General features: G+C 58.3%; 51 protein-coding genes, 1 tRNA gene and 1 pseudogene (1 of these 53 cut by a window edge). 21 read left to right on the top strand and 32 right to left on the bottom strand.

All coding sequences use genetic code 11. The features are described from left to right. The 10 genes from gspL to gpmA all read right to left on the bottom strand — a co-directional run. Positions 1–142, bottom strand: partial view of a type II secretion system protein GspL gene (gene gspL / locus ACL58G_RS03280; protein ID WP_413380502.1) — the 5' portion only. Its footprint begins 1,070 nt before the window's first position; only the first 142 of its 1,212 coding nucleotides appear in the window; its start codon is at positions 140–142; its stop codon lies beyond the left edge, outside the window. 76 nt (positions 143–218) lie between these two features. Then, a complete protein-coding gene (gene gspK / locus ACL58G_RS03285) occupies positions 219–1,205 on the bottom strand; it encodes a type II secretion system minor pseudopilin GspK (protein WP_440965149.1) in 987 nt (328 codons plus the stop codon). Continuing rightward, a complete protein-coding gene (locus ACL58G_RS03290; protein ID WP_440965150.1) occupies positions 1,202–1,876 on the bottom strand; it encodes a PulJ/GspJ family protein in 675 nt (224 codons plus the stop codon). The genes gspK and ACL58G_RS03290 overlap by 4 nt, the downstream gene beginning before the upstream one ends. After that, the gene (gspI, locus tag ACL58G_RS03295) at positions 1,873–2,262 is read right to left on the bottom strand and encodes a type II secretion system minor pseudopilin GspI (protein WP_413336922.1); all 390 of its coding nucleotides are present in this window, start codon (positions 2,260–2,262) and stop codon (positions 1,873–1,875) included. The genes ACL58G_RS03290 and gspI overlap by 4 nt, the downstream gene beginning before the upstream one ends. A gap of 11 nt (positions 2,263–2,273) precedes the next feature. Then, positions 2,274–2,750 carry a type II secretion system minor pseudopilin GspH gene (gene gspH / locus ACL58G_RS03300; RefSeq protein ID WP_371764244.1) on the bottom strand — a complete coding sequence of 159 codons (477 nt, stop codon included), beginning with the start codon at positions 2,748–2,750 and terminating at the stop codon, positions 2,274–2,276. 13 nt (positions 2,751–2,763) lie between these two features. Further along, positions 2,764–3,219: a type II secretion system major pseudopilin GspG gene (gene gspG, locus ACL58G_RS03305; RefSeq protein WP_371764243.1), complete on the bottom strand. Its 456-nt coding sequence runs from the start codon at positions 3,217–3,219 to the stop codon at positions 2,764–2,766. A 151-nt stretch (positions 3,220–3,370) separates the two neighbouring features. Then, a complete protein-coding gene (locus ACL58G_RS03310) occupies positions 3,371–4,132 on the bottom strand; it encodes a HesA/MoeB/ThiF family protein (RefSeq protein WP_440965153.1) in 762 nt (253 codons plus the stop codon). Then, the gene (locus tag ACL58G_RS03315) at positions 4,129–5,622 is read right to left on the bottom strand and encodes a S41 family peptidase (RefSeq protein ID WP_413336921.1); all 1,494 of its coding nucleotides are present in this window, start codon (positions 5,620–5,622) and stop codon (positions 4,129–4,131) included. Before ACL58G_RS03315 ends, ACL58G_RS03310 begins: the two co-directional genes overlap by 4 nt. 28 nt (positions 5,623–5,650) lie before the next feature. After that, positions 5,651–7,063 (bottom strand): murein hydrolase activator EnvC family protein, encoded by a 1,413-nt coding sequence (locus tag ACL58G_RS03320; protein ID WP_413385927.1) that lies wholly within the window; start codon positions 7,061–7,063, stop codon positions 5,651–5,653. Between the two features lie 69 nt (positions 7,064–7,132). Next, positions 7,133–7,879 (bottom strand): 2,3-diphosphoglycerate-dependent phosphoglycerate mutase, encoded by a 747-nt coding sequence (gene gpmA / locus ACL58G_RS03325; protein ID WP_413380514.1) that lies wholly within the window; start codon positions 7,877–7,879, stop codon positions 7,133–7,135. 88 nt (positions 7,880–7,967) lie between these two features. Here gpmA and ACL58G_RS03330 point away from each other — a divergent pair, with 88 nt between their 5' ends. The 5 genes from ACL58G_RS03330 (at position 7,968) to ACL58G_RS03350 (ending at position 10,871) form a co-directional block, all read left to right on the top strand. Next, positions 7,968–8,372, top strand: a complete 405-nt coding sequence (locus ACL58G_RS03330) for a rhodanese-like domain-containing protein (protein ID WP_413380517.1) — start codon at positions 7,968–7,970, stop codon at positions 8,370–8,372. Between the two features lie 17 nt (positions 8,373–8,389). Next, entirely contained in the window at positions 8,390–8,659 is a 270-nt protein-coding gene (gene grxC / locus ACL58G_RS03335; protein WP_413380519.1) for a glutaredoxin 3, read from the top strand. Between the two features lie 136 nt (positions 8,660–8,795). Beyond that, positions 8,796–9,269: a protein-export chaperone SecB gene (gene secB, locus ACL58G_RS03340; protein ID WP_056134424.1), complete on the top strand. Its 474-nt coding sequence runs from the start codon at positions 8,796–8,798 to the stop codon at positions 9,267–9,269. 100 nt (positions 9,270–9,369) lie between these two features. Further along, entirely contained in the window at positions 9,370–9,825 is a 456-nt protein-coding gene (locus tag ACL58G_RS03345; protein WP_413336917.1) for an SH3 domain-containing protein, read from the top strand. A 17-nt stretch (positions 9,826–9,842) separates the two neighbouring features. Beyond that, the gene (locus ACL58G_RS03350) at positions 9,843–10,871 is read left to right on the top strand and encodes an NAD(P)H-dependent glycerol-3-phosphate dehydrogenase (RefSeq protein WP_413380521.1); all 1,029 of its coding nucleotides are present in this window, start codon (positions 9,843–9,845) and stop codon (positions 10,869–10,871) included. An 80-nt stretch (positions 10,872–10,951) separates the two neighbouring features. Here ACL58G_RS03350 and ACL58G_RS03355 read toward each other — a convergent pair whose 3' ends face one another. From ACL58G_RS03355 to mscL, 4 genes are read right to left on the bottom strand one after another with little or no spacing between them, the layout of a single operon-like run. Then, on the bottom strand, positions 10,952–11,323 hold the full coding sequence (locus ACL58G_RS03355) for a cupin domain-containing protein (protein WP_413336915.1): 372 nt from the start codon (positions 11,321–11,323) through the stop codon (positions 10,952–10,954). A gap of 12 nt (positions 11,324–11,335) precedes the next feature. Further along, entirely contained in the window at positions 11,336–12,022 is a 687-nt protein-coding gene (locus tag ACL58G_RS03360) for a DUF2461 domain-containing protein (RefSeq protein ID WP_413336914.1), read from the bottom strand. Between the two features lie 38 nt (positions 12,023–12,060). After that, the gene (locus ACL58G_RS03365; protein ID WP_413380524.1) at positions 12,061–13,197 is read right to left on the bottom strand and encodes a Do family serine endopeptidase; all 1,137 of its coding nucleotides are present in this window, start codon (positions 13,195–13,197) and stop codon (positions 12,061–12,063) included. Between the two features lie 16 nt (positions 13,198–13,213). After that, positions 13,214–13,648, bottom strand: a complete 435-nt coding sequence (gene mscL, locus ACL58G_RS03370; protein WP_413380527.1) for a large conductance mechanosensitive channel protein MscL — start codon at positions 13,646–13,648, stop codon at positions 13,214–13,216. 265 nt (positions 13,649–13,913) lie between these two features. Here mscL and petA point away from each other — a divergent pair, with 265 nt between their 5' ends. From petA to ACL58G_RS03400, 6 genes are all read left to right on the top strand, one after another. Then, on the top strand, positions 13,914–14,528 hold the full coding sequence (gene petA / locus ACL58G_RS03375) for a ubiquinol-cytochrome c reductase iron-sulfur subunit (protein WP_413336911.1): 615 nt from the start codon (positions 13,914–13,916) through the stop codon (positions 14,526–14,528). Position 14,529: 1 nt separating this feature from the next. After that, positions 14,530–15,945, top strand: coding sequence for a cytochrome b (locus tag ACL58G_RS03380; RefSeq protein ID WP_160406902.1), 1,416 nt, complete (start codon positions 14,530–14,532; stop codon positions 15,943–15,945). Positions 15,946–15,974: 29 nt separating this feature from the next. Beyond that, positions 15,975–16,736 carry a cytochrome c1 gene (locus ACL58G_RS03385; RefSeq protein WP_413336909.1) on the top strand — a complete coding sequence of 254 codons (762 nt, stop codon included), beginning with the start codon at positions 15,975–15,977 and terminating at the stop codon, positions 16,734–16,736. Positions 16,737–16,826: 90 nt separating this feature from the next. Further along, complete coding sequence (locus ACL58G_RS03390) at positions 16,827–17,438, top strand: glutathione S-transferase N-terminal domain-containing protein (protein WP_036231132.1); 612 nt, start codon at positions 16,827–16,829, stop codon at positions 17,436–17,438. Between the two features lie 90 nt (positions 17,439–17,528). Then, the gene (locus ACL58G_RS03395; RefSeq protein ID WP_413380529.1) at positions 17,529–18,002 is read left to right on the top strand and encodes a ClpXP protease specificity-enhancing factor; all 474 of its coding nucleotides are present in this window, start codon (positions 17,529–17,531) and stop codon (positions 18,000–18,002) included. Positions 18,003–18,023: 21 nt separating this feature from the next. Continuing rightward, positions 18,024–18,099 (top strand) — tRNA-Thr (locus ACL58G_RS03400). Between the two features lie 73 nt (positions 18,100–18,172). Here the strand turns inward: ACL58G_RS03400 and ACL58G_RS03405 are convergent. The 3 genes and pseudogenes from ACL58G_RS03405 to ACL58G_RS03415 form a co-directional block, all read right to left on the bottom strand. Beyond that, positions 18,173–18,793: a DVUA0089 family protein gene (locus tag ACL58G_RS03405; protein WP_413380530.1), complete on the bottom strand. Its 621-nt coding sequence runs from the start codon at positions 18,791–18,793 to the stop codon at positions 18,173–18,175. Positions 18,794–18,900: 107 nt separating this feature from the next. Continuing rightward, positions 18,901–19,929 (bottom strand): RNA 3'-terminal phosphate cyclase, encoded by a 1,029-nt coding sequence (gene rtcA / locus ACL58G_RS03410; protein WP_440965160.1) that lies wholly within the window; start codon positions 19,927–19,929, stop codon positions 18,901–18,903. Positions 19,930–19,953: 24 nt separating this feature from the next. Further along, positions 19,954–20,673, bottom strand: a pseudogene (locus ACL58G_RS03415) (RtcB family protein); the annotation flags it as partial. Positions 20,674–20,753: 80 nt separating this feature from the next. Between ACL58G_RS03415 and ACL58G_RS03420 the strand changes: the two are divergent. From ACL58G_RS03420 to ACL58G_RS03450, 7 genes are all read left to right on the top strand, one after another. Next, complete coding sequence (locus tag ACL58G_RS03420; RefSeq protein WP_440965162.1) at positions 20,754–23,162, top strand: hypothetical protein; 2,409 nt, start codon at positions 20,754–20,756, stop codon at positions 23,160–23,162. Then, positions 23,155–25,212, top strand: coding sequence for a site-specific integrase (locus ACL58G_RS03425; RefSeq protein ID WP_440965164.1), 2,058 nt, complete (start codon positions 23,155–23,157; stop codon positions 25,210–25,212). Before ACL58G_RS03420 ends, ACL58G_RS03425 begins: the two co-directional genes overlap by 8 nt. Position 25,213: 1 nt before the next feature. Next, positions 25,214–25,753 (top strand): hypothetical protein, encoded by a 540-nt coding sequence (locus ACL58G_RS03430; protein ID WP_440965166.1) that lies wholly within the window; start codon positions 25,214–25,216, stop codon positions 25,751–25,753. 2 nt (positions 25,754–25,755) lie between these two features. Further along, the gene (locus ACL58G_RS03435) at positions 25,756–26,421 is read left to right on the top strand and encodes a hypothetical protein (protein WP_440965168.1); all 666 of its coding nucleotides are present in this window, start codon (positions 25,756–25,758) and stop codon (positions 26,419–26,421) included. A 39-nt stretch (positions 26,422–26,460) separates the two neighbouring features. Next, complete coding sequence (istA, locus tag ACL58G_RS03440; protein ID WP_440962794.1) at positions 26,461–27,540, top strand: IS21 family transposase; 1,080 nt, start codon at positions 26,461–26,463, stop codon at positions 27,538–27,540. Next, positions 27,537–28,322 carry an IS21-like element helper ATPase IstB gene (gene istB, locus ACL58G_RS03445; RefSeq protein ID WP_413382469.1) on the top strand — a complete coding sequence of 262 codons (786 nt, stop codon included), beginning with the start codon at positions 27,537–27,539 and terminating at the stop codon, positions 28,320–28,322. Before istA (ACL58G_RS03440) ends, istB (ACL58G_RS03445) begins: the two co-directional genes overlap by 4 nt. Before the next feature lie 123 nt (positions 28,323–28,445). After that, a complete protein-coding gene (locus ACL58G_RS03450) occupies positions 28,446–29,183 on the top strand; it encodes a tyrosine-type recombinase/integrase (protein ID WP_440965170.1) in 738 nt (245 codons plus the stop codon). Positions 29,184–29,236: 53 nt separating this feature from the next. Here the strand turns inward: ACL58G_RS03450 and ACL58G_RS03455 are convergent, their stop codons facing one another. The 12 genes from ACL58G_RS03455 to ACL58G_RS03510 all read right to left on the bottom strand — a co-directional run bounded on the left by ACL58G_RS03455 (position 29,237) and on the right by ACL58G_RS03510 (position 51,124). Then, positions 29,237–30,226 (bottom strand): hypothetical protein, encoded by a 990-nt coding sequence (locus ACL58G_RS03455; RefSeq protein WP_440965172.1) that lies wholly within the window; start codon positions 30,224–30,226, stop codon positions 29,237–29,239. 187 nt (positions 30,227–30,413) lie between these two features. After that, a complete protein-coding gene (locus ACL58G_RS03460) occupies positions 30,414–31,139 on the bottom strand; it encodes a TIGR02391 family protein (RefSeq protein ID WP_440965174.1) in 726 nt (241 codons plus the stop codon). Positions 31,140–31,234: 95 nt separating this feature from the next. After that, a complete protein-coding gene (locus ACL58G_RS03465; RefSeq protein ID WP_440965176.1) occupies positions 31,235–31,954 on the bottom strand; it encodes an HNH endonuclease in 720 nt (239 codons plus the stop codon). Positions 31,955–31,994: 40 nt separating this feature from the next. Continuing rightward, positions 31,995–32,681 (bottom strand): RNA ligase family protein, encoded by a 687-nt coding sequence (locus ACL58G_RS03470; protein ID WP_440965178.1) that lies wholly within the window; start codon positions 32,679–32,681, stop codon positions 31,995–31,997. Continuing rightward, the gene (locus ACL58G_RS03475; protein ID WP_440965180.1) at positions 32,678–33,217 is read right to left on the bottom strand and encodes a hypothetical protein; all 540 of its coding nucleotides are present in this window, start codon (positions 33,215–33,217) and stop codon (positions 32,678–32,680) included. Before ACL58G_RS03475 ends, ACL58G_RS03470 begins: the two co-directional genes overlap by 4 nt. Next, on the bottom strand, positions 33,210–34,541 hold the full coding sequence (locus ACL58G_RS03480) for an AAA family ATPase (protein ID WP_440965182.1): 1,332 nt from the start codon (positions 34,539–34,541) through the stop codon (positions 33,210–33,212). Before ACL58G_RS03480 ends, ACL58G_RS03475 begins: the two co-directional genes overlap by 8 nt. Next, complete coding sequence (locus tag ACL58G_RS03485) at positions 34,535–39,061, bottom strand: Eco57I restriction-modification methylase domain-containing protein (RefSeq protein WP_440965184.1); 4,527 nt, start codon at positions 39,059–39,061, stop codon at positions 34,535–34,537. The genes ACL58G_RS03480 and ACL58G_RS03485 overlap by 7 nt, the downstream gene beginning before the upstream one ends. Positions 39,062–39,065: 4 nt before the next feature. After that, on the bottom strand, positions 39,066–41,918 hold the full coding sequence (locus tag ACL58G_RS03490) for a helicase-related protein (RefSeq protein WP_440965186.1): 2,853 nt from the start codon (positions 41,916–41,918) through the stop codon (positions 39,066–39,068). A 6-nt stretch (positions 41,919–41,924) separates the two neighbouring features. Then, a complete protein-coding gene (locus ACL58G_RS03495; RefSeq protein ID WP_440965188.1) occupies positions 41,925–47,258 on the bottom strand; it encodes a DEAD/DEAH box helicase in 5,334 nt (1,777 codons plus the stop codon). Positions 47,259–47,284: 26 nt separating this feature from the next. Further along, positions 47,285–47,452 (bottom strand): type II toxin -antitoxin system TacA 1-like antitoxin, encoded by a 168-nt coding sequence (locus ACL58G_RS03500; RefSeq protein WP_136219040.1) that lies wholly within the window; start codon positions 47,450–47,452, stop codon positions 47,285–47,287. 80 nt (positions 47,453–47,532) lie between these two features. Then, positions 47,533–49,785 carry a hypothetical protein gene (locus ACL58G_RS03505; protein WP_440965190.1) on the bottom strand — a complete coding sequence of 751 codons (2,253 nt, stop codon included), beginning with the start codon at positions 49,783–49,785 and terminating at the stop codon, positions 47,533–47,535. Between the two features lie 850 nt (positions 49,786–50,635). Next, positions 50,636–51,124 (bottom strand): glycoside hydrolase family protein, encoded by a 489-nt coding sequence (locus ACL58G_RS03510; RefSeq protein ID WP_440965192.1) that lies wholly within the window; start codon positions 51,122–51,124, stop codon positions 50,636–50,638. A gap of 176 nt (positions 51,125–51,300) precedes the next feature. Between ACL58G_RS03510 and ACL58G_RS03515 the strand changes: the two genes are divergently transcribed. Further along, the gene (locus ACL58G_RS03515; protein ID WP_440965194.1) at positions 51,301–51,795 is read left to right on the top strand and encodes an Hcp family type VI secretion system effector; all 495 of its coding nucleotides are present in this window, start codon (positions 51,301–51,303) and stop codon (positions 51,793–51,795) included. A gap of 255 nt (positions 51,796–52,050) precedes the next feature. On the opposite strand, the gene ACL58G_RS03520 is transcribed toward ACL58G_RS03515, so the two are convergent. Then, positions 52,051–52,323, bottom strand: coding sequence for a helix-turn-helix domain-containing protein (locus ACL58G_RS03520; RefSeq protein ID WP_440965196.1), 273 nt, complete (start codon positions 52,321–52,323; stop codon positions 52,051–52,053). 298 nt (positions 52,324–52,621) lie between these two features. Between ACL58G_RS03520 and ACL58G_RS03525 the strand changes: the two genes are divergently transcribed. Then, positions 52,622–52,984, top strand: coding sequence for a hypothetical protein (locus ACL58G_RS03525; protein ID WP_440965198.1), 363 nt, complete (start codon positions 52,622–52,624; stop codon positions 52,982–52,984). A 1,155-nt stretch (positions 52,985–54,139) separates the two neighbouring features. Here ACL58G_RS03525 and istB (ACL58G_RS03530) read toward each other — a convergent pair. Together istB (ACL58G_RS03530) and istA (ACL58G_RS03535) are read right to left on the bottom strand one after the other, a co-directional pair. Continuing rightward, positions 54,140–54,925, bottom strand: coding sequence for an IS21-like element helper ATPase IstB (gene istB, locus ACL58G_RS03530; protein WP_413382469.1), 786 nt, complete (start codon positions 54,923–54,925; stop codon positions 54,140–54,142). Beyond that, entirely contained in the window at positions 54,922–56,001 is a 1,080-nt protein-coding gene (gene istA / locus ACL58G_RS03535) for an IS21 family transposase (RefSeq protein WP_440962794.1), read from the bottom strand. The genes istB (ACL58G_RS03530) and istA (ACL58G_RS03535) overlap by 4 nt, the downstream gene beginning before the upstream one ends. Before the next feature lie 166 nt (positions 56,002–56,167). Here istA (ACL58G_RS03535) and ACL58G_RS03540 point away from each other — a divergent pair, with 166 nt between their 5' ends. After that, positions 56,168–56,731: an HAD domain-containing protein gene (locus tag ACL58G_RS03540; protein ID WP_440965200.1), complete on the top strand. Its 564-nt coding sequence runs from the start codon at positions 56,168–56,170 to the stop codon at positions 56,729–56,731. The last annotated feature ends 795 nt before the right edge of the window (positions 56,732–57,526 follow it).

The following is a 57,526-nucleotide window of genomic DNA, read 5'->3' on the forward strand; positions in this document are numbered from 1 at the left end:
TCGTGCCGACCAGGTCGCCCAGGTTGCGCAGCGGGCCTTCGCCATGCTGGTCGATCGCGCCGCCATCGGTGACGAGGGCGAAGCGGCACAACGCATGTTCACCTTCGGCACGCGCAGGATGCCGGATATAAAGTGTGCTCAAACTGTCTCGCTTTCTCGATCTTCTGTTGGTCGTTTTAACATGCCCTGCGCTATCCCTCGAGACTTCTCTTCAATGTTCAATACTGGCGGATCCACACCACTTTCGGCCCGCTGCCCGCCACCAGGTTCGACGACCGGTGGATCAGCGCCTGTGCATCCAGCGCGGCACGGTCCAGGCGGATGCGGCTGTCGACGAAAAACCAGTCGCTCTTGACGCCCGCCGTACCCTCCGTCGGCTTCCGGTTCTCGCCGATCTCGGTCTCGAAATAATTGAGACCGCGCCACGCCGCCTGCTTGCGCCGCACGATCAGCGTATTCGCTTCCGACACCGACATGTCCGGCACCACGGCCGCCAGCACTTCCGCCGGCGCCGTGTTGACGTTCACCGGCGTCTTTTCCGGCAGCACCGTCACGAACGGCCGCAGCCGCTCGACGATGGCCGGCGTCACGCCCCGCACCGACAACAAATCTCCCACCTGCAGAATCTTCATCGGCGCGCCCGTCACGGGCGCGGCCTGCGTCTGCTTCGTCGGGTCGTTGCCCTCGTCCGCCGTGGCCGGCAAGCCGGCCGCGACGAAGTTCGCGATGCGCAGCGCCAGGCCCTGGTCCAGCTGCAGGTTGTTCAGCAGGCGTTTGAAGATCGCCAGCTGCTGCGGATCCGCCAAGCCGCGGCTCATCCCCAGGTTGAGCAAATTGTAACGCGAGCATGCGTCGGTAATGTTACCGGACAGGCTTGCATCGAACGTTTCTCCTTCGACCCGCTGGCGTTCGACGTATTGGTCCAGGCGCGTTTCCGCCAGCGGCGTCGCCCATACCTGGTCGAGCGACGTGTAGTCGCGATGGTCGATGCCGTCCTGGAACAGGACCAGCGTCGACCAGTCGAGCGCGCCACGCAGGATCCACTTGGTCTGCAAGTGCAGGCGCTGGTTTTCCATCGAACGCACCTGCACCTGCTGCTGCCAGAACAGGCTGGCGACGATGGAAATCGCCAGCGTGGTGAGCAGTAGCGCGGTGATCACGGCCACGCCGCGTTCGCGCGCAGGCCGGCGCTGTCGCGTTCTCATGGTTCCCCCAGCAGGAAGGATTTGACCATCGGCTGTTGCAGGTTCTGGGCCAGCAACGCGACCTGCAGGCCGGTCGGTTCGTTGCTCGCCTGGGCGACGCCCTGGTCAGGCTGCTGCTGCTGCGGCGGCGGCGCCCCGACCGTGCCCGCCGCATTCGCGCCGGGATCGACGCCGCCCTGGCGCCACGAGTTGTTGAGCCAGGTCGCGACCTGCATCCCTGTCACGCCGGTCTGGATGGCCACGGCCGGGTTGGTGTCGGCATCGCTGGTGACGGCCTGCCACAGCGCGTCGAGCTGGACGAGGTCGCGCGTCGGCTGCGACTCGCGCCGCATCAAGGTGCCGTTGACGATGCGGTACGCGACCACCTGCAGCCGCGACGGCTGGTTTTCCGTAAACACCTCGCGCACGAGCGTCAGGCGGTCGGCGCCGACGAGGAGATAGGGCCGCTGGTCGACGACGTCGCGCTGGGCGATGTGTTCGCAGTCGCTCTGCATCTGGGCGAAGGCCAGCTGCATGCCGCGCGTCGTTTCCATCTGCTGCGTGAGGGCCACGCGGGCGCGCACGATGCCGTCCAGCCCGCGCCAGCCGAGGACGGCCACGATGGCGAGGATGCTGATCGCCACGAGCAGCTCCACGAGGGTGAAGCCGCGGGCCTGGGAAGAGTTCGTCATCGCCACGGCTTCAACACGAGTTGGACCAGCTTGACGATGCGCCGGTTGGGGTTTTCGATGTCGTACACGGAGACCTCGACCCGGCGCAGGCGCGGGTTCGGGCTGGCGATCACTTCTTCCTGGCACACGAGGTGCAGGTCGCCCTGCGGGCAATCGAAGCTGTGCTTGCCGATGTCGGGGAATTCCTTGCCCAGTCGGATCTGCACGAGCCGGTTCTCGGCCGACCACGTCGCCATCATCGAGGCGCGCAGGCCGCTGCCGTTGGCGCTCAGGCTGCCGACGGCGCGCAGGCCCGCGCCCAGCGCCGTGCCCACGATGACGAGGGCCACGAGCACTTCGAGCAGCGTGAAGCCGCGTTGCCGGTTCGGGAATCGCATGGCGCGCATGATTGACCTCTTCACTCCACCGTGAAGTGCCCGACCCCGTCGGCGCGGATGGCGACGCGGTCGTTGCCGCTGGCCAGCGTGAGCACGAACGGCTTGTCGACCGGTTCGCTGCCGAACGTGATGCGCAGCGGATTCAGGGTACCCGCGCTGGTCGGATCCAGCAGCAGGGTCAGCGGGGCATTCTTGAAGTCGCGCTCGCGCAGCATGTCGTCGTTCGCGATCGGTTGCCAGCGCGTTTCGGTGCGCACGAGGAAGTGGTAACGCTCGGGCGTGGCTTCGAAGGCGACGAGGCGGTTGCGCACGATCGCTTCGTCGCGCGCCAGTTGCAGCAGCAGCGCGATACGCTGCGCCTCCTTCTGCAGGTCCTGGTGCGGGCTGGGAATGGCGTTGAGGCTGGCCAGCCCCAGCGTGATGCCGATGATGACCATCACGACCATGATCTCCACCAGGGTGAAGCCGCCGGCGCGGCCCGGCGCGCGCGTGGTCATCGACACACCTACGTTATTTGTTGTCCCACGAACCGACGTCGGCATCCTCGCCGGTACCGCCCGGCTGGCCGTCCGCGCCCAGCGAGAACACGTCGATCTCGCCGTGCAGGCCAGGCGACAGGTACTGGTACGGATTGCCCCACGGGTCCTTCGGCAGCTTGTCGATGTAGCCGCCTTCCTTCCAGCCGTTGGCGGCCGGGCCGCTGGTCGGCTTCTGGACGAGGGACTGCAAGCCCTGCTCCGTGGTCGGATAGCGCTGGTTATCGAGCTTGTACATCTTGAGTGCCGACATCAGCGTGGCGATGTCGACGCGGGCCGCGGTCACGCGCGACTCGCCGGTACGGCCCAGCAGCTTGGGAACGACGAGCGCACCCAGGATGCCGATGATGACCACGACGACCATGATTTCGACGAGGGTGAAACCGCGCTGGCGGCGCTGCCGTGCGAAACGATGCTTGAAGTTCTGCATAGATGTGATGGATGTGGTCGAAAAAACAGTATAAGGCCGAACGAGCGGGGATGAGGTTAAAAGTCGTTTGGAAAATGTTCCAACTCGTCAGGAAAATTGTCTAATTGTAAGATAGGCGGCGCAGAAAGACACCTTCTACGTGCGCCGCGACTCATTCTACGCCGGGACGCCCCGCGCAAACGGGGCAGCACGGATTGCGTGCCACGCCGATCTCCGTCCACTCCATGGCGCGCGCATCCAGCATCTGCAGCCGGCCGGCCAGCGAACGGCCGCTTCCGGCCAGCAGCTTCAGCGCCTCGGCCGCCTGCATGGCGCCGATGATGCCGACCAGCGGCGCGAACACGCCCATCGTGCTGCATGCCATTTCCTCGAACTTGCCGTCCTCCGGGAACAGGCAGGCATAGCAGGGCGAAGCGGGGTCGCGCACGTCGAAGACCGAGATCTGCCCGTCGAAACGGATCGCGGCGCCCGCGACGAGCGGGACGCCGGCGGCAACGCAGGCGCGGTTGACGGCATGGCGGGTGGCGAAGTTGTCGCTGCAGTCGAGTACGACATCGGAATCGCGCACGAGTTCCCCTAAACGTGCGGCATCGGCGCGTTCGCGCAAGGCGACGACCTCGACCTCGGGATTGATCTGGTGCAGGGCTTCACGGCCGGACTCGACCTTGGGCTGGCCCACGCGGGCCGTCGTGTGCATGACCTGGCGCTGCAAATTCGTCAGGTCGACGGTGTCGTCGTCGACGAGCGTCAACCGGCCCACGCCGCCCGCGGCGAGATACAGCGCGGCCGGCGAGCCGAGACCGCCGGCGCCGATCACGAGCACGCGCGCGGCCAGGAAGCGCGCCTGGCCTTCGATACCGATCTCGTCGAGCAGGATATGGCGCGAATAGCGAAGCAGTTGCTGGTCGTTCATCGCTTCGGTGCAGACGGCTTGGCGTCGTCCTTGATCTCGGCCGGCTTCGGCTCCTGGCCCGGCAGCTTGGCCGGCGCGGGCTTGTCCTCGTCCGGATCGGCCTTGGCTAGCTGCACCTTCAGACCCTTGAAGTGATTCAGGGCTTGCGCCAGCTGGAAGTCATCCTTGCCGCCGAATTCGACCGGTTTCGCATTCTTCAGCGCGGCCATGGTGAACTGCTCTTCCTCGAGCTCGTCGCGGCGCTTCGCGTTCGCGCTCTTGCTATCAGCCGCTTCGTTCGTCAGGTGGTGATCGAGGTCCGCTTCGCGCACGCGCACGGCGTTCAGGCCGTCGCCTTCCGGCGTCTCGTCGACCTTCAGGTCCGGCACGATGCCCAGCGCCTGGATCGAGCGGCCCTTCGGCGTGAAGTAGCGCGCGGTCGTCAGCTTCACGGCCGTGTCGGGCGTCAACTGGCGCAGGGTCTGCACGGAACCCTTGCCGAACGTCTGGCTGCCCATCACGATGGCGCGCTTGTAATCCTGCAGCGCGCCCGCGACGATTTCCGACGCCGAGGCCGAGCCCGTGTTGACCAGCACCACCATCGGCACGGTCTTCAGCGCGGCCGGCAATTTCGCCAGCGGATCGGCGCCCGGCTTGACGGCATAGAATTCGCGCCGGCCGTAGAACGTGGCGTTCGACTCGGCCAGCTGACCCTTCGTCGAGACGATCACGTCGTTCGCCGGCAGGAAGGCGGCGGAGACGCCGATCGCGCTCGGCAGCAGGCCGCCCGGGTCGTTGCGCAGGTCCAGCACGAGACCCTTGATGTTCGGATTGCGGGCGTACAGGTCCTTCAACTTGTCCGCGACGTCGTCGACGGTCTCTTCCTGGAACTGGTTGATGCGCAGCCAGGCATAGCCGGGCTCGATCATCTTCGCCTTGACGCTGGCCACCTTGATTTCCTCGCGCTCGACCGGCACGACCCACGGCGCGTCCGCGCCGCGGCGGGCGATGGTCAGCATCACCTTGCTGTGCGGCTCGCCGCGCATGCGCTTGATGGCATCGTCCAGCGACAGGCCCTTCACCGGCACATTGTCGATGCGGGTGATCAGGTCGCCCGCCTTGATGCCGGCGCGGTAGGCGGGCGAATCCTCGATGGGCGAGACGATCTTGACGTAGCCGTCTTCCATCGCGACCTCGATGCCGAGGCCGACGAAGCGGCCCTGCACCTCTTCGCGCATCTCGGCGAAATCCTTCTGGTCCAGGTACACGGAATGCGGATCCAGCGAATTCACCATGCCGGCGATGGCGTCCGACAGCAGCTTCTTGTCGTCGACCTTCTCGACGTAATCGCTTTTAATCAGGGCATACACGTCGGCCAGCTGACGCAGCTCGTCCAGCGGCAGGGGCGCATCGCCGCCCTTTTGTGCCAGCGCCGAATACTGGACCGAGGCGGCCACCCCGGCCACCATGCCGAGGCCAATCAGACCGAGGTTCTTGAGTTTCTTGCCCATGCTGTTCCCTGGATTGTGCTTCCGGAAATTAGAACCTGATCCAGCTCGAAGGATCGAACGCTTTTCCGAGATGCCTGAGCTCGAAGTATAGCCCCGATTCCTCGTTACCGCCGGTATTGCCGGCACTGGCGATGACGTCGCCCGGCTTGACCGCGTCGCCGGCCTGTTTCACCAGGGTCTGGTTGTTGCCGTAGATCGACAGGTACTCGCCGCCGTGGTTGATGATGATCAGGTTGCCGTAGCCGCGCATCCAGTTGGCGAACACGACACGCCCCGCCGCGATGGCGCGCACGTCGGTCCCTTCCGGGGCCTTGATGAACATGCCGCGCCACGTCGGACCATCGCCGCGCTTGGCGCCGAAACGGGCCGCGATCTTGCCGGAGATCGGCGCCGGCAGGCGGCCGCGCAGGCTTTCGAATGCGCCGCTCGGCAGGTCGGCGGCCAGTGCCGTGTCGGCCGAACGCTGCGGTGCTTCCGGTTTCGGTGCCGGCTCCTCGGCCACCCGCGTTTCTTCCGGCTCGGGTTTCGGCGGCGGCAACGGTTTGACGGGCTTGCCCGTCTTGGCCGCTTCCTTGGCCGCTTCGCGCGCCAGGCGTTCGCGCTCTTCGCGCTGCGCCCTGGCCCGCGCCAGCGCACGTTGTTTCGCCTCGGCGGCCGCTTTCGCGCGTGCGGCGGCCAGTTCCTGTTGGCGCTTGCGCTCGGCCGCGGCGGCGATTTCCTGTTCGCGGATCAGGCGCGTCAGGCGGTCGACGAGGCCGCTCATGCGCTGCTCGTCCCGTTCCAGGCGGCTCGCCTGCTTGCGCTGGTCCGTCAGCTTGCTCGACAGGTTCGCCAGCAGGGCGGCCCGTTTGGCCTTTTCCTTTTCGAGCAGCGCCTTTTGCGACTTCTGCTCTTGTGCAATTTCTTCCAGCTCGTCCCTGGCGTTCTGCGTCTCGGCGTGGTTCGCCTCGACGGCCGCCAGGTTCGTGCGCAGGGAATTCAGTAATTTCGCTTGCGCCTGCGAGACGTAGGCCATCATCTGCAGGTCGCGGTTGATCCGGTTCGGGTTATCGCCGGACAGCAGCAGCTTGATGCGGTCCTCGTTGCCGGCGATATAGTGCTGGCGCAACAGCTTCGCCAGCTGGCGCTTCTGGGCCGCGATGGTGTCGCCAAGTCGCGCCTCTTCGGTCGCGAGATCCTTCAGCCTGGTATTGGTCTCGGCCTGCTCGTCCGCAAGTTCGCGCAGCGAGCGGTTGGCGTCGGAAATCTTTTCTTCCGATTCCGCCAGCTCGTCGGCCGCGTCTTCCTTTTCGCTCTCGGTGCGGCTGATGTCCTTCTTGAGCGCATTGAGCTTTTGCTGGATGCCGGCGCGCGCCGCCTCGGCGGCGGCCTTCTCCTTGCTGCGCGTGGTCTGGCGCGGCGCCGCCTGCACGCTGCCGAAGGCGAACGCACAGGCCAGCAGGCCGCAGACCAGTTTGCCGCGGGCGGACAGGCCCGCGGACGTCGACTTCACGAAGGGAAAACGCAAGACTTACTTCGCCTTCCCTTGGTTGGCCACGGCGGCCATGGCGGCCGCGATCGCTGCCTGGTCGCCCAGGTAGTAGTGGCGGATCGGCTTCAGGTCCGCGTCCAGTTCATACACGAGCGGGGTGCCGTTCGGGATGTTCAGGCCGACGATGTCCGTGTCGCTGATGTTGTCCAGCATCTTGATCACGGCGCGCAGGCTGTTGCCGTGGGCCGAGATCAGGATCTGCTTGCCGGCGCGGATGGCCGGGGCGATTTCCTCGTCCCAGGCCGGCATCACGCGGGCGACGGTGTCCTTCAGGCATTCCGTCAGCGGGATCTGGGCCTTGTCGAGGCCGGCGTAGCGCGGGTCGTTGAAGGACGTGCGCGGATCGTTCGCTTCCAGCGCCGGCGGCGGGGTGTCGTAGCTGCGGCGCCATACGAGCACCTGCTCGTCGCCGAACTTGGCGGCGGTCTCGCCCTTGTCCAGGCCCTGCAGCGCGCCGTAGTGGCGCTCGTTCAGGCGCCAGTCGTTCTTGACCGGCAGCCACATCATGTCCATCTCGTCCATGGCCAGCCACAGGGTGCGGATCGCACGTTTCAGGACCGAGGTATAGGCCAGGTCGAAGGTGAAGCCGGCTTCCTTCAGCAGGCGGCCGGCGAGCTTGGCTTCATTGACCCCTTTTTCGGTCAGGTCGACATCGGTCCAGCCGGTGAAACGGTTCTCGAGGTTCCAGGTGGACTCGCCGTGGCGCATGAATACGATTTTGTACATAGGTGCTTTATAGAAAAAAGTGAGCAAGAAATACCGATCCGACTTCTATTTTATAATGCGATGATTCAGTTCAACCAACGGAACCTTCGTGAAATTCATCATCGACCATTTCATCACTGTCGCGATCGCTCTTTTGTCGGGGGGCGCCCTGCTGTGGTTGTCGCTCGCGCCGCGTGGCCGCGTGGCCTCCCCGCTGCAGGCCACCCAGATGCTCAACCGCGGTAAATCCACCGTCGTGATCGATGTGCGCAGCGCCGAAGCCTTTGCCAACGGGCACCTGCGCGACGCGAAACACATTCCGCTGGCAGACTTGGGCAATCGCACCGGCGAGCTGGACAAGTCGAAAATCAAGACCATCGTTGTCGTCGACCAGGACGGCAAACACGCCACTAAAGCGGCGCGCCTGTTGAAAGCGGCAGGGTTCGAAGATATCTATGGCCTGGAAGGCGGCATCGCGGCCTGGACGGCTGCCGGCCTGCCCCTGATCAAATAATTTGAAAGGATACTGCCATGACAGCCCATGTTGTCCTCTATCACACCGCCAGCTGCCCCTACTGCGTGCGCGCCGAGCGTCTGTTGGAAGCCAAGGGCGTGACCGACATCGAACGCATCCGTGTCGACCTTGATCCAGAACAGCGCGCCGTCATGATGCAACGCACGGGCCGCCGTACGGTGCCGCAGATCTACGTGGGCGATACCCACGTGGGCGGCTTCGACGACCTGTACGCGCTCGACCAGGCGGGCCGCCTGGACCCGCTGCTGAAGGGCGAAGCAGCCTGATCGGTGCTGGCTTGGCCAGGCCCCGGCAAACTATTGAAACCGAATTGGTTTTGATACAATTGCCGGCGCCTTGACAAGTCAAGCACCTCGAATGGCAGGCTATGCCATTCTTCTTACAATTACACGAAAGCGTTCCATGGCTGACGAAAACCTGCAACCCGTATTCCAAATCCAGCGTATTTACCTGAAGGATCTGTCGCTGGAACAACCGAATTCCCCGGCGATCTTCCTGGAGCAGGAAGCCCCGACCATCGAGGTCGCGCTGGACGTCGGCGCCGAAGGCATTGCCGATGGCATCTACGAATCGACCGTCACCATCACCGTGACCGCCAAGGTCAAGGACAAAGTGGCCTTCCTGGCCGAAGGCAAGCAGGCAGGTATCTTCGAAGCCCGTAACATCCCGGCCGAGCAGATGGATCCGCTGCTGGGCATCGGTTGCCCGAACATCATCTACCCGTACCTGCGTGCGAACATCGCCGACGTGATCACCCGTGCCGGTTTCCCGCCGGTCCACCTGGCCGAGATCAACTTCGAAGTGTTCTACCAGCAGCGCCGCCAGGCGCTGGCCGAGCAGGCTGCCGCTGCAGGCACGCCGGCTGGTAACCAGTAATATCCCGGGCGTCCCGCTTCGCCCGTCCCGGGCGGGGCCGGACGCCTTGTTTCTTTGACGTATCTGCCGACTTTCGGCAGACACGTCTTCAAAGGCCCACATGCGCCCCATCCGCTTCCGCCACCGACTCATTGCAGGCTGCTTGCTGCTGCTGGCATCGTGCGCGGCCGCCGCGTTCGATTTCAAGACGGTCGGCGCGCATGCCGTGATCCTGTACGACGCCCCGTCCACCCGCAGCGGCAAGCTGTACGTCGCGCCCAGCGGCATGCCGGTCGAGGTCGTCCTCAGCTACGGCGACTGGGTCAAGATCAGAGACGCCACCGGCGACATGGCCTGGACCGAAGCGAAAAACCTGTCGGCGAAGCGCAACGTCATCGTGCGCGTCGCGTCCGCCAGGGTGCGTTCGGCGCCCGACGAGAATGCGCCCGTCGTGATGACGGCCGAAAAGAACGTCCTGCTCGAGCTCGTCGATCCGGAAGCCGGCAACTGGGTGCGCGTGCGCCACCGCGACGGCACCAGCGGCTACGTCAAGGCTTCCGACATCTGGGGCATCTAGCCCGTATTTCGATACCCATGCACGAACCGAAACCACCCCAAAAAATCACCGTCCTCGGTGCCGGCGCCTGGGGCACGGCGGTGGCGATCGCGCTCGCCGCGCGCCACGACGTCCTGCTGTGGGGACGCAATCCCGCGCAGATGGTGCAAGCCGCCAGCGCGCGCGAAAACACCGAATACCTGCCCGGCTTTCCGTTCCCGGACGGCCTGGACGTCACGGCCGACTTCGATGCCGCCGTCGCGCATGTCGTGAACAGCGCCGGCGCGGCGCCGCTGCTGATCGCGGCCTGCCCGGTCGCCGGCCTGCGCCCGCTGCTGCTGCAACTGAAGGGCCGCGCCATTCCGAACATCGTCTGGCTGTGCAAGGGCTTCGAATACGAGACCGGCCTGCTGCCACACCAGGTCGTGCGCGAAGTGCTGGGCGATGCCGTGCCGGCCGCCGCGCTGTCCGGCCCGTCGTTCGCGCAGGAAGTGGCGCGCGGCCTGCCGTGCGCGCTGACGGTCGCCTCGACCGACAAGGCGCTGCGCGACCGCGTCGTCGCGCTCGTCCATGGCGGGAATATGCGCGTGTATTCCTGCGATGACATGGTTGGCGTGGAAGTAGGTGGCGCCGTCAAGAACATCCTCGCCATCGCCACCGGCACGGCCGACGGCCTCGGCCTCGGCCTGAATGCGCGCGCCGCGCTGATCACGCGCGGCCTCGCGGAAATCACCCGCCTCGGTACGGCGCTGGGCGGCCATGCGGGCACCTTCATGGGCCTGACGGGGATGGGCGACCTGATCCTGACGTGCACGGGCGACCTGTCGCGCAACCGCCGCGTAGGCCTGGCACTGGCCCAGGGCAAACCGCTCGACACGATCGTCCGGGAACTCGGCCACGTGGCCGAAGGGGTACCCTGCGCCAAGGCCGTGCGCGAGCTGGCGGCCAGGCTGGGCGTCGACATGCCGATCACCAATGCGGTGGCCGGCGTGCTGTTCGATGGCGATTCCGCCAGCGACATGGTGACCAGGCTGCTGGCGCGGGATCCGCGCGACGAACTGGCCTGACACGCTCCGATAACGCGACCGTTGCGGTGGCACGTTTCATTTGAGGCCCCCGGCCTCAAATGCCCCCCTACGGCTGCGGATTACGGCGCGGGCGTGCTCCGCGTCGGTCCACCCGTGTTATCGCCCGGATGCAGCAGGATGGTCAGCAACGCGACCGCATCCTGGTTGGCCTGGACCGCATGCGGCTCGCCGCCGGCGAGATAAACCATCTCGTTCGGCCGCAGGATCGTCGTGCGGCCGTGGGCCTGGAACGCGATCTCGCCTTCCAGGCACAGCAAGGTCATCTCGCCTTCGACCCAATGTTCCGGCAGCGGTTTTTCCTTCGGTATCACGAGCCGGATCAACTCCATGTGATCCGTCTTGATCAGTGCGATCGAGGTGAAATTCGCGATGTCGTCTTCGCCCCGCTGGAGTGCGATCCGCTCACCCGAGACTGCGTGATGCAACGCCATGTGTGACTCCCTTTACTCTTCGAATGTCTGCGGCACCCCGCGCAGCCAGTTGACAAGCGCGGTGGCGTCCTTGAATCCCTGCGCGAGCTGCGGCACGAGCTTGTCCGGGGCGTTGATGTCCAGCTTCTCTTCTTTCCAGACGAAATAGCTCTTCAGCTTCAGGTATTCGACCAGCGGATGGTTCGGATCGAATCCCTTCGGCGGGCGTTGCAGCTTGTCTTCCGGCTGCAGGTCGCCATACGCTTCGCGCAGATGTTTATTCTTCAACATTTTGGCGAAACCTGTCGCATCGTTGACGACGTGCTCGCGGATCGCCTTCAGGCGCGCCGCGGGCGGCAGGTATTCGCCCGCACCATACAGCAGCGTACCGTCCGCTTCGATGTGGAAATAATAGGTCGGACCGCCGCCTTCGCTGGGCCGGCGCTTGTTGCCCGGCGCGATGCCGGCCGAGAAATGCGTTTTATACGGCGTCTTGTCGTGCGAAAAGCGCGTATCGCGCTGGAAGCGGAACATCGCCTTCTTCGGGTCGCAGGCGACGATCTGCTTGTCGAACCGGCCGATCTCCTTGATCAGTTCCGTCAGCACTTCCAGGAATTCGACCCGCAGGATGTCGTAGCGGGGCTTGTTCATGATGAACCACGGCCGGGTGTTGCTCTCTTTAAGTTCGGAAAGGAATTGCGTCAGGTCGCGCAGATGCATAAGGGGTCCAAATGAGGTCCAAATGAGGTCCAAACAATTCAGGGGGTCTGGCGCGGACGGCGGCCGACGGTCACGGCGATGGTCGTCTCGCGGTTCTTGCGCATGACCGTCATCTGCGCCTTGCCGCCGGGCGGCAGGTCGGCGATGAGGTTCATCATGTCGTTGGTGCTGCCAACTTTCTTGCCTTCGACGGCCAGCAGGATATCGCCCGGACGCATGCCGGCGCGGTCGGCCGGTCCACCGCGCACGACGCCGGCGATGATGGCGCCGCGGTCGCGCGGGAGGCCGAAGCTGTCGGCCAGTTCGGGCGTGATGTCCTGCGATTCGACGCCGATCCAGCCGCGCACGACCTGGCCATGCTCGATGATGGAATCGAGCACGGTCTTCGCCGTCGACACGGGAATCGCGAAGCCGATGCCGACCGAACCGCCCGTCTGCGAATAAATGGCCGAGTTGATGCCCAGCAGGTTGCCGCGCGTATCGACGAGCGCGCCGCCCGAGTTGCCGAAGTTGATGGCGGCATCCGTCTGGATGAAGTTCTCGAAGTGGTTGATGTGCAGGTTGTTGCGGCCCAGCGCCGAGATGATGCCGAGGGTGACGGTCTGGCCCACGCCGAACGGATTGCCGATCGCGAGCACGACGTCGCCCACGCGCGCCTGCCCGGGGTCGCCCAGCACGATCACGGGCAATTTATCCGCCTTGATGCGGATGACGGCGAGGTCTGTTTCCGGATCGGTGCCGACGATGCTGGCGGCCGATTTGCGCCCGTCCGCGAGGCCGACCTCGATCTCGTCGGCACCTTCCACGACGTGATAATTGGTCAGGATATAGCCGTCGCCGCTGACGATCACGCCGGAGCCCAGGCTGGCCATCTGTTCCTGCGGCGGCATCTTGTCGCCGAAAAACCGTTTGAAAAATGGATCCTTGAGCAGCGGATGCGTTTCGCGCAACGCCTTGCTGGTGAGGATGTTGACGACGGCCGGCATCGCGCGGCCGGCCGCGTCGCGGTAGCTGGCCGGCGCCGGGCCGCCGGCGGGCGCCTGTAGCACGGGCACTACCCCGCCGACCTGGGTCGGCGCGCGCCCCGTCCACGCCGGCCGCAGCGCCGCGATCACGACATAGATGCCGAGGGCGATCGTGACGGTTTGCGCGAACAGCAGCCAGTAGCGGCGCATCGGGGAACTCCTGTGTTCAGCGCTTCAGCGAATCGCGGATTTCACGGAGCAGCACGACCTCTTCCGATACTGCCACCGCCGCGGCCGCCTCTTTCTCTTCTTCCGCTTTGGTGAGCGGCGCACGCATGCGGTTCATCAGGCGCACCATCTGGAAGATGACGAAGGCAAGGATCACGAAGTTCAGCAGGATCGTGAAGAAATTACCGTACGCAAGCACGGCGCCGGCCTTCTTGGCCTCGGCCAGCGGCAAGCCGTATGCCTGGCCGTTGAGCGGGATGTAGTAGCTGGCGAAATCGAGGCCGCCGAACAGCTTGCCGATCGGGGGCATGATGACGTCCTGCACGAGCGAATCGACGATGCGTCCGAACGCACCGCCGATGATCACGCCGACCGCCAGGTCGACGACGTTGCCCTTCATCGCAAATTTCTTGAACTCTTCCAGCATAGCCATCACGGACCTCCCTTGTGTTTTTTAAAACCTTGTCAGGTTCACAGCGATGATACAGGAAACGTGGGTCGATCCGATCCGGCGAGATAACCATGTGGCCAAGTGGTCCAAGTCAAAAACGGGCGTTTTTGGAAGCCGCCTGCCACGGCAAACGTTTTTTCTTTAATTTGCAAAACTGTTCACCTATAATCGACTGTTGCAAAAAAGCCTTTTACTGGTTTGCAACGTATTGCATTGCAACATTTCGCATTTGACGAATGGAGTTGGTATGAGTAATGAGAAGCAGGTCGATTCAGGCCGGCGAGGCTTGCTCGTGGCTACATGCGCGGCGGGTGGCGTTGTCGGTGTTTCAACGGCCGGGGTGCTGGTCAGTACGTTGCAGCCCTCGGAACGAGCGAAGGCGGCCGGTGCTCCGGTCGAAGCGGATATTTCCGATGTCAAACCGGGTGAACTGAAAGTCGTGGAGTGGCGCGGCAAGCCCGTGTGGATCCTCCGCCGCACTCCCGAAATGTTGGCCAGTCTGCCGAAGAACGACAACCTCGTTGCCGATCCGAACTCCGATAAACCCTATCAAATGCCGGTGCCGGCATACGCGAAGAACGAATTCCGCGCCTACGACAAGCACAAGGAAGTGCTCGTCGTCGTCGGCATCTGCTCCCACCTGGGCTGCTCGCCCTCCGCCCGCTTTGCCGAAGGTCCCCAGCCGAACCTGCCGGACGACTGGCACGGCGGCTTCCTCTGCCCCTGCCACGGTTCCACATTCGACCTGTCGGGCCGCGTCTTCAAGAACAAGCCGGCCCCCGCCAACCTCGATGTTCCTCCGTACATGTACCTGTCCGACAACAAGATCTTGATCGGCAAAGACGAGAAAGGCGAGGCATAAGATGGGCGCAGCGTTCAAGGACACCAAACTCCCGGCCGACGCGCCGAAAAGCCACAAGGCCCTCGCCTGGGTCGACGACCGCTTCCCGCTGTCGAAGTTGTGGAACGACCAGTGGGGCCGCTACTACGCCCCGAAGAACTTCAACATCTGGTACCTGTTCGGCTCGCTGGCCATGCTGGTGCTCGTGCTGCAGATCGTCACCGGCATCTTCCTGACCATGCACTACAAGCCGGACGCCAACCTCGCGTTCGGTTCCGTCGAATACATCATGCGCGAAGTCCCGTGGGGCTGGCTCGTGCGCTACATGCACTCGACCGGCGCCTCGGCCTTCTTCATCGTCGTGTACCTGCACATGACCCGCGGCCTGCTGTACGGCTCGTACCGCAAGCCGCGCGAGCTGATCTGGCTGTTCGGCTTCGCGATCTTCCTGTGCCTGATGGCCGAGGCGTTCTTCGGCTACCTGCTGCCATGGGGCCAGATGTCGTACTGGGGCGCCCAGGTGATCGTGAACCTGTTCAGCGCCATCCCGTTCATCGGCCCGGACCTGTCGCTGTGGATCCGCGGCGACTACGTCGTGTCGGACGCCACGCTGAACCGCTTCTTCGCCTTCCACGTGATCGCGATCCCGCTGGTGCTGCTGGGCCTCGTCGCCGCGCACCTGATCGCGCTGCACGAAGTGGGTTCGAACAATCCGGACGGCATCGAGGTCAAGGAAAACCTGGGCCCGGACGGCCACGGCGTCGACACGATCCCCTCGCACCCGTACTACACGACGAAGGACCTGTTCGGCGTGTCGGCCTTCCTGCTGATCTACAGCGCCGTCGTGTTCTTCGCGCCTGAGATGGGCGGCTATTTCCTGGAATATAACAACTTCCTGCCAGCCGACTCGCTGAAGACCCCGCCGCACATCGCGCCGACCTGGTACTTCACGCCGTTCTACTCGGTGCTGCGCGCGACGACGTCCGACTTCATGTGGGTCGTGATGGCCGGCATTGCCGCGTACGTCGTGTTCATCTGGCTCCGTTCGCGCCTGTCGTACAAGACCAAGGTCGCGATCACCGTCGTCGCCATCCTGGCCGAGATCGGGATGCTGCCGCAGGTGCTGGATGCGAAATTCTGGGGCGTCGTGCTGTTCGGCTCGGCCGTCGTGATCCTGGCCCTGCTGCCGTGGCTGGACCATTCGCCGGTGAAATCGATCCGCTACCGTCCGAGCTGGCACAAATACGTGTACGCCGTGTTCTTCGTCGCGTTCCTGACGCTCGGCTACCTCGGCACCCAGCTGCCGACCCCGGCCTACACGCTGCTCGCCCAGGCCTGCACGCTGCTGTACTTTAGCTTCTTCCTGCTGATGCCGTGGTGGAGCGCGATGGGCCGGTTCAAGCCGGTACCGAAGCGTGTCACGTTCACCCCGCATTGATTCCGGAAACTAGCCAAAGGACAACCATGATGTTTTTCTCGAAAAAACTGCTCGCGGTCCTGGCCCTGCTGCCGGGATTCGTGTTCGCGAACGAAGGGACGGTCGCGCTCGACCGGGCGCCGGAACGCACCGACATCGCGTCGCTGCAAAACGGCGCCAAGCTGTTCGTCAACTACTGCCTGAACTGCCATTCCGCATCGTCGATGCGCTACAATCGTCTGCGCGATCTGGGTTTGAGCGAAGACCAGATCAAGAACAACCTGCTGTTCTCGGGCGAGAAGGTGGGCGACATGATGACGATCGCAATGCGTCCCGCGGATGCGAAATCCTGGTTCGGCGCCGTGCCGCCGGACCTGTCGGTGATCACGCGCGCGCGCGCCTCGAGCGCGGGCTCCGGCCCCGACTACATCTACACTTACCTGCGCACTTTCTACAAGGACGACGCCCGTCCGACCGGTTGGAACAACCTGGTCGTGCCGAACGTCGCCATGCCGCACGTGCTGTGGCAATTGCAGGGTGTGCGTACGGTCAAGATGGTCGAGGAACCGGATCCGCACGAGCCGGGCAAGACCGTGCACCGCTTCGCCGGCTTCGAGCAGGTGACTCCGGGCACCCTGAGTCAGCAGGAATTCGATACGCAGGTGGCCGACCTGGTCGGATTCATGGACTGGATGGCCGAACCGGCGCGCGATTTTCGCAAGCGCCTGGGCGCGATCGTCGTGATTTTCCTCGCATTATTCGCTTTCCTTGCCTGGTCGTTGAATGCTTCTTATTGGAAAGACGTAAAGTGAGTTGATTGCCCGGTTATAATGCGGGCAATGTCTATTCGGGGTGAGCCGCCTGGCGCTTCACCCCTTTGTTTCTTGAAGGAACTATAAACCATGATGGTTCTCTACTCCGGCACCACGTGCCCGTTCTCCCAGCGCTGCCGCCTGGTCCTGTTCGAAAAGGGCATGGACTTCGAAGTGCGCGACGTGGATTTGTTCAACAAGCCCGAGGACATCTCGACGATGAATCCGTACGGCCAGGTGCCGATCCTGGTCGAGCGCGAACTGATTCTGTACGAATCGAACATCATCAACGAATACATCGACGAGCGCTTCCCGCATCCGCAGTTGATGCCGGCCGACCCGCTCATGCGCGCCCGTGCCCGCCTGATGCTGTTCAACTTTGAAAAGGAACTGTTCGTCCACGTCAACACGCTCGAAAACGAGCGCAACAAGGTGGGCGACAAGAGCCACGACAAGGCGCGCGCCGAAATCCGCGACCGCCTGACGACGCTGGCTCCGCTGTTCCTGAAGAACAAGTACATGCTGGGCGACGAGTTCTCGATGCTGGACGTGGCCATTGCTCCGCTGCTGTGGCGCCTGGATCACTACGGCATCGAACTGTCGAAGACCGCGGCACCGCTGATGAAGTATGCCGAGCGCATCTTCTCGCGTCCGGCCTACATCGAAGCCCTGACCCCGTCCGAAAAGGTGATGCGCCGTTAACGCGCCACCTCCGTTGCACGCCAGTTTACGCCGCCGCAGGCGAATCGAAGTACACTGGCGTGTAACATCTCGCATCATTCCGATCACACCATGCCCGACATCTCCACCAAGCCGTACCTGCTGCGAGCCATTTACGAATGGTGCACGGACAGCGGCTACACGCCTTACCTGGCCGTCAAGGTCGACGCCGCCACCACGGTTCCCATGGAATACGTGAAAAAGGGCGAGATCATCCTGAACATCAGCTACGGCGCGACCTCCGGGCTGAAAATGGACAACGACGCGATCACCTTCCGGGCGCGCTTCAACGGCGTCTCGCGCGAGCTGTACATCCCGGTCCACAACGTGCTGGCCATCTACGCCAACGAAAACGGCCAGGGCATGGCCTTCGACGTGTCGACGACGGCCGCCGACCTGTCCCCGCCCGCACCGGAACCGGCAGCCGCCCCGGCTCCCGGCCTGGCTGCCGTCCCGGCCAAGACGTCCGAGGTGTCGCATGTACCCGACGACGACGACGAACCACCCAAAAAAGGTGGACGCCCCACGTTGACCCGGATCAAATAAGGGTATAATTCTGGCCACATTGCCGGCTTAGCTCATCAGGTAGAGCAGTTGATTTGTAATCATCAGGTGGCGGGTTCGAGTCCTGCAGCCGGCACCAAGATTCAGCGGTAAAAACAAAGGGTTACGCGCTCACGCACGTAACCCTTTTGTGTTTGGGCGTTCAGGGAAGCTTACGAACGCTTGCGGCGCAGCAGCCCGAGAACACCGATACCCAGCAGCGCCAGCGATGCCGGCTCCGGCACGCCCGCCGGCGGCGTCACGGCAGCCGTGTCGACGTTCAGGATATCGAATGCCCAGTGCCCATCGCGCTTGTCGCCGGCCGAGTCGACGAAGCCGTTGCGGAAGTTCTCATTGGCCACGCCATCGCGCGCGAAGCCATCGGCCAGGTTCAATCCGGCGGCGAAGTTGTTGAACTGCTGGACCGTCACCGTGTAGGTCCCGGCCGCCAGCGCACTCTTGTAGTTCACGTCATAGCAGCGGCCCGTCATGAGATCGGCGGCGACGTCGCCGCAGTCCGCATCATCCTGCTCGTAAAGCCTGGCACCCGTACCGTCGAATAGCGACAGGATCGGGTCAAAGCCGCCACGGGCGATCGTATCGCCGAGCGCATTCACACCGCCGGCGTACGACCAGCTGCGCAGGGTCACGGTCGACGTGCCGCTCACCGTGAACGTAAACCGCTGCACGTCGTTGTCATGGCTGAACGCCCCCGTGAAGGACAGGTTGGTTGCGTGTGCGGCAGTCGTCGCAGCGGCCAGCGCGACCATGCCGGCGAAAGTTCTCAATTTCATTTTGCTTCCCAGGTCAGTAGACACCGGAAAAGGCAGCAAAACCTGTGCCACATAAAAATGCAATTGATTTACATAGGGAATTTATTTTATGTCCAGAGAATGTAAAGTTATCCGACATCATTGCGCATTACCGTACAGCGGTCGACACCATCAAGCCGATCGAACGTGAACCGCACAGGCAGGAACGTCTCGATCACCTGTGCGTTGGTACGCGCATGCATCGACACCTCGTCCAGCGTAAAACCCCCTCCGTCGGCCAGCGCGAGCGGGAGCATCATCTGGTCGGCAAGATATTCCGCGAATGCCGCGTGCGACATCAGGTACTTGCGCGCGCGCTGCACGACCTGGCGCGCCACCTGTTCGGACGTGACGGACTTTTCGCCGAACGCCGAGAACACCTCCGTCGCGTGTTCGTAGTCGAGGGTCAGCATCAAGGCATTGCCCGGACCCTGATCGGCCGGCAGGGCGCGTATCAGTAGCTGGTCCTCGCCCCAGTTCATGACCCTGCCGACGCATTCCAGTTCGCGCTGCCCGACCCGTCCCGGAATGCCGGCCACGAACGCCTCGGCGTACGCGGCACGGCGCTCGCCGCGCGTCATCCACATGTGCGGCCGGAGCAGCGCGCATGGCTCCACGCGGGCGACGACGATGCCGCCGCCGGCCGGATAAAACCCGAAACGCTCCAGGCGGATGTCGATGCGGGCGCCCATCTCGGCCAGGCGTGGGCACCAGGCGCGCTGCAGGAATTGCACGGGCGGCGCCATGGGGTTGTGCGTCCCGCCCGCGAGCCGCAAGGTCGACGGCTGATCCGCCTTCAGCAGGGCCGGCAGCACGGTCTGCAGCACCAGGGTGCAGCTCCCGGCCGTGCCGATGGCGAATTCATAGTCGCCGCCGGTGATCGGCCCCGGCACGAACGTCAGGTCCTGGCTGCCGAGTACGGCGCCCGTCGCGTCGCCCCCGCACACCTGCAAGGCCGCCTGCACGGCCACGAGGTGCTGGCGCATCAGGCCGGGCCTGGCGCGGTTCGCGCGGATGTTCCGGATGCGGAAGGACCGCCCCGTGATCATGGCGAGCGTCAGCGCGCTGCGCAGGATTTGCCCGCCGCCCTCGCCGGCCGCGCCATCCAGTTCGATCATGCCATGTCCTTTCATCCTCTCATTTCATCCCTTGACGCAGACGATCTGCTTCAGGGTATGCACAACTTCGACGAGGTCGCTCTGTGCTTGCATCACGGCGTCGATGTCCTTGTAGGCCATCGGGATCTCGTCGATCACGCCGGCATCCTTGCGGCATTCGACGCCCTCGGTGGCGCGCACCTGGTCGTCGACCGAATAGCGGCGCTTGGCCTCGGTACGGCTCATGGTACGGCCGGCGCCGTGGCTGCAGCTGTGGAAGCTCTCCGGGTTGCCCTTGCCGCGCACGATGTAGCTCCTGGCGCCCATCGATCCCGGAATGATACCCAGCTCGCCCTCGCGCGCCGACACGGCGCCCTTGCGCGTGACCAGCACGTCCTTGCCGAAGTGGTGTTCCTTCTGCACATAGTTGTGGTGGCAGTTCACCGCTTCCACGTGCGTCTCGAACGGCTTCCTGATGACCGTGCGTACGGCCGCGATCAGGTTCTGCATCATCACTTCGCGGTTCATGCGTGCGAACTTCTGCGCCCAGCCGACCGCTTCGACGTAGTCGTCGTAGTGTTGTGTGCCTTCCTTCAGATAGGCCAGGTCCTGGTCGGGCAGGTTCGCCAGGTGCGTGCGCATGTCCTGCTTGGCGACTTCGATGAAGTGCGAGCCGATCGCATTGCCGACGCCACGCGAGCCGGAGTGCAGCATGAACCACACGAAGCCCTGCTCGTCCAGGCAGATCTCGATGAAGTGGTTGCCTCCACTTTCCCTGATTGACAAAACCTTGTCAGAGCCGGATGATTCCACAGCTAAATGCCTGAAAGAAAGGATATTTTTCGGTGGAAGTGGTCCAGAATTTACAACAAGATGAGCTGACAATTGTCAGTCGCAGTCTTCTACGTGTGACTGCTGACGAATGGGACACTCCCGAAGAACAATTCGAACGCGTTCGGGACAACGCACTGCACCTGCTGCTGGAGTCAGCGGCAACCGGCGCTCCTGGGTTCCAAGCCCAGATGAGAAGAGCACTGTTGCTGTTTGACTGCTTCTTGAGGGTTATAAGCGAACCTGCGATTTCATCACCCGTCGCCTTTGTCACTGCCCGCTTCCAGGCGCTTCAAGCTTTGTTCTACGGCGCGCTTGGCTCTAAACGTTTTATCGACGTGTCCGAGACAACGCGTATCAACTATGCATTTGGCTTTTACAAGGTTCTCGAGCGGCTGAACAATAAGTGCCCCGTCTTGCTTGCCGACCATCGCCAAAAAGCCGCTTACGGTATTCCCAAAGAACTTGTCAATTCTTTTGAAAAACTCGAATTAGATAGTAAGCAGGTTCAGAAACTGCGTCCGTACCTTCTCACATCCAAATCAGGCAAAGAGTACAACGTCCTCCTAGGGGACATGGTGCCAATTCTCGGTAAGCGCTTTACGGATGCGTTCCACGACGGGTTGCGCACAATAGCTAGGCCAGTCGCAAAGAGCACAGGGCTACGCGATTTTGGCACGACGTTTACTCAGTTCGTGCGTCACCACGCTTCAATGCATCAACCAATTTCAGTCGAATTACTTAACGAGCCGCCGTTCGTTCAAACGCTCTTGGTAGAGTTCATGGAATACCACTTCATGAAGCTCACGCGCCGCAATACCCCCGTACAGGAAGGCACTCTCGGCTCCCTCCAGAAACTGTGGTCACGCTACCAGGGCTATTGGAGCTCGCTAGTTCGTCAGAAGATTGTAGCGGCCCCAGCAATCGCCTTTCCCGCCGGCAATCCAAAGCTCCTCTCAGGTACAGCAGTTGCTCATCGAAGACTCCAAACAGATGCCGACGGTAATACAACGCTAGTCACGCAAAAGCTCATCATTCCCGTCCCGTTGCACGTCACGGATGAAGAGGCCACCAAGCTGCTCTTCGACCAACTGAAATGTGATTTCAATGTCGTACAAACATGGCTACATAACCACCTCACTTCCTTCTTCAAGGACTACGAAGTGGGTAAAAGGTTGGCGGCAGAAGTAGCGGCACTTCCTTCAGATGATGAGCTTCAAAAGGTCGGCCTGAAGCCGAAGTCTAGCGAACCCAGCCAGACTAACTTTGCATATGCAATTAAATACTTTAAGCAGAAACACAATGGGTACACGAACACATCCCTTATCGCAACTCCTATTTACCCAGAATTGTCAGCACGAGGCCGCATCCCTAAGGAACGACTAGCGCGCTATCTTGGAATACCTAGTCGACCCGAGGCTATGGCGTTCATGGGATTTCTGGCGTCGCACGACGGCCGCTTTTCTGAGGCAGCGTTAGCCTCCGCGATGTTGTGCGATGGCACAGGTAAGCAAATTAATGCAGTTGAAACTGATGCTGGGCTAATCCTCACAGTCCTCAAGGAAAGGGACTCCGGAGACGGTTGGCATGACGTACTGTTGAAAGAGGAAACGGCCTCCACTGTCCGGCTTTGGATTCAAATTACGGCGCCTCTCCGCAAGTACATGCAAGACCATAACTTCGAAGGCTGGCAGAATCTCATTATCTACACCGGCCAGTCCCTGGGCGCTCCGTCCTATTTCACCCGCAGCAGCAACATCAACTCCACATTCAGGCACTTTGCGCTCGCAAACCAAAAGCGGCTTGGGCATCTAGCGACGTCCGTCACTATCCCTAGAATTCGTTCAACACGCGGTGTGATTGTTTTTCTTGAAACCATGGACATTACACGGATGGCTCGGGAACTCGGCAACACCAACGAGACATCCCTTAGACACTATCTCCCGGATTCCATCTGGAACTACTTCACGACACGTTGGCTACGTATTTTTCAGAACCTACTTATCGTCGAAGCCACCAGGGATACTCCGTATATGCAACGCGCCTTACACTTCAGCAGTGCTGCCGAGATGGACGAGTTCCTGAAGAACCATGCTGTTGCTCCTCTCATCCCCCGGCAGGAGAAAGAAAAAGCGTCTGAGCACAGTGCCCCCCCTAGTGCCGACAAAACACCAAATGAACTGATGGTCACTGCCAGTCCCGGCCTGTTCGCCACGCTTTTATCGATAGCGGAGGCTGTCGCTGAAGCGACTCGGCTAGGACGACGCCTCGCAGCCCATGCAGTGTATTGGGCAGAATTCGCGAAGCGTCTCAAAGCGCATGTGGAAAGCGCCGATTTTCACGACCGAGGAATAAAACAAATGATGTTTTCGGCGGCAGCCAACACCAACCCCGCAAACTTTATGGAGGTGGTCTGTGCCTAGCGCGCTACCGAAGGAGCTGGGCTTCATCAGCCAATTCCGCCTCGCAAACCAGAGCATCGAGAATGCAATTTGGCTCGATAACGGGTTCGATGCCGAGGTATGGAAATGCAAGTTTGGCTCCATAAACACCACCATTGACTTCCGAAAGGCAACCAAAAATGGAACGCTACTCACTTCTCCGAAGAACCAGCATTTATTGCGCAGCTTTAAACGATTCCTTTGCCTGCAGACCCATCCCCTTCTAACCGGCAGCATTATCGTGAGTCCAAAAACAGCGCGACTTCGCGTCGGAATCGCGCTGCATGTGCTAGACTTTTTTTTACTTCAAGACGACAAGCTAGATGTTGCAACGAATGGCTTCAGCCTTGTGACCGAAGACGATGTCATGGTATTCATCGACATCCTTACGGCGCATCGTTCTATCAAAGCCAGTATTTACGAGCCAACGAAGCGCATTGTTGAGTTCTTGTCTTCCGTCGATGTCCCGCCGGAAGAATTCTCGCGTATAAAAAAATCCTCCCCAGACTTATTTCATCTGGGTTCCAGAAACCCAGACTTAGTCTTACCCACCGACCAAATCCTCAAAGCAAGGGCTTGGTTGAAACTCAACGGATTTTATACACCGGGGAATCACGGTGGCTCGGCCGAATTCAAATATCGCCTTAACCGTAAAGCGTTACTTAAACTCATCATAGGAAACAGAGTCTTGTCTGACCTCAAGTTCGACGGAATCGTTCTCGAAGGACTAGATGTTTCTCCTACTAACCGCTTTACAAGGGAGTTACCAGCCGTTCCAGTTAGCAATATCGACGAAGATGAACGTGCAGCCTCCGAATTCGTTACAACTTACATCGCTGCATTGAAGAGCATGCAATTAGTTCGCCAGCACGACATAGACCTCTTGCCTGACCATGCATTAGCTGTGCTTGACGATGATGAGTTGCTTCAGAAGGAGCGGACCAAGGAGCGTTCCCGGTTTACTACTTTGCCATTTGAAGTCGCCAACAACGCTTTGGGGAAAGCAATTGAATTTTACTTGGAATACGGGGAGCCGTTAATTAATTATTACCTTGCCTTGGCTGCCGCTGGCGGCGACGTTCGAGAGCTGGTGATACCTATTCCTATCAAGCTAAAAGAGCTTGGAATTACGGCCTGGCAGCTCTCTGCCAATACATCAGACGAGTTCTTTATTCAACTCAAGAATGGGCGAAGCCTTTACAACATGCTGGAGGTGTTATACGGCGCAATTGCAATTCTTGTGAATACTCTTATGGCACGTCGAGTTTCTGAATTGAATGACCTTACTCGAGAGAGTATTGTCGAGGACTCGGGCTGGTACTTCCTTGCATTCAACTTAAGAAAGGCAAACGTGCTCGAGCACAGGGAGCGTGCACTTCGCCCGCTTCCCGCCCTAGGTGCCGAGGCTCTCAAACTGCTAGCGAAGCTATCTACGTCCTTGTCCGATTTGGGATACGAGACTAACGGCTATTTATTCAGTTTCCCGTTTAGCGCCTGGCATAGTAACGTATCTTCCTTCGGAACTTGCCAACCCGACCTGAGACGTTGCTTCGACAGATTCTGTGATTACTATGAAACGGCGACCGATGACCAAGGCAGGCGTTACTATATCCGCGCACATCAACTGCGTCGTAATTTCGCAATGCTGTTCTACTGGCAAGGCTCTTTCGGCGGGATAGAGGTCCTACGCTACTTCCTTGGCCACAAGAAGCCCTCGATGACTTACCGGTATGTGACGGAATCCATTTCAGGAAAGGTGCTCAGACGCGTCAAGGCGACCGTAGCTAAAGAAATGATTAAGGCAGAGCATTCTGCAACCCAAGACCTCGCGGAACTCATTTGCGCACGATACGGCGTAACACTTAACGAGCTGCATATCCTGCCGGAAAGAGATGTCGTCGACTACATTGAGGACCTGATAGCTTCAGGAGAGGCTGAAGTTGAGCCAGAGTTCATCGACGGCCCTAACGGCGAAGAGTACCGTATTCTCTACAAAGTTTTTAATAAATCCAATCAATCAAGCAAAGTCTAAGATGACTGAACCGACCCCAAAAGCGTTTCCCACAAAGTCTGAATCAGTAAGCAAAGAATATCAGATTCTCAAGGACATTGTTCGGTCACCGGAATCAGTCGACGAAAATTTGCGACAAACCCTCCTCCCGGCTTTATCCAATCAAGGCAGCCTCGCTGCTTTTGAATATCCGAAGTCCGGCATCATCGGAATGTCACTAAATACGCACAAAGCTATTGCCAACGGCATTATTGAAGGAGGTTACGAAGCCCTAAATAGCTACCGAAAGGCCGCTCTTGAAAAACTCGGAGAGCTCGCGAATAGGAAGGACCAACCAAGTCGTGGCACGATTGATTGGTATAAACGAGAACTGGCGATGAAGAACGAACAGCTTAAACGAGTTACTGATGACATCACGCTTATGAGCCAGCGTCTTGATGAAGTAATGGCCTTCGCACAGAGAATGGCCAAAGCAGCAGGAAAAGAGAATGAATTCCAGAAACGGCGTGCTGAATTACTAAGAAAGTTCAAAGAACCGAAGGTTGGCCCGGAGATAGACTAAACGTGACCATTCAAAGCAAGCTCTACTGCATTACAACGGAAGACTGCAAGCTGCCGCTGCATGCAAAAAGCAAATATCCAGCTCACGACATTCCTCAACTTCTCTGGCCAGACGGCACAGTTTGCTGGCTGGCCAACCTCTTCCTATTAAGCGGATACAAAAAAGGACGCTCAAGGAAGAATAAAGGAGGAACGCTCCTGACTTGGGCAAAAAATCTGAGCCATCTAATCCGATGGTGCTATTTGAACGAAGTGGACTTCACAGACCTACATGATAGTCACTTCGCTTTGTTCATCAATACTCTGCTGAACGAAAAAGATAGCGAACATCCAGAGAAAAAAAAGCGTACAGACCAACAAGTTAACAATATCTGCTCTACCGTCCTCAATTTTCTTTCATTCGTGGATAGTCGCTTTACAGAGCTTAATCTTGTTGGTCCAGACGGACAGATTCGAGCCGAGCAGAAGACATACCAGATTAAAAACAAGAGGAACGGAAAAACCATTAATAGGACCGGCTGGGTTCATGAGGCTGTTCCGCAACGCAGGAAGTCCAGGAGACGCCAGCCTATTTCTACCTCCGCAGTCAACCGCCTATATATAGCCAACGACCAATTAATTGCTGTCAGCAGCGGTTGTAAACTGATACAGGCAGCGATTGAAAACTGATACACCGATTTGAGAAGATGGCCGCTTTGCGGAGCGGCCTTGAAACCCAAAGAGGTGTACGTGGAAGTCAAGCTACTGAAGAAGCATGGGTTGAGCCTTCGGCAGATTGCCGCTGAAGTCGGCTGCGCAGTGAACACGGTGCGCCGGCATCTGGCTCTGGAGGCCGTGCCGAAGTACGAGCGCAAGGTCAAGCGCCAGACGAAGCTGGCGCAATTCGAGCGGTATCTGAGGGATCGGCAGCAGGCCGCCCAGCCCGATACGATTCCAGCCACGGTGCTGTACCGTGAGATCGCAGCGCGCGGCTACGAAGGCGGCATGAGCCAGCTGCGCGCCTTCATGCGCACGCTGCGCCCGACGCCGCCGGTAGATCCGGTGGTGCGTTTCGAGACGGCGATGGGCGAGCAGCTGCAGGTGGACTGGGTCGAGTTCCGCAAGGGCAGCGCGCCGCTGTATGCATTTTGCGCCACGCTCGGCTTTAGCCGGGCCAGCTATGTGGAGTTCGTCAGCAACATGAAGGTGGAAACCCTGATCGCTTGCCACGAGCGCGCTTTCGCTGCCTTCGGTGGCGTGACGCGGCGGGTCCTGTACGACAACATGAAGACGGTGGTACTGGAGCGCGACGCTTACGGCGAAGGCGAGCACCGCTTCCATGCCGGCTTCCTGGACTATGCCAGGCATAGCGGCTTTGTGATCAAGCTGTGCCAGCCGTACCGTGCCAAGACCAAGGGCAAGGTCGAACGCTTCAACGGTTATCTGCGCCGTTCGTTCTACGTGCCGCTGGTGAGCCGGCTGGCGCAGAGCGGCCAGAAGCTTGATGTCGTAACGGCCAACGTGGAAGTGGCTCACTGGTTGCAAGAAGTGGCCAATGCACGCATCCACGGCACCACCGGGGAGCCGCCAGCCGCGGCGTTGAAGCGGGAGTCGGAGCACCTGCAGCCACTGCCAGCACCGTGGCGGGCAGACATTGCGGCAGCCCGGCCGCAACCGGCAGTAACGGCGCCTGCGGCACCACGGCCGGCGGCAGTGGTGGAGCGGATCGCGCAACCTTCTCCGGTACAGCATCCGCTGCAGGTCTACGACGCGCTGCTGATGCGGGTATCGGAAGGAGTGGTGGCATGAATCTGCAGCATGAGCGGATCGCGGCGCTGTGCGAGAGCCTGAACCTGCCGTTCGTGGCGCAGGGCTACAGCGCCGCAACCCAGAAGGCAGCCAAGCAGGGAACGGCCTACAGCGACTTCCTGGAAGGCTTGCTGAGGGAGGAAGTAGCTGGACGCAATGTGCGCAAGCAAAGCACGCTGACCCGGCTGGCCGGATTCCCGGCAGTGAAGACGCTGGATGAGTTCAACTACGACTTTGCCAAGGGCGTCAAACGCAGCCAGGTCGAGGAGTTGGCCGGCCTGGGCTTCGTCGAACGGCATGAAAACGTGGTACTGGTCGGCCCCAGCGGCGTGGGCAAGACGCACTTGGCAATGGCCCTCGGTTACAAGGCCACGCAGGCCGGCATCAAGACGCGCTTCACGACGGCAGCCGACCTGTTGCTGGCGTTGACGACGGCGCACACGCAGAACAATCTGAAGGCGGTGATGCACCGCGCGATCAAGGCATATCGGCTCCTGATCATCGACGAGATCGGCTACTTGCCGATGAACCGGGAACAGGCCAATTTGTTCTTCCAGGTGATCGCGGCCATGTACGAGCGCAGCAGCCTGGTCGTGACCAGCAACCTGCCGTTCGGGCAATGGGACACGACCTTCGCGCAGGACACGACGCTGACTGCGGCCCTGCTCGACCGGTTGCTGCACCATGCGCATATCGTGCCGATTGCAGGGGAAAGCTATCGCTTGAAACACCAGCGACAGGCCGGAATGATGAGGGGGAACGACGTTGCAGAACTGGGCTGAACACGGACGGTGTTCGGCGACGGCGGTGTATCAGTTTTAAATCGCTGGCATGACGAAATCTGTATCAGTTTTCAATCGCCGTTGACAATTGCGTCTCCATTCGTTTGTCGGCGAAGATATATTATGCTCCGTTTGCTCGAAATGACTGGCGGTCGACGTATCGAGGTAGCACAAATAAAGGTCAAAGACATCGAGGAGGCAGGTAAGACAGGAGAGCTTCGGCTTTTTAGTGCAAAACAAGGGCGGGATGACGAATATCGGTATGTGCCTGTTACACAGGCCGACATTAAGGAAATCCTATCGTTCATTAGGCACTATCGGCAGCGAGTAATTCGAACAACCATCGGCTTGAAAAACGACCATGGCTACCTTTTCATTGGAGCCGACTTGGGGCAACCTCTTGAAATCAATACTCACGGCACAGAATTTTATTTGCTGAGGAAAGCTGCAGGAATTGATAACGAAGAAGCATGTCTGCATGCTTTCAGACATCGCTACATCACAAACATCCTCCGCGACCTCATCCGGACGCACCGATACCAGAACGAAGATGACCTTCGTAATGCGCTCTCAACAGAAACTTTGAAGTTAAAGCTAATGGAGTGGACTGGGCATACCAGCATCGATTCACTCGACCATTACGTTCATCTTGCGTTTGAAGCAGAGTCAAATTTCCAAACGACCCTCGACCTGATGAAGGCGAAGAAAGTGGTGGACTCCTTGCAAGTTATGCTGGCGGACTACAGCGGCAAATTGCGCACATCCAAAGTTACACCCGACATCATCAACACTTTGGCAGATGTTGTTGCGGCGGCCTCATCGGAGTTACATGAATTACTCTACGTGCCACAGGCTGCATGAGCTTGGCGTCCCGTATCTTAGCGACTCCTAATAACTACACCGGCTCTAGTCTTTCATTTCTTATGAAACACATAGAACTCAGTAATCAACGCCTCCTCCCTTTTAGGAAAGAAGCCGAAATCGAGCCCGTGAGCTCTCAAGATGGCAGCCATAAATAGAGAGCTCAATATATATAAGTGAAAAAGAATACCCTCTGCATTATAGTCATGCTGAGCTTCCAGCAGTAAAGAGTTATGACTCGAGTGCGCGTACATACTCATGAGATGATATTCTAGTTGCCCATAATTTTTGGCAAGTGGAGTATATTGCAGCAAATCATTCCAGCTTAGTGCACCATTAATACCTACACGCCACCTACCACTCCCTACTAACCTTTTGCTTTCGTCGCTCAACACAGCATAAATAGGATGTGCCTCTATTTCCGACAACAAGTTCTTTTTCTTCTCACGGAGCCCTGCAATCTCCTGTAGATATAGTCTTTTCTGCCCCTCAAAATTTTTCGTCAACTCAAATGTTCGCTCGTTATCAAACATCCCCGAAAGCGAGTAGCATTTAAATTTAAAGTCTATCTCTCTCAAATCGTTTTCAGCCAGAATCCCTTGAGTGACCAAATAGTTAAAAGTAAGATAAAGCTCATGGCAGGAACGAATAAGAACATAAACTGACTTAATATCTACATACGAGTATTCTGGACTATATAAATAATTAACCCCCCGAGTTAGAACAAGGATTGTATTATATTGTTTAAAGAAAATTTTAAACATGCCATAGTGGCTATGTTCGATTTCGGACATTGTTGACATTGCTTTCTCTAAATGCCCATGCACCTTAGAAAGCATTGAAAACATTATTGAAGGCACCTCGTCGTTTTGTATTTCATTGGTGTACCTCTTGAATTCCTCAACCGTTAAGGCCATATTTATTCCCCGATTATCCGTCCTCAAATACCTATAATTTCCTTGCAAGCTTACCACAAGACCAATTCTTTCCGTAGCATTGCCCTCTATTTGAGAGATAAGTTGGGTGAATAATGCGCTCAGCATTGTCAGCAGCCCGAAGTGATGCACATACATCAAGCTTGGGTACCTGTGAAGGCCGGCCTGCGGCGTCCAATTTCAAAATTTTTGCTCCTTGGAAAAAGTATCAAACCTGATGATACTTTGTGATACCAAGGCATACTCGACAGGACCGAGCGCCTCCGATGAGCACACGGTGCCGTACAGGACAATTCTAGGGTTTGCCTTTGTTGGCGCTGTCCAGCTTTCGATGAACCAACGATGCAAGCGTCAATATATCAAGCGCATCCTGTTCCGACATCGGCCACTCGACCTTTGGGTTATGAGCTAGCGGATTCCGAACGGTACCGAACAGCCCCACAACGAGGCTCACAAATCCACGTTGCTCCCCTCGTTCAGTCTCGGTCTGTAGGGAGTTGATGGCGAGTCGTGACGTCCCGTCTTTACTCAAACCAAAGGCACGTTGGACCAGGTCGGCACCATCCCCATCTAAACCAGAAAGAGCTCGAACTTTCGCGGCAATGCTCTTCGTCGCTTCAAAAACTGCATGGAAGTAGTTTTGGTCAAGCAGCTCGGCTCGACAGAACTGCAGTACATGCGGGTGTACGTTTCGAGAGGTCAAAGCGGCAGACAGTCGGCTAGCTCGCCGTACCGCTTCGTCGACAGACCTCGCCGCTTGGACGCGCCGAATACGTCCATCCTCGCGTAACTCGTAGCCGCTCAATGAGAGGACTGCATTCAGCTTTTGGCGACGCAGGTGAAACACCGTCCGGTTGTCCGTATATCGAACGGGGTCCATGGCCCGGGTGACGACCATCAGCAGGTGGTTGCCTACCTGCTTCTCGTTCTGAATGCTCGCTATGGCGTTATAAAGGCGCTTCCACTTTGTATTGGACGCGTCTACGTTCTGGAATTCCGGCGTCGCCCAGAATGAAAGCAATCTCGAAACCGGTCAGGCCGTCATTCGTGTCACCCAACACGCGCGCAACAGCTTCAATATGCTGGGACGAAAATGGCGCGATAGTATCCATGAGTTTAGGCTGCCTTGCGAAGCTCACTAGTTCGGTGAAATGCTAGATATGGCAAATGGGCCTGCTTCAGATGGCGAATGGTCCATTCCGTCGACACCCCCAGCTGTGCCTTAGCCGCCGCCGGCAAGGCTGCGGACACAAGTAAGCCGCCCTGGTCCGAGAATGAAATCCAGCCGCCATCGAATAGCGCATCAATGTGGGGAGCGAGCAGAAGCCCATTGAATACATCCAGCCTCTCGTCGTCGCTCAGGCACTTAGCCCAGGGTTTGATATGCGAAGCTCGCAGCAAGGCAGGCACGGCGAGGCCGGTGACGCAACAACGCCCCTGCCAGTAATCCATCAGCGCATTTCGAAATAGGTCTTGGCCTACACGCTGTACTACCAGGCGCTCCGCTTCAGTCGTTTGCGGCAGGTGTAGGGTCCCACGTCGGAACTGGTCTGCTACACGATTGGGCATAGTCTTGGCGATGGCTGAGGCGCGTTGGAGCGTGGCATAGAGCTCGTCGAGGTCGGCCACAGAGACGGCACTATCATTAGCGCCATCTAGCAGTACCGCTGTCGAAGCTGAAACGCGAAATCCGCCGCTGCTGGTATGCACAAGAACCACTTCGGGGAACTGGGCCGAACGTAGCTCTAGCCCGCCATCAGTAAGCAACGATGGTGTGCGCTCAAAGCCGCAATCTGCAGCAGCCTTCTCCAGACGAAGACGCTCCAGCGGGGTCATGCCATGCCGTCCGCCTGCTTCTCGTTAAACAGGGTCGCAGTCATTCGGCCTCCTTCAATCTATTCCACTCAAGCGCGCGAGTGCGCCAATGATTTTCAATGTTCTGTGTGAAATCGGCGCGAACTAGCTTGGCACGGGATTTGAGCCAAGCGTCGTTTTCAGAACGGACCACGACACCTTCAAGCGGCCCCGTTGAAAACGTGCTTCGGGCTCCCTGAAGCAACTGTTTTAGGCTGCTCATTGAGAACTTGCCTCGCTCCAGTGTGGGCACGGTGTATATGCCCAAGTCGGCTGCCCATTGATTACGTCTCTCGGTCGACCAAAATTGTTGCTTTCTCCGGTCGTAGACATCAAAAAGCAACCACCAATCTGGTAACTGGTCATAAGTCAGTGAATGTCGTGCTACACACCATTCGCCGAAGGCAATTAGGTCTGAGCCTAACGCCTTAATAAGTTTGTTCTCATGGGAAGGCAACCACGAGCGCAAACGGCTGAACTGCCCCATATAGGGTTCGGTCAAGTAGTGGCTTCGATTCTGGGCCCGAAGGTTCCCATCAACGGTGACCGAGAACCCCAAGTTTGCACCATCGAGCTTCTCCTCAATGACCAGGTCTCCCGCCAGCAACTCACGCGCGTCCCCTAGTGAGAGAACCTTATCGTCCCGCGGCTCACCATCGCCGAGCCAAGCCAGGTATGGAGTATGTGGGAAACGGTACAACTCCTTCATGGTTTCTTGGCCTTTTTCTCGCTCCATTTCGCGCGCAACCAGTCCTCAAGAATATGTTCGGCTTCGACGTTTGCTTCCGTTAAGGCATCATCGCAGTCCAGCCAATCGGTATCGCAGGCATTGGTAAGCTTGCATGGCCTAGCCTCGTCATTTACTGCTAGGGCGGCTGCGACCATCTTTCGGTCCGCCAAGTCCGTCACGCTCGCCCCCAAGGTGGCCGGCAAGACTGCATGGCCGTGCTCATCAACTTCGGTGCCTATCCAAACCACCTCGCTCTTGTCCCGCTTGTGCATCATCGCGAGCCAGCCATAGTCTTGCTCGGTCAGCTTATTCTGATACTCGGTGCAGATATGCCAATCCCAGTCCAGCACGGCATGACGATGTGGGTCGTTTTCGAACGCCTCCATCCAGGCCAGCACCTGTTCTCGAAGCTCAGCTTCGTTAATCGGTGTTTCGTCTTCAGGAAAAGGCGACGTGGCGTGAGCAGCACTAGCTACTATAAGAACATTGGTATCCACCACACGGCTTTCAGGCATTGCTGACAACCCTCTTCATACGTTCTGCGCGTGCTTTAGCCTGTTCTCGCGCCTCCCCCGCCGAATCTCCGAAAAAATGTTCCGGCCAAGGTCTGATAGTTCCAAAAACGTCAACGTCGAGTGCCTGCAGCTTAGCAATATTTCCTTCACGCTCGACAAAATACATCCGCAGGTCTTCAGTCTTCACCGTCTCGCGGGCCACTAGGGTCTGCATACGGCGCAGGAGGTGTTCGGAATGCGTTTCGACAATAAACTGAACGCCTCGGTCCCGGCTCACTGACGCCAGCATCTCGGCCAATTCAGTCTGCGCGACAGGATGCAAGTGACTCTCGGGCTCTTCGACCATAACGATGCTGCCCCGCTCGGCAAAGAGGGCCGCAACTACCACTGGTAGCACCTGAGATACACCGACCCCCACATCTTTTAGGTTTGATGCCTCGCCGTTGTTCACCACTAGCACTTCATAGCGCGCTGAGCGGCCAAGTTGACGCACTTGCAGGTCATCCGCGAGGCCCATACGACTCAACCAATGGATGGCTCCGTTAAACAGGGCTGCGGCTGCAGGTACCGGCAAACCGCGCTTGGCCGCGACTTGTTTGGCCACGCCGCTGGCAATCAAAGCATCGACGGCTTGGGCGCCGTCATCACCGATGGAACCAGGCATACGGCCATTCCAGATATAGTCGCGCTGCGCCAGGCGCCGAACTGGCCCGAGGTAAATAAACCGTCCCAGTTCGGCCAGAAGCATTGGGCCGACTGATAAGACGCGGTCTGCATCACCGCCAAGCGCTTTCACCGCTGAATCCGAGAACGAGAATGAGCGTTGAGGCTTGAATGTTGGCGATTGCTTAGACCAGTAACGCGCGTTCTCCGGCAGCAACTTGTAGGCACCATGTCTACCCAACTGCGCGGTAAATCCTCGTCCCGCGCTACCAATGCGTAAGTAGGCTAAATCGGCACTACCGCCTTGGCCTTGCACGTACTTGGCCGTGAACGTCCCACCTGCCACGCCAGGTTCTCTAGGTTGCCAACCGAACTCAATTCCAATCTGTTTAGCTTTCACTATGCCTGTCGCTGCACCGTGGCGACACAACACGTCTGCAAACTGGCCCAGCACTACGGAGTCATTAGAATCCGGGCTTCCGAAGTTTAAGTCTAAGCTCGTATCTTGACTTTTCACGGTCTGGCGGAGAAGCAACAAACTCTGGATGAGGCTAGATTTACCAGATGAATTGGTGCCAAACACGAGCGTCAATGGCGCAAGCTGCATCTGGCCTGTGGAGCGCCAAATTTTAAAATTATTGAGCTTCAGATGAGTCAGCATGTTAATGATTCCCGTCCTTGCTCTAGGCTATCCCAGGCCGACAATACCAAGCTTTGGGTGCGGTACTCTCCGAACTGACGTATTTCGCTATTCTTGAGCACTCGGAAAGTTTCACTAGGATAATCCTTTCCCATCGCATCGGCGGGGTCGAGGATGTAGCGTAGCTCTTCGCGTTTCAGGCCATAGAGGCGAGCGTAATAGGCGTCCAACTCCGCGCGCAGCTGGGCACGGCGCTTAGGATTCCAAGAGAAAGGTTGGCCTCGTTCTGGAACGGGGCGAGGGTCATAAGAAGCCAAGTACTCAGCCCAAGGCCGCAGGTCATGGGCTGTGTAAGTAAGTTCAAGAATACGTGGGACAATAAACGTTAGTGCTCGAGCGGAGTACCGGTCGGGCGAGAGCACCGGAAGCTGCTTATAGATGAAGTAGTTAAGGTGCGTCCCACCGACCTTATGCCTGGCCACGAAGTCGAGCACAAGAGAATCAAGGTTCCCAAGCAGGGCCGCGTGCACACCAGGGTCGCTAACGCGTGGAAGTAGCATCAAAGGTAAGATATTGCTTACCCCAGCTCGTGGCATCACAGATGCAATCACCGTCCGCTCGTTAGTTGCGTTCGTAATATCTCGCCACCCCATTAGCCATTGGGGACTGCGCCGGCCCATCCACTCATCAAGTAGTTCAAGTAGCGCGGAACCTAGACGTGGAGCACGCAGCGCTATCGCCAGACGGTCAAGCTCATCGTCGTCCAGTTTCACATCGCTATTCTGTTCCGCCCATTTTGGAAATTCGTTAAGTGCTTTTTTCGACGTCACGCCAATACCCTGCAACACGTCGTATAACCTGGGGAAGCGCATACGCAGTGCGCTTTCTGTAGGTGCAATGTGCCGCAGGACCTGTTGGTGCGTCCAGCCGCTACCTGCGGAAGGCTTGCCTGCCACGCTGATGAAAAGCTCACCTGCCACCCACGTACCTAACGCCGCAAGTAAGTCAGCTAGTGCTTGGTCCGCCTGCACCGATTCTGCAGTTCCACCTGCAGCATGTAGTGCTAGCCACCCCTTAGCCACTCGCACCGGTACGCGCGCAATGCGGGCTAGTACCTCGCGTTCAGGTACCCAATAACGAGGAAGCACGGTATAAGTCGGGTCAGCTTTCTGCATCGCGTTCACGTCAACAGTTCCCAAACCACCTGGCTTATCGGGCATCTCAACATAGCTAGCCCAACGGTGGTCGAACTGATGAATCATCTTGGCCTCATACAGTGGGAGGCAGGATTGGTCGTTGAGCATACTGATTTTTGACGGCGGCTGGTCAAGGAAAAGGCCGCTGTCGTTAGACATGTGCAGCATGGACTGGAAACGGACCCCCCAAGGATTGAACTCCGGTTCAAGCAGCTCTCCGTCGGGACCAAATTGCGCTTCGCGAACAAACACTGAGGATGCACGGTAGAGCTTTTTCGTCAGCTCAGCATCGCGCTCGCTGCGAAACACAGGACATGTGTGAGTGTTGGGATTGATAAGTGCGAACTCGTCCGGCGTCAGCGTAAAGCGACGACGCGGCCCGTGAATATCATCAACTGATAACGCGTAGTGGACGAGCTGCGTTGGCGCATCGGTATGTCCGAGTGTCACCAAGGCGAAAGGTGTGTCCGGGTGAACAGCCGGAAAGATTTTTCGAGCGTTGTCAAATCCAAAAAAAGACACCAAACGTCGGTCACCAACAACAAATCCGAAGTAGCGTTTTGTCGAGTCATCGGTTCCAAGGCCAGATGGAACAATGAAGCCAGCTCGCCCCATGGGTGCTGTCGCCTGCAAAAAAGTCTCTGCAAATAGAGCGTAGGTGTTGACGTCACCCACCCCAGTGAGTGGGTAGCGCCGGCCTTCGTGCGCAAAAAGGCTAGCTGCTTCTGCGCCTCGACGGGCGGCGATGAAGGCTTCGTAGAGCGCAATCTCCGCCTTATTTGGTGGTGTTAGGCCTTCCGCTCGCTCCAAGTCTGGATTCAAGTTGTGAAGCAGTACGCCTTCGCGTAGCCACTCTATACGCTGGCTACGCTCGGCCTTATTCCTTGCCGTGGCAACGAGTGGACTGCGGCTAGCAAAAAATTCTTCTTCTTGTAGTTTTATGCGTTCCCAAGGAGGATTACCCAGCATGACCGAAAACCCGCCCTTGGCAGCCACCTGCGGGAACGCTAACCACCAATGGAAGACGCTGTACCTCCGGCACACAGCATGTGCAGCTTCCTCAACGTCAGCCTTAGTCGCTTGACCACTGAACACGCCCCACAGATAGCCAGACAACGGTACCTGTTCACCCGTATGCACCAGTTTAGGCGCAAGAAACGCCGCCACATATGTGTCAGCCAAGCGCGCCAACATAGAGCGCTGCGCAACAGCTTGTGCATCGCGCCATGCAACTCGTTTTATCAGGACGCTCTCAGGCGTGTCATCTGGCAAAATCTCTATTTCAGTCGCATTGACGGCAAGTCTCGCGTGGGTGAGCAGGTCGCCAGAAGCGATAGCCTTCCAGCTCTTGAGGTCGCCTTTGTTCTGCTTTTTCAATGCGGAAGCAACGGTTTTGTCATCTCCAGAGAGCGCCGTATAGGCCTCGTCCGGAATACCGTTCTCCAACACCTTGGGGTCAAGTACGCCCAACAATGCGTCACCCACTTGCAGGTGGTGGTCCAAAAAGGACAAAGCACGGTCGGGTGAATAAGCCTCTAGCCACAGCGCCGTTTTGGCCAATTCAATAGCCATTCGGTTTTTATCCACGCCAAAGATGCAATGGCTGACCACATCGCGCAGTGCATGACGATAATCTGTGGGTGTAGGGGCACCGCCCTCGCGTTCCGCTATAGCACGATGTAAGGCCACCTCGTCTGCTAGACGTTGAGCAGCGGACAGCAGGAAGTGGCCGCTGCCACAAGCGGGGTCGCAAATAGTCAGACCGAGCAGCGCCTCGACAGGACGTTCTGGATTGGCTCGAACCGTGTCAGCGATAACGGGCTCAAGAGCCGTCTTGATAAGCTCCTGGACCAAAATCTCCGGCGTGTAATAGCTGCCGGTCAGCTTTCGAGTATTACCCTTAACGCTGCCTAGGCTGTCGTCATCGCCAACAAAAGCCAGGCGAGCCGCTGCCGGGTGCGACAACATCTGTAAGTCAGGTACCAGCTCAAGTAGACTTTCGTAAATGCTGCCGAGCTCTTCTGGCCCCATGTCTCGGTAGTTAACACGGGTTAAGCCGCCATCGGCACGGAACCATCCTAGCTGGAACACGGCTGCTAGTAACCAACGATTCTCTAACTGGGCTTTATCGAGCCAGGCGCACTGGTCGACATCGAAGAGTCCGCCGAGAGCAGGCAAACCGAGATGGGGCTCACCTCTCTTTAATGCGCCGAAAGTGATAGTCAGCGCTTGCCATAAGTCCGAGTGATGGTCATGCTGGCTGCGCCGCACAGCTCTCTCCCTCAACCATGTCATCGAATAGCTGGACAGGTAGCGCTTCTGAACTTCCGGTAAAGCGTCAGGCGTGAAGATGAGAGGTCGTCCAGTGGTCTCGTCGATTCTGTCCTCAACTGTCGACAGGAAGATGAGCCGATAGACCAAGCGCAGTAGTTCCTCAAAGAAGGCTTGGCGCCCTAAAGCCCCTTCCTCGCTATCCAGGCGCTGCAGGGCTGTCCGCAGTGCACCGTTAGCAGGATGCGAGAGAAATCCCGTTCCAAGAGCACGTAAGGCATCGGCCACTTGGTAGCGTAGGTTGGCTCGTACGGTGACACCCGCAGCTTGACCCGACGCTCTCCAACGTTCCCACACACAATTGGCAGGCTCACCAAGAGGACAGCTAAATCGGCTGGCATGCGCCAGCAACCAGAACGCCGTAAAGTCAGGGTGCAGCTCTTCAGTGAAGAGCACTTCCAAGTCTATGTCGACGTAAGCAGGGCGAGTCAGGCTGGGGTTGTCCCGCAATATGCGCAACGTCAAGCCGTTCGTAACAATGGCCCATAGGGAGGCATCAGAGGCATTCAGCGTCTCTTGGGCCAGCATGTAGGGACTGCGCCGACGAACTTTGCCCGTATCAGGGTTAGTTTCTCCAAAGCGAGCCACCGACACATCCAGGGGCTGGTCATATGCAGCAAATACTAAGGGAACACGACCGCCTTCCGCAGCATGGCCAATGGCGTACGTATGGCCATTGCTCTCAACCGCCGCACAACGGCCAATGTCTGAGAAGTGCAGCACATCTCGCATCAACGGCAGCAAAAATTCTCGGACGGTGACCTCATGCGCGTTGACATCGGCACGCTTGCGCAGCACTTGAAAGTCCTTCCACAGACTCTGAGCAATTTTGAAGTCGCGCGCAATCTCGTCACGTAGCTTGAGTCCTTTGGAGATTCGATATTGGGCTTCAGTCTGCTCAGTCGAAGTCGGTTCAGCCAAGGTGGTCAGGCGGGCGAGCTCGTCTGCAGGGATGAATCCACCTACGATACGAATGGCGCGGTATACCAGGGTTGTAATTTTCTTGCGTGTCATATCGTCAATTACCCTCGCCCTGAACAACCGCGGCTGGGGTCAGTACGTAAACTCCCATTACATCTACGGGCAGGCTGGCGGTGACTTGGTAAGTTCCCTTCGCGTCAGCAGCTTCGCGCACACGGCGGTGGTCTTGCAACAACTCCTGCGCACGTGTCTTCGCTATGGCTTCCAGTTGCGGCTGCCACGCAGGCAACGCGTCCAGTGCCGTTTGCAGTTGGCGGTCACGCAGCGGAGGTGGCATGTTGCGGACGGCTTCAGCACCTAACAGTTCGCGCGCCTGCTTAGCAGACAAAAGCTCGAACGGAGCTGCGCCTACTGACGACACGGCCACGGACTCTTCACAGAGGATGATTCGCGTCTCACTACCATGTATGACGCTGAGTTGGTGTCGCATGCGCAGCAGCAGAACGGTGGTCTTAAGCTGGACATTACCAACGAATGCGGCACCAGCACGGGCGACCGCGCCGTCGTCACCGGCGCCGTTCGTAGCATCAAGCGCCCGCTCGAGCAAGATGTCCGCCAGCACCGTGACCAACGGGTGAGTCCGGTGAATAAACTGCGCCCCCTGTGCGGCGGGTTGATTGAAATCGATGTATAACGAGCCTTCAATGCCCTCGACACTAAGGCGTTCACGAACAGGTTGTGGAAAGTGCTCGGTCAAAAGCTTGAAGTGCCCGCGAACAGTCTCTAGTGAGGCACCCAGCTTCGCGGCTGCGCGGCTGACAAAGCGCTCGACATCGGCCTCGCCTCCCAGCACTTCAGTTGATTTGCGCCATTCGGGCAGGACTTCCTCAGGCTTCAAACGGCGCTGTGCGAAGATAGAACGGTTCTGCTTAGCCTTTTCTTTGGCACTCTGCCAAGCCAGCTCAATTTGTTTAGCGGGCTCGCCGAACAAGTCGAGCTGTGACTGCGCATTCAAAGCCTCGCCCTTACGCAGCAGGACGGCATTCAATAGCGCTTGTGTCAGCTTTCCCTCATCATCAGGCAGAGGCACTAGGACACCAAGTTCTTTTCGAATACTCTCAGCCTTGCGCAAAATAACTTGAAGCACGGCGCCATCCACCGGATTATCTTCGCCATAAAGCATGGTGCTACGGACCTCGGAAGCCTTCTGGCCAAAGCGGTCCACACGACCTTCACGCTGTTCGTGCCGAGTAGGGTTCCAGCTCAGGTCGTAGTGAACGACTGCTGTAAAAAGATTCTGCAGGTTAACGCCTTCGGACAAGCAGTCAGTAGCTACCAAAATACGGTTCTCGCTCTCGCCCAACTGTTCAACTGCGGCTTCGCGCTCGCCCGGTGTTAGTTCTCCGGTCACAGCCTCGACCGTAGCAGACTTGAACTGGTCGCGCAGATACGCCGCCAAGTAGTGCGCCGTAGCGATGTAGCGGCAGAACACAACTGGCTGAAAGCCTTCTTTCAGCAGTAGGCTCAGATGTTCCTGCAGCTTAGCTAGCTTGGGGTCGTTTTGACTACCAGCCAGTGCTTCAGCGGCTGCAATTAATTCTTGAAGCCGTTGGGAGTCTTCGGTCTGTGCTCCTGGCTCGATGTCATCGGTCGAGAGCGTATCGTCCGCCCCGTCGAGCACCCGGTCACTAGCCTCCAACTCAAGGTCTTCGAGGGAAAGCATCTCGGGTTCGCTCAGGTTTGATTGAGCGCCGTGCAACCGCGTGCGAAGCGAATTTACGGCGGCCGCAGGCGATGATGATATGCAACGCAGCAAAGCCAGAGCTGCCCACCAGTTCATGCGCTGCTCGCGTAGTGCTTGTCCCTCGGCACGCTCTACAAGTTCGCGAGCGTAGACCAACACGTCGTTGAATAGTTGACCCCACGCACCAGTCAACTGATAGGTCACCTCTGCTGTCTTCCGGTCCGGGAACCTAGAGGTATCCTGCCATTCGGCGATGTCAGGCCGACGCCGTTGGACGAAGTGACGCGACAATTCTTCGCGCAGGTCGCTGCGCTGGGTGCTTGGCAAATCTTTGAGCTGCGTGAAATCGGTACGCAGCAAGCCTAATAAATTGAAGAAGGCCTCGTCATCGCCACTATGTGGCGTAGCAGTCAACAGCACCATGTGACGATTCGCGTCTTCGGCTAGTCCCTTAAGCAGCTGGTAACGTTGTTGTCTTCCTTGTCCCCCTTGTGTGCAGGTGTGAGCCTCGTCCACGATGACAAACTCGGGACAGAAGCGCTGGAAGGCCTCGCGTCGACGCTCGGACTTAATGTAGTCCAAGCTCACCACGGTGAAAGGATACGCATCAAACACCGAGGTGCCGGGCGGCAGGTCACGCTCGAGACGGTCCGCAGTGTTCGAGCGCACCACCACAGCATGAATATGAAAGCGTTCAGCTAGTTCACGCTGCCATTGCTCACATAAATGCGGCGGGCAAAGCACGGCGAGGCGCTGGACCTCCCCACGGTCGAGAAACTCACGGGCAATCAGAGCTCCCTCGATGGTCTTGCCGATACCGACGTCGTCAGCAATCAGGAGACGCACAGTCGGAAGCTTCAGTGCCATTAACAACGGTACGAGTTGGTAAGCCCGTGGCTCAACCGCGATATTACCGAAACTACGGAAGGGCCCGGCACCACTTCGTAACTTGAGCTGTAAGGCGTCTAAGAGCAACTGGCTGGCCGAGTGGTTACGAGCTTGGCCGATTGTAGGCCAAGGGAACGTCGCTGGTTGAACTGGCTGGGGTTCCAACGGAAGATAGATAAAGGTTTCGTCGTGCTCGCCACCGCCCAGCGGGCGTAAGCGAAGTGTTTGGGTGTCAAGCGCGTTGGGCAAGACTATCCATTCACGACCGCGGGCGGCAACGAGGCTGCCTGGAAGGAATTCCGTGGTTGGTGCATTCATATCAAATCAGGTTTTGCCGGGGCCAAAAAGGTCGGCGTTGTTCTTGAAAATATCGGGCCAGCGAGCCTGCTCCTTGGGAAAGCGAACCACCAGGTAGCCAAGGTCGTCCAAGGCACGGTCTATGGCGGCGTCCTGTGCTCGCTGCGCGTCTGTCTCGTGATGTGGGCCGTCGATGAAGACGACCAAGTTCAGCTCGTCATAGAAGAAGTCGACGCAGACATTGGCTCCAGTAATAGTTTGCTGACCACGGTCCGGCTTGCGGTAGCCGTGCTCGGTGACGTGGTCCAGCCAAGCCTGTTCCAGGGTGCTGCCGGCAGTCCGAGCAAGTTCGGCGTCATGCTCTTGCGGCGCGCGCCCTTGTGTGCCCTGATGGGCATGGGCCCGGGTCAGGCGACACAAAATGTCGAGCAATAGGCCGTCTCCGCTCTTGTCCTTGCGGTCGATGAGTGTGTGGTCCGGCTGATTGTAATAGGACAGCAGGCAGCGGTAGCAGCCAGCTTCGCACAACGGTTTGCCGTCGTGGTCGAGTTCTTCTGTCAGCGCATTGCGGGACCATCCTTGGCTGGCCGGCGGCCCTACAAAATGCATAACGTCCAGAGCCTTTGCGGCGACGGCCGACAAAGCATCTGGCTCTGTGGCTAAGCGGGTGAGCACGCCGGCACCGCCCTCGGCAGCCTCGAACAGCAGGATGGACTGGCGATTGTCGCGCGTGGGTAGGGGCTCGGCCATCAGCTCGCTTTCTTCTAGCTGGTAAACGGCCTCGATGCCTCGCTTGAGTGCGTATTGCAGCGTGGTCAGGGTCTCGGCTTTAAGTTCGCCGAGACAATGGTGCGGACGCACGATTAGAATGTTTCGGCGGTCCTCGACGTAGGGTACGATGCGTTGCGGTGGCGTCTTGTCGGGTGGCGCTTCACCTTCGTTCTCCACCTCGCCGTTGCCGTCCTCCACCCCGCCGACCCAGTGGCCGGTGACAGGATTCATCATGAAGCCCCGGATGGACTTCTCCTTACGTCGGCGCCAGCCGAAGTTCATGCGCCAAACGGTGGCGGATGGACCGTACTGCAATTCCAACAAAGGGCCCTCATCGTCTTCCACCACAGTGGTGACCATATTCAGCTTCCCGTCGGCCTCCGCAAACTGAAGCGTGGTCTGCATCTCGTAACCCTGGCGTACGCGCTCTTCTTCGTTGGCGGTGATGCGCTCGGCGCGCTTTGTCGAAACGTTCTCGATACGATAAAGACTCTTGACCTCCTGCGCTCCCGACAACGAGGCGCCGCAGGAGACGCAGCGGTCGACATCGCGCTGTGAACGGAAGTGGCCGTAGCCGCAAGTGGGGCATAGGCGAGCAACTTCAGTGGGCAGTCGCGCGCCCTCGCTGACCTGGTCTTGGCCACTGATAGTCAGCAGGGCCCTAGTCACTCTGTACTGGCTGCCCTCGTGATAAATGAGGCTGTAGGGACCGAACTCCCCGAGAGCAAGGAAGCGTGGGCGGGATAAAAAGCTCTCGCGGCCGATACTGCCGCGCCGTGCTGGCAGATAAGCCAGCAGAGGCAAGCGGGGGAAGTTGTAGCCGGGCAGGAACCCTTGGCTCGCAAGGTAACGATAGGTATAGAAATCGGAATTGAAAGCGCTATCGCCGGCCAGCAGCAGGTCTCGCTGCTTGCGGGCCTCATTATGGCGCTGCTGAGCTTCGCGGCGCTCACGCTCACTTGCGGCCGGATTGTTTTCGATTTTGAAATTCAGCTCAATAGCCTGAGCCGTAGCTCGGTACAGGTCGCGCCAACGTTGCAGGGCCTCGTTGAACTCGAGATACGCCCGTTGAAAGACCATCTCTGCCCAGTGTTCGCTGTACCAAGGTGCGTTCTTAGGTGTCAGCTCGCTGGCCAGCATGCCTAGCACCTTGAGCCCGCGTTGATGCGCCAGCTTTTTGGCTTCAGCCTTGTCCAGGTCCGCGGCTACTTCGTCGATGATGGGCAGCTTCTCAGGTAGATTCATGTCCAAGAGGTCACGAACGCTGTTGCCCAGGCGTTTCCCGGTCTCAGCCAACCAAATGGCATGCATGTGGCTTTTAACCAGCTCCAAGTTCGCCAGGTCCAGCGTAGGCGCGTTGACCTGCCCGTGTACCATTCGCACAGGGTCGCGGAAATAATACTGGTCGTGCGGAGACTGGCTGGCGCAATAAGTGATGACCAAGGCCGGCTGCCCAGCGCGCCCGGCACGACCGCTGCGTTGCGCGTAGTTAGCCGGTGTGGGCGGTACGTTGCGCATGTAGACGGTGTTCAGCGATGAGATGTCGACACCGAGCTCCATGGTCGGAGAGCAGAACAGCACTGGCAGCCAATCGAGCTCGGTGCCATTCTTCTTTCGCCATTCGTCGCGGTCCTTCTCGGTGTAGCGGAAGCGGGCTTCTCGCTCTAGCCTGTCCTCCTGCTCCACCTGCGCCGTGTGCTCGCGGGCTTCGAAATCGAAGAGCTGGTGCACTGGGCTGGCAAGCAGCCCGGCGATATTGCGATACAGGCCACGGAAGAATTCATTGCCCTCGGCTTGGCGCTGGCTCTGACCCGCACCCACTTCCCACAGCAGTGTCGTGCCGTTCAGCTGCCAACCAGTCAGGCCGACGTCCGTTTCTTCGCGCTTAACTAAGCCATACGACTCGGCGGCTTTGAGCAGCGCAGCGATGACTTCCGGATAGGTATGGTCGTCGATGTCTCTGTAGTAGGGGTTGCCTCCTCCCCAGGTGCTACCCTGCCGCAACATTCGACCAAGACGCGAACGGCTCGAGCCGATGACCAAGAAGTCCTCGACCTTCACTCGGCGGCCCCGACGGTCGGTTTCTTCGCGCGGGCGCGAGGTAACGAACCAGCGCGCCGTCATCGGCCGCTCATCTTCAGTGAAGCCCCAAGGCTCTCGGAGGTTAGCGTAACTCTGCGTGCGCAGTTGTTCGAGCTCCGTGCGGTCCAGGTAGCGTGTTGCGACGCATAGGCCTTGGCGCATGAAGTCGAACAGGGCGCGTAGCACGACGGAGCGCTCGGCGGCCGTAGCCGCCTGGAGCACCTGCGGTGCCGTGGCCCATTCAGACGCATCGGCGGCGAGGTCTTCGATGTCCTGGTAACTAATGCGCACCAAGCCCAATTGCTCGAGGTTAGGGTTATTGAAGCGCCAACCACGCCGTAGGTCAAAAAATGTGCGGTAACCTAGGATGCCGCGCATGGCCTCCTGTACTTGCCGACGGGTGTTGCCCTTAACCTCAGGCTGCTGCATATACTCAGCACGCACGGCCGGGTCGTCGCGGTGGAAGCCCAACGCTTCGAACACAGCATTTGCGACCTCGCGCTCTGACAGGCCCTGTCCACCGCCTTTCTGCACTGCGGACAACAGCGCAGCCCGGGTCAGCAGTACCTGCAGGAAGTCATTGAAATGGCCGGCCTGCAGGGCCGCATCCTGTCGGTTGTCGGAAAACCCTAGGACCTTCTTGGCGTCCGGGGACAGTTGCTGGTCCTCTTCGTACAGGTAGCGCAGTGCCGACAGCGTGAGCATCGTCGTGGCGGAGCTGCGGCCTTCGCCCGACAGCGACGTAAGGCGCAGCGCATCTTTGCCAGACGAGGTGTGCGACACCCCACAAGCCAAGCAAAAACGGAAGGCGCCGGGGATGAACCAGGCCTGCAATCCCTTGTCGGCGCTAGTGACGCCGTCAGGCCGTACCTTGACCGATTGCGGAATGAACTTGCGCTGGCCTGATTTGATGCGCCACTCGCCATCGGCGCGCTCTTCCAGCCAAGTTTCCGGGTAGCGCTCCAGCACTTCCGGGTCCCACAGGCCGCGACCGTCGGGCATCAGGAAACCAAACTTCACCTGCTCGTCATCATGTTGACGCTCGTCAATGCTACGCACGTTGAAAGCACGGCCTTCGGGGCCGTCGGTATCCCACACCGGGATGTATTCCTGGCCGCAGTCGCGGCAAAAGTGCACGTGATAGTACCTCCGCTGCCGCTGGTCATCTCCAGAAACGAACTGTTGCCCGTCGAGGGTGATGGCACGGTGGAAAGGTGCCTCCAGCGTCGTATAGACCTTGCCACCGCCAGCGATGAACTGGTGGAGTTTGAAGGCGAAGAGGCTCTTGCCGGCGCCATCGTTCACGGCGTAGGCGCGTAGCATGAACTGCTGGAGGTAGGCCAAGCAACTCTCTAGTGACTCGCTCGAGGCCTCGTGGAGCAATTGGGCAGCGTCTGCAAGTTTGCGCGGGCGAGCGCGGCGGGGCTTGTCGTCCTCGTAAGTCAGGCCTAAGGTGAGCTCGACCCACACTGACATGGGGTGCGCCGCCATCGCTTCAAAATCAAGGTCCATGGGCACGCCGGCGCGGATGGCGGGACCGAGCTGGCTCTGCACCGTCTGAAGCGTCTGGCTCTCTGGTGTTGTTCGACGCAGAGTTTCGGTGATGACGTTACGTTCGGCGATGGGGGTGCCAAATAGACGCCGTGCGACATTGGCCACGACAGCATTACGCTCCATCTGGCTGCCCTCCGATGCCATTGTGGCCGAGGTGCCGATGCAGATGAGTTCGCTAGAAAGTGCCTCACGCACCCGCCGCACTAGCAGCGCGACGTCGGCACCCTGACGACCGCGGTAAGTATGCAACTCGTCGAGGACCAAGAAGCGCAGCCCCTTAGCATTGCGCATCACGGCCTTGTCGATGTCGTTCTGCCGGGTCATCAGCAGCTCAAGCATCATGAAGTTGGTTAAGAGAATGTCCGGCGGCGTCGCGGCCATAGCTTGACGCTCTTCATCCCCCTCTTGTCCAGTGTAGCGACCAAAGCTCACGGACTGCATCGCGGGGTCCGAGCCCAGGAATTTCTTTAACTCCTCAAGTTGGGAGTTAGCCAGCGCATTCATCGGATAAATGACGATAGCGCGCGTGCGAGGTGTTGCGTCGACCTTTTTCGCCTTGAGGCAAGCATCGACGATGGGGATGAAGTAGCTGAGGGACTTGCCAGAGCCCGTGCCGGTGGTCATGACATAGCTCTCGCCGGCCGACGCCAAGCTGATGGCCTCAGCTTGGTGCTGGTGCAACGGCAGCGTCACGCCAGCGGAACTAGCCGACTTACCCAACCGGAAGATGGTCGAGCATTCCTCGCTCAACTGTCCCGCTTGAACGAGCTCATCGACGGTCCCACCTGACCGAAAGTTCGGGTTGATTTGGATGAGTGGCTCAGGCCAGTAGCGCTGGCTGTCGTACTCATGGTCGACGTACGTCCGGATGTCGTCGGCCCGGATGCGCGTGAAGCTACGAGTGAACTGTTCGTAGTCGGCAACAATGTGCTCGCGAAACTGAAATACGTCCATCAAACCCCCTAGTTGACTTAGCGGCTCTACGGCTGCTTATTTGGCACAGCTACTTCGTGCGTAGTGCAGTGTTGCCTCACCAGCACTTCAATGAAGTTTGCGATTGTTCGATGTTCCCGCTCAGCGGCCAATCGAATCAATTCCTTTAATTCCGGGGTTATCCGAAGATTCAGCGTGTCAGACTTGCGTTCCATATTGCAGATTGGCAAGAGAAAATGTACCGCAATTGTAACGCAAGCCCGACTTGCCCAGCGAAAAAAATATTGCAGTTTTTTTATTGGTCAGCGTTAGCCTCTACTTCATTTTTGACCACGCTGATTGCCGACATCACAACCTCTTTTACGTCGTTCATAAACTCCTGAACTTCGCGGTCTCCACGCTCATCAGGAATGGGTACCCATCGCTCGTAGATGCCTTCGATTTTCATTCGACGCTCAAATGTGCTCCCAGGTCCACGCAAGCCAAAGGCGTCAACCCATGTGGATTGAGGTTGCTCGCGCAACCTTCTTGCGCAGAGTGCCGGAAGCTGGCGGGTGACCAAAGTCTTAATACGCTCGATGGTCTCTCGCTTTTCTTCTGATGTCAGCGTACCGCTCCAACTCGCGGGGTTTTCCAAAAAGCGGGAGATAGCGGACGACAGGGCAGTAATCAAGTTCGTCGTAGGGCGAAGCGTGAAGGTTTCAGGCCATCCCTCCGCGTAACGTCGACTCAGCGCTTTAATAGTCTGCCAATGCCGCGCGGTTTCATCCGGATGTGATTCAAACCCTAGAATGGCACGCCATGGGCTACGGAACATGCGAGCCCCCCTCTGAATGGCAAGCACGAGATTGTCGACACTATATTCAGGGAACGCCACAGGCTCGAATACAGCCGGCTGCGAATCAACCAGTCGCTGCAGCAAACGGTTCAGTTCGGGGCGAGCAGGCTTGGCTTCATAGTCATCGAGCCGCCCCAAGTAAAACGTGCTCCTCTCTAAGTGCTCGAGTAAGTACCTTGCCGCGTCTGCGGACACCGATTTTGCAACCTGATTTTCAACCACGTTTCGCAGGCCGCCGAAGACGTGGTCTAGCTTCGCGCGTCCCTTGAGATTTTCGCCGGAAACGGTATCCATATGAGTAAAGGCGACGACGAGCTTGCTGCTATGACCCGAGTTGACAATCCCTTCAACGGCTTTGCCAGCGGCAAAATTCGTCATTGCATTCTTCGCGCTATCTACCAGCAGGATGACATCCGCTTCATCCAGCATGAGTACCATCTGCTCCGGCAGGTCGGCATTGGCGCCAGCTTTATGTCCCAACCCTTCAGTATCGATTAAGACAAGCTTAGCTTCCTGCTCAGCCCAGACGGAATGGAACGGCCCTCCAACGCGCATGCCGTTGACAACTGGCGTAAGCAGCTTCCCCCACGCGTTGACAGATATTCCGGAAAAAAAGCGTACTGCGGCAAGGAAATCCATTCGCTGGTCGTCTTCGCATTTAAGATGCCATGCACGGGGCCAACCAGTTGTGGTTTTTTCAAAACGACCATCAGCAATCAAGTCGAACCGGGTACGGACATCGTCCAAAATTTCGGACACGATGTCGAGGTAATCCGGGGATTCGCATGCTTGCTCTTGAATCAGGTCAAGCGCGGCATTGCGGTCTTCGGGCTTCATATCTGCGACATTTTCACCGTACGCTTCCTCAACCGCCCGTTTTGCCTGGCTCGCCAGATTCCCGATTCTGTCTAAGTACGTTTCCAGGCGCTGACTAAATTCGAGCGCCTCTGCCTCTGTTACCACTGACGGGTCGGAGCTACCGGCGACAACGCTAGAATCGTCGTCCTCAACACTGTAGGGGTCTACCTCTTCGTCTTCTTCGATGATGTCGCCGAGGATATACTTCAGGCGGAAACGCATATCACTTTTTTCCAGCAGAGTGCGCGCGACCTGCCGCCTGGCCCCTGAAATCGCCTCAAGCACAGCGGCTGAGACGCATTCCTCTATCTCAAACCGAGTTTCGTGCTCGGACATGAACGAGACAACCGCCTCATACCCGGTCTCACGCAAGAAAACCTCAGTTGGAAACGTGGTCGTGCGATTGACCGATGTGGATGGGAATCGGTCTCGCTCAGGATGAGTTCCCATAAGTTGACGCAGCAGCGTTGTCTTACCCGCCCCAGGAACCCCCAAAAGCATAATGCGAGCGTAGCCATCTTCACGCCCTGGAAGAGGGAGAAGCTGGTCACGGAGCTCTCGAGGATTGCCTGCCCGCGGCTCAAGCTCAGCGTAAAAAATCTCAATTACGCGCGCATCGAACAACGTTGCCGCCCTAGCCTTCTCACCGACCGACCAAAAAGACTCATCGTCCAACAAGGTCTGCAGCTGTTTTACTAGAAAGTCAGCCTCTTGCACACTTTCGGTGCCAAGCCCTTTACGGGTCTTGCGACCAGGTTTGCCGGCATTGTCAGTTTTAAGTGGATGCCTAAAATCGACGAGCCATGCCTTACGTCCTGGATTTTGTCGAGCTGTAGCCGTATATTTACCCATATCTCCCCCTGTGATGTGCCAAGGTGTGCCAAACCGCCTGTGGAGTGGATAATATCCGGCTTTGGCCGGTTGGTCAACATGTTTGGCACATCGCGGAACATCGTTCCACAGCAGGGAATACGCCGCAAGACTAGAGGTCCAAGATGGGAAGAGAAGAGTGCCAGAATGTTCCGCCAGGCACTATCAGTGGCAGTGATTGACTGATGCAGGGCTCTGTTAAGACCAAACTAGAGTGTGGGTTGCGATACGTGACGTATTCACTCAAGACGTTACGCGACAAGACTCTCGTCGCTCACCACGCAACGCCGTGCTGCTGGCAAGGGCATCATGCAAAACGCCGAAGACATCGCGCTTCACAGGTACCACTGTACGTGGCATTAAGGCTGACCCCGCTCCTGCTTGACCGCATCAAAGAAGAACCCTTGCCAATAGATGACGATACGGTTGTACCCTTTTATAAGGGCCTCAGTGCACGTCAAGTCTACGGCTTCAACCGTTGTGGGGACACCTAGCCGGCCAACTGATGCATGAGCCGTCTCTCGGATATACCGCGCAGCGTCTTCGTAGTGGTGAGTGAACCGCGGTGGCTTCCTGCAGCTTTTGCCGGCAACCGTGACTTTGTCCGCAGTGATGACTAGGGTTTTGCCTACAAGGGCCGCTGCCTCTGCATCGTCGATGGACGAGATTTCTGACGAGTCCAAGACCTTGGTAAGTGTCCAGGTACCGACCAAGTCATCGATACCGGACTCCGCTGCCAATGTCGTAAGCGGGGCACAAGTGATGATGACAAGTGCGGTGGCTTGGGACAATGCCCGCAGGCGTGCTGTAAGTTGAAACATGTTCGGTTTCCTTATTTCCTAGCCGTCTGAGCCTGTGCTTCAGCCGCTTCCCGAAATGGCGCCGCCTCCTCCTTTCGCCGCGAAATCAAACCGCGTGCGACGACTTTCTTGCCCTTGACGGTCGTCTTAATCATCTTCGAGATGTTATCGGCTGCCCCTTTGAAGTCACCGCTATCGACAAGGTCGAAGGTTCCGGAGGCACCGCGCTCGCCAGCGTTGTAAGTGAGGCTGACCAAAGCATCGAACTGCGCTTGGTTTAGACGCTGGGTAGTGACGTTGATACGCACTATCCGCTCCGCGTGGGCTACCTTGCGTGAAAACTCGGCATCGACCTCAGCCTGACTGACAGACTTTCCCAATTCTTCTGGTGTACAGGGACCGCGGTGCGCCAAAATTCCGGCACCCCACGTGCAGTTCCCCTTTCCGGGCCCCATGTCGTCGTAGTAGTTGAAGACGTCAACCTCGCGCCGGCGCATCCGCTTTCGAGCGTCGCCGCTCATGCTCAAGTTGTCGTTTGCTCCGCCCTGACTTGCTGCCTGCCCCATGCCTGTGGCTCCTACAGAATTCGATAGACCCCCAATCTATCGGTATCGGTGTGCTCGTCTGTTGTGTCGGCACAAGTAACGCTTGCTGCTGTCAGCAAATAATTGCGGCTGTATATCAACAGGAGAGGCGCATGGCCATCGACGTATATCTACAAATTGACGGTATCAAGGGCGAGTCGCAAGACAGCAAGCACCAGGGCTGGATTGAGTGCTCAAGTGTGCACTGGGGTATCCTGCAGCCGAAGAGTGCGACTGCCTCGACTGGCGGTGGGCATACTGCCGAGCGTGCAGAGCTGAAAGAAGTATCGTTCACCAAGGTGGCCGACCTGGCCAGCCCAATCCTGATGCAGACATGCGCCATGGGCAAGACCCTCGCCCGGGCCAAGTTCGAGTTCATGCGGGCTGACGGCCAAGGCGAGCCGGTCAAGTATTTCGAAATCGAACTCGAGAACGTGCTTATTGGCGGAATCGCGCCGGGCATCGAGCCCGGCACCATCCTCGACGAACACGTCAGCCTGAAGTTCAGCAAGATAAAGTGGCGCTACACCCAGCAGAAGATTGGCGGCGGCGCCGGTGGCAGCACCGTGGGCGGCTGGGACTTGGCTACCAACAAAGTGGCGGCGTAAGCCGTCGTCAATCGCCGAGCCCCCGGCCGCGTTCTGGTGCTCAGAACTAGAGAAGCTCAGCTCATAAGCATGCCATGGTGCGGGTTCGGCGGTAAAAGCTGTGCTAGTGCCGCCGCTCCTATTCGGCTAGGTCAGTGCGGCTAATCGCGTTCTGATTCTGTTCTAAACTTCGCTCAGGCGGATGAGCCAGTCATCAGCCGTCCTTGGGGGCCTCGGGATTGAGTCCTGAGCGGTAACGTGCAGCTTTGCCAAAACTCACCCGGGCGCATCTCCTTGTGTATGCGCGTTTGCGATTCCAGCCTCAACTGCCTCGAGAAAGTCTGAAGTCGAGACACCCATCGCCGCGCACCATGCTCGTAGTTCGATTAGGTCTAACCGACGCTGTCCGCTCTCACATTTGCTAATGAACACTTGCGTGACGTTCAACTTCGACGCGAGCTCCATCTGAGTAAGGGGTACCTGCTCACGCATCTCGCGAAGGACTCTGAGCATGACGCCGTACTCTCGTGTGTAGATTGTCTTTTCCATTGTCGGCTGTTGCTTGCTGGGAGCAACAGCTTGCACGGAGCCGGTATATATTCCAAAATCGAATATTCCAAGATAGAATAGTGCAGATTACGTTGAGCCTTCCTGTGCTGCTACCTCCTGTGCTGCAGCCTTTGAGCTGCTAGCTAGGCGAGAAGTTAACTATCGAGCTGAGACGAGCGGCGCTTGCTAAAAGAGAAATAACAAAACCTGTTGTGCATCGGCTCCGTGAGTTACGCATTTGCCCTGCGAGTTAATGAACAGGCCGCCACATTTCCTCTATTAGAAGTGAGTTTAAAAATTGAAAGTTTCAACATTACGCCTGCACACGCCTGGGTTGAAGTCGAACATTGTCCAAGCCATCGAGGCGCTTGTTGCATATGCGGAGCAGCATAAAGACCGCCGTGTCCACGCCATGCAATTTCCTGAATTTTGCGGAATAGTTGGTTTTCCGATAACTACAACGCAAGCGGAGGTTGTAAAACTCATGTCTCAGGCACGTAAAGCAACAGCGTCGATACGAGTATTTGAAACCTCGCCGCCAAAAAAAAGAGAGATTTTAGCCGGCAGTTGGCCGGTGTTTAATTTCTTTTTTATAAGCCAAGGTCAGATATGGTTCGAAATCTGCGAATATATGTGGGAGGAACTCCCAACGGTCGCATGATTAGACCGCAAATAAAAGGTCACCCTCCACCCTCAGAAATGATTGCAAAACGCATTCGTCCAATGCACTCGCCGCCATGGCTCGGCCGTCCATTTACTCTGACCGAGGATTCGTTAATATGGGGGCGCTATGTCATAACGGACTCCACAATGGCAAAAACGAACAAAAGTAAGAGGCGCCATCTTGAGTCCGTTATCATACAGACCGAACCTGCGCTAATAGCTTCCACATTCGAACATTTACTTCATGTTTACTGTCCGAGCAGCTTCCCAGACTTCCTTCGTGAGATACAAGCCCTAGCGACGTATCACTACGCAAAAAAGCATTTGAAGGCGCTACTTCGCGTTGGTTGCGCGCCAGATGACTATTTCCGGGCAAGGGCTGCGACAGTCCATGCTTTTGACCAAGCTCTTGCGGCAGTATTCGAATCTTCCGTACCGTTACATGGGCTCAGTAACCTTACCTATGATTGGTATTGGCAGAAATTGCACGGTATGCATTTGACCACTTTTACTGATGACCAGCATACATATAACGTGACATTCACGTCGGACCTGGTGCTTGAGTCCATCCACCTCAAAAGTGATTGGAGCCGTATTTGGCCGCAGTCCACTTAACTTGGCCAGACACGGTCACGGCGCTAGCGACCGTGCTATAGAAGGAACTATATGAGCCCAAACGATGCCCCAGTAGGGAAGTTATCACGCGAGCGCGCCCGGAGGAAGAACAAATCTGGGCCGAGGACCCTTGGTACATTTCACGACGCTAAAGTACTCGCCATAGTTAGGTGCCCGACCTGCCACTGCGACCATTACGGGATATCTGCGGAAGATGCTGCCGCATCAGTTGCAGCAACGAACGCTCTTCTAGCGACGCTGAACGCGGCCGAAGCGATAGAACTTTATGGCGCACGTACGGTGTCTACGACACGGTTCACGCGCTGTTTTTTCTGCAGTACGCCGGCTAGTTCGATGGCGATATTGAGTAAAGACGAGCCCTACTCTGAGCCGTCGCCGTTGCCAATAATCGTAGAGCTTCTGGACGTGCGTAAACAAGGACGCCGACGGGTGTCAACGGCGATTGAAAACTGATACAGATTTCGTCATGCCAGCGATTTAAAACTGATACACCGCCGTCGCCGAACACCGTCCGTGTTCAGCCCAGTTCTGCAACGTCGTTCCCCCTCATCATTCCGGCCTGTCGCTGGTGTTTCAAGCGATAGCTTTCCCCTGCAATCGGCACGATATGCGCATGGTGCAGCAACCGGTCGAGCAGGGCCGCAGTCAGCGTCGTGTCCTGCGCGAAGGTCGTGTCCCATTGCCCGAACGGCAGGTTGCTGGTCACGACCAGGCTGCTGCGCTCGTACATGGCCGCGATCACCTGGAAGAACAAATTGGCCTGTTCCCGGTTCATCGGCAAGTAGCCGATCTCGTCGATGATCAGGAGCCGATATGCCTTGATCGCGCGGTGCATCACCGCCTTCAGATTGTTCTGCGTGTGCGCCGTCGTCAACGCCAGCAACAGGTCGGCTGCCGTCGTGAAGCGCGTCTTGATGCCGGCCTGCGTGGCCTTGTAACCGAGGGCCATTGCCAAGTGCGTCTTGCCCACGCCGCTGGGGCCGACCAGTACCACGTTTTCATGCCGTTCGACGAAGCCCAGGCCGGCCAACTCCTCGACCTGGCTGCGTTTGACGCCCTTGGCAAAGTCGTAGTTGAACTCATCCAGCGTCTTCACTGCCGGGAATCCGGCCAGCCGGGTCAGCGTGCTTTGCTTGCGCACATTGCGTCCAGCTACTTCCTCCCTCAGCAAGCCTTCCAGGAAGTCGCTGTAGGCCGTTCCCTGCTTGGCTGCCTTCTGGGTTGCGGCGCTGTAGCCCTGCGCCACGAACGGCAGGTTCAGGCTCTCGCACAGCGCCGCGATCCGCTCATGCTGCAGATTCATGCCACCACTCCTTCCGATACCCGCATCAGCAGCGCGTCGTAGACCTGCAGCGGATGCTGTACCGGAGAAGGTTGCGCGATCCGCTCCACCACTGCCGCCGGCCGTGGTGCCGCAGGCGCCGTTACTGCCGGTTGCGGCCGGGCTGCCGCAATGTCTGCCCGCCACGGTGCTGGCAGTGGCTGCAGGTGCTCCGACTCCCGCTTCAACGCCGCGGCTGGCGGCTCCCCGGTGGTGCCGTGGATGCGTGCATTGGCCACTTCTTGCAACCAGTGAGCCACTTCCACGTTGGCCGTTACGACATCAAGCTTCTGGCCGCTCTGCGCCAGCCGGCTCACCAGCGGCACGTAGAACGAACGGCGCAGATAACCGTTGAAGCGTTCGACCTTGCCCTTGGTCTTGGCACGGTACGGCTGGCACAGCTTGATCACAAAGCCGCTATGCCTGGCATAGTCCAGGAAGCCGGCATGGAAGCGGTGCTCGCCTTCGCCGTAAGCGTCGCGCTCCAGTACCACCGTCTTCATGTTGTCGTACAGGACCCGCCGCGTCACGCCACCGAAGGCAGCGAAAGCGCGCTCGTGGCAAGCGATCAGGGTTTCCACCTTCATGTTGCTGACGAACTCCACATAGCTGGCCCGGCTAAAGCCGAGCGTGGCGCAAAATGCATACAGCGGCGCGCTGCCCTTGCGGAACTCGACCCAGTCCACCTGCAGCTGCTCGCCCATCGCCGTCTCGAAACGCACCACCGGATCTACCGGCGGCGTCGGGCGCAGCGTGCGCATGAAGGCGCGCAGCTGGCTCATGCCGCCTTCGTAGCCGCGCGCTGCGATCTCACGGTACAGCACCGTGGCTGGAATCGTATCGGGCTGGGCGGCCTGCTGCCGATCCCTCAGATACCGCTCGAATTGCGCCAGCTTCGTCTGGCGCTTGACCTTGCGCTCGTACTTCGGCACGGCCTCCAGAGCCAGATGCCGGCGCACCGTGTTCACTGCGCAGCCGACTTCAGCGGCAATCTGCCGAAGGCTCAACCCATGCTTCTTCAGTAGCTTGACTTCCACGTACACCTCTTTGGGTTTCAAGGCCGCTCCGCAAAGCGGCCATCTTCTCAAATCGGTGTATCAGTTTTCAATCGCTGCCTGTATCAGTTTACAACCGCTGCTGACAACGGGCTTAGATTATGGATGACATACAGTTCATTGATTCCGAAGAGATAAATTATGGACAACAACGGAAAAGGATGGCGATATGAGCCATGACGCTCGCCCCCTTGTGTTTCTCGACATGGACGACGTCCTTTGCTTAGACGATGTGCATCACAGCGGCCAGATGTTGAAAATATTCGAGCAGACGGTTCCGGACTATCCAGAGATGTGGGAGCGCCTTGTTGACGCGGGAGCAGCAGAGAATTTGCGTCAGCTGCATGCTGAGTTCGAACCGGTATATGTTATTAGCTCGTCCTGGGCAACATATCTCGACCGAGAGCAGATGTGCGAAGCATTGACTCGGACGCAGCTGCAGTTCGTTGTGAAGAACCTGCATGCGGAGTGGAGAACGCCACGGGCGCTCTCGTCGAGTCGACGGGATGAAATCGAGTGGTGGCTCGAGGCACATCGTGAGCCGTCGCAACCGTTCATCATTATTGACGACAGCTGGAGTGGGACCCGCCTGGCGCACTCTCCCTTCGCATTGGACGGACACGTTGTCCTGTGCAGGAGCGGGTTCGGATTCACTAAGAAGCGGTTGAAGGAAGCGTGTAGGCAGCTGCAGCGCCAAGGAGCAGTAGGTGGTGATATTCCACTTGAGCGGTAAAAATACCCAAGGAAATGCTCCTGGCCGCTACCTTGATGCGGCCGTCTCTCGTCGAGCCATGACGACGCAGGAGCTCATCAGGCAGTGCCCGAGTCTGTATGAACACGGGTTTCTAAATACTGTTGGAATATCCTCCCGCGATACTCGCGCGCCAAGGCAAGGAGGTAACGCCTTCTCGCGGAGTGCACCCGCTTCAGCGATAGCTACCTTAGGCGCGGGCCGGCAAGTATCATGAAGTATCAAGGACTTTGATACTTTCTCAGCATGTGGGATGACGGGGTCTACTCGAAGCGTATGACGCGGCAGCAATGAGATACTCCGCCTCTTGCGTCACTAACGGCCAGTGTGCAAGAAGATGCTGTGTGCACCGCTCGACACCTTCGATGTCGACCTCGAAATCGTCTATATCCGTGACGCCAATCGACGCCAAATCAGTTGCCGATATTTCGGCGTAACATATTCTTAAGTACAAATTCCCAGCTATAAATTCAACCTCTGTCTCGCCGTTCAGAATTTGCTCGGCGACTACGCCCGCCATGCCGTATATCGCACGCCAGTTTGAAGGCAGTGTGGGGACATCCAGTCCTGCGCGGGCCCATACTTCATGCATTTGCTCCGCGCAAATGCGAGGCCGGAACTGCCCTAACCAGGCCACTTCATCAGGGTTCCCACTTGCGTTCTTCCAGACAACAGCGTCACCGGCGCCGCCGAAGAGCTCATAGATGATTTTGTGGCCGGCTTCATGGTAGGCCGCTTTTCGAAGGTCGTCGTCGGCTATTCGGTCTTGCGTAAGGT

This window comes from Massilia sp. GER05 (genome assembly GCF_052056005.1).
Lineage (GTDB): Bacteria > Pseudomonadota > Gammaproteobacteria > Burkholderiales > Burkholderiaceae_D > Telluria > Telluria orientalis.

Bases quoted from the DNA above. Each gene is read 5' to 3' on its own strand.
- gspK (WP_440965149.1), bottom strand. From the start codon at position 1,205: ATGAGAACGCGACAGCGCCGGCCTGCGCGCGAACGCGGCGTGGCCGTG.
- ACL58G_RS03290 (WP_440965150.1), bottom strand. From the start codon at position 1,876: ATGACGAACTCTTCCCAGGCCCGCGGCTTCACCCTCGTGGAGCTGCTC.
- gspI (WP_413336922.1), bottom strand. From the start codon at position 2,262: ATGCGCGCCATGCGATTCCCGAACCGGCAACGCGGCTTCACGCTGCTC.
- gspH (WP_371764244.1), bottom strand. From the start codon at position 2,750: ATGACCACGCGCGCGCCGGGCCGCGCCGGCGGCTTCACCCTGGTGGAG.
- gspG (WP_371764243.1), bottom strand. From the start codon at position 3,219: ATGCAGAACTTCAAGCATCGTTTCGCACGGCAGCGCCGCCAGCGCGGT.
- ACL58G_RS03310 (WP_440965153.1), bottom strand. From the start codon at position 4,132: ATGAACGACCAGCAACTGCTTCGCTATTCGCGCCATATCCTGCTCGAC.
- ACL58G_RS03315 (WP_413336921.1), bottom strand. From the start codon at position 5,622: ATGGGCAAGAAACTCAAGAACCTCGGTCTGATTGGCCTCGGCATGGTG.
- gpmA (WP_413380514.1), bottom strand. From the start codon at position 7,879: ATGTACAAAATCGTATTCATGCGCCACGGCGAGTCCACCTGGAACCTC.
- grxC (WP_413380519.1), top strand. From the start codon at position 8,390: ATGACAGCCCATGTTGTCCTCTATCACACCGCCAGCTGCCCCTACTGC.
- secB (WP_056134424.1), top strand. From the start codon at position 8,796: ATGGCTGACGAAAACCTGCAACCCGTATTCCAAATCCAGCGTATTTAC.
- ACL58G_RS03345 (WP_413336917.1), top strand. From the start codon at position 9,370: ATGCGCCCCATCCGCTTCCGCCACCGACTCATTGCAGGCTGCTTGCTG.
- ACL58G_RS03350 (WP_413380521.1), top strand. From the start codon at position 9,843: ATGCACGAACCGAAACCACCCCAAAAAATCACCGTCCTCGGTGCCGGC.
- ACL58G_RS03355 (WP_413336915.1), bottom strand. From the start codon at position 11,323: ATGGCGTTGCATCACGCAGTCTCGGGTGAGCGGATCGCACTCCAGCGG.
- ACL58G_RS03360 (WP_413336914.1), bottom strand. From the start codon at position 12,022: ATGCATCTGCGCGACCTGACGCAATTCCTTTCCGAACTTAAAGAGAGC.
- ACL58G_RS03365 (WP_413380524.1), bottom strand. From the start codon at position 13,197: ATGCGCCGCTACTGGCTGCTGTTCGCGCAAACCGTCACGATCGCCCTC.
- mscL (WP_413380527.1), bottom strand. From the start codon at position 13,648: ATGGCTATGCTGGAAGAGTTCAAGAAATTTGCGATGAAGGGCAACGTC.
- petA (WP_413336911.1), top strand. From the start codon at position 13,914: ATGAGTAATGAGAAGCAGGTCGATTCAGGCCGGCGAGGCTTGCTCGTG.
- ACL58G_RS03380 (WP_160406902.1), top strand. From the start codon at position 14,530: ATGGGCGCAGCGTTCAAGGACACCAAACTCCCGGCCGACGCGCCGAAA.
- ACL58G_RS03385 (WP_413336909.1), top strand. From the start codon at position 15,975: ATGTTTTTCTCGAAAAAACTGCTCGCGGTCCTGGCCCTGCTGCCGGGA.
- ACL58G_RS03390 (WP_036231132.1), top strand. From the start codon at position 16,827: ATGATGGTTCTCTACTCCGGCACCACGTGCCCGTTCTCCCAGCGCTGC.
- ACL58G_RS03395 (WP_413380529.1), top strand. From the start codon at position 17,529: ATGCCCGACATCTCCACCAAGCCGTACCTGCTGCGAGCCATTTACGAA.
- ACL58G_RS03405 (WP_413380530.1), bottom strand. From the start codon at position 18,793: ATGAAATTGAGAACTTTCGCCGGCATGGTCGCGCTGGCCGCTGCGACG.
- rtcA (WP_440965160.1), bottom strand. From the start codon at position 19,929: ATGATCGAACTGGATGGCGCGGCCGGCGAGGGCGGCGGGCAAATCCTG.
- ACL58G_RS03430 (WP_440965166.1), top strand. From the start codon at position 25,214: ATGACTGAACCGACCCCAAAAGCGTTTCCCACAAAGTCTGAATCAGTA.
- istB (WP_413382469.1), top strand. From the start codon at position 27,537: ATGAATCTGCAGCATGAGCGGATCGCGGCGCTGTGCGAGAGCCTGAAC.
- ACL58G_RS03450 (WP_440965170.1), top strand. From the start codon at position 28,446: ATGCTCCGTTTGCTCGAAATGACTGGCGGTCGACGTATCGAGGTAGCA.
- ACL58G_RS03455 (WP_440965172.1), bottom strand. From the start codon at position 30,226: ATGCTGAGCGCATTATTCACCCAACTTATCTCTCAAATAGAGGGCAAT.
- ACL58G_RS03465 (WP_440965176.1), bottom strand. From the start codon at position 31,954: ATGACCCCGCTGGAGCGTCTTCGTCTGGAGAAGGCTGCTGCAGATTGC.
- ACL58G_RS03470 (WP_440965178.1), bottom strand. From the start codon at position 32,681: ATGAAGGAGTTGTACCGTTTCCCACATACTCCATACCTGGCTTGGCTC.
- ACL58G_RS03475 (WP_440965180.1), bottom strand. From the start codon at position 33,217: ATGCCTGAAAGCCGTGTGGTGGATACCAATGTTCTTATAGTAGCTAGT.
- ACL58G_RS03480 (WP_440965182.1), bottom strand. From the start codon at position 34,541: ATGCTGACTCATCTGAAGCTCAATAATTTTAAAATTTGGCGCTCCACA.
- ACL58G_RS03485 (WP_440965184.1), bottom strand. From the start codon at position 39,061: ATGACACGCAAGAAAATTACAACCCTGGTATACCGCGCCATTCGTATC.
- ACL58G_RS03490 (WP_440965186.1), bottom strand. From the start codon at position 41,918: ATGAATGCACCAACCACGGAATTCCTTCCAGGCAGCCTCGTTGCCGCC.
- ACL58G_RS03495 (WP_440965188.1), bottom strand. From the start codon at position 47,258: ATGGACGTATTTCAGTTTCGCGAGCACATTGTTGCCGACTACGAACAG.
- ACL58G_RS03500 (WP_136219040.1), bottom strand. From the start codon at position 47,452: ATGGAACGCAAGTCTGACACGCTGAATCTTCGGATAACCCCGGAATTA.
- ACL58G_RS03505 (WP_440965190.1), bottom strand. From the start codon at position 49,785: ATGGGTAAATATACGGCTACAGCTCGACAAAATCCAGGACGTAAGGCA.
- ACL58G_RS03510 (WP_440965192.1), bottom strand. From the start codon at position 51,124: ATGAGCGGCGACGCTCGAAAGCGGATGCGCCGGCGCGAGGTTGACGTC.
- ACL58G_RS03515 (WP_440965194.1), top strand. From the start codon at position 51,301: ATGGCCATCGACGTATATCTACAAATTGACGGTATCAAGGGCGAGTCG.
- ACL58G_RS03520 (WP_440965196.1), bottom strand. From the start codon at position 52,323: ATGGAAAAGACAATCTACACACGAGAGTACGGCGTCATGCTCAGAGTC.
- istB (WP_413382469.1), bottom strand. From the start codon at position 54,925: ATGAATCTGCAGCATGAGCGGATCGCGGCGCTGTGCGAGAGCCTGAAC.
- ACL58G_RS03540 (WP_440965200.1), top strand. From the start codon at position 56,168: ATGAGCCATGACGCTCGCCCCCTTGTGTTTCTCGACATGGACGACGTC.